At 34.7% G+C, this 57671-nt stretch carries 43 protein-coding genes, 4 tRNA genes and 1 other RNA gene (2 of these 48 cut by a window edge); 33 read left to right on the top strand and 15 right to left on the bottom strand.

The features are described 5' to 3' along the window. From A9G34_RS08175 to A9G34_RS11000, 7 genes are all read left to right on the top strand, one after another. Positions 1-557: the 3' portion of a TSUP family transporter gene (locus A9G34_RS08175; RefSeq protein WP_065569413.1), read on the top strand. Its footprint begins 196 nt before the window's first position; the window shows 557 of its 753 coding nt (coding positions 197-753); the start codon falls outside the window, past its left edge; its stop codon occupies positions 555-557. A gap of 267 nt (positions 558-824) precedes the next feature. After that, positions 825-1748 (top strand): LysR family transcriptional regulator, encoded by a 924-nt coding sequence (locus A9G34_RS08170; protein WP_034944753.1) that lies wholly within the window; start codon positions 825-827, stop codon positions 1746-1748. Positions 1749-1898: 150 nt separating this feature from the next. Beyond that, a complete protein-coding gene (gene rpsO / locus A9G34_RS08165) occupies positions 1899-2168 on the top strand; it encodes a 30S ribosomal protein S15 (RefSeq protein ID WP_034943850.1) in 270 nt (89 codons plus the stop codon). A gap of 304 nt (positions 2169-2472) precedes the next feature. After that, a complete protein-coding gene (gene pnp, locus A9G34_RS08160) occupies positions 2473-4587 on the top strand; it encodes a polyribonucleotide nucleotidyltransferase (RefSeq protein ID WP_034943847.1) in 2115 nt (704 codons plus the stop codon). A gap of 24 nt (positions 4588-4611) precedes the next feature. Then, positions 4612-5463, top strand: a complete 852-nt coding sequence (gene nlpI, locus A9G34_RS08155) for a lipoprotein NlpI (protein WP_034943844.1) — start codon at positions 4612-4614, stop codon at positions 5461-5463. 400 nt (positions 5464-5863) lie between these two features. Further along, positions 5864-7627, top strand: a complete 1764-nt coding sequence (locus tag A9G34_RS08150; protein ID WP_080715850.1) for a DEAD/DEAH family ATP-dependent RNA helicase — start codon at positions 5864-5866, stop codon at positions 7625-7627. Between the two features lie 56 nt (positions 7628-7683). Then, positions 7684-7818, top strand: a complete 135-nt coding sequence (locus A9G34_RS11000) for a hypothetical protein (protein ID WP_255305680.1) — start codon at positions 7684-7686, stop codon at positions 7816-7818. A 20-nt stretch (positions 7819-7838) separates the two neighbouring features. On the opposite strand, the gene A9G34_RS08145 is transcribed toward A9G34_RS11000, so the two are convergent. Further along, positions 7839-8027 (bottom strand): hypothetical protein, encoded by a 189-nt coding sequence (locus A9G34_RS08145; RefSeq protein ID WP_065569412.1) that lies wholly within the window; start codon positions 8025-8027, stop codon positions 7839-7841. A 716-nt stretch (positions 8028-8743) separates the two neighbouring features. On the opposite strand from A9G34_RS08145, the gene A9G34_RS08140 reads away from it, so the two are divergent. The 9 genes from A9G34_RS08140 (at position 8744) to A9G34_RS08100 (ending at position 15907) form a co-directional block, all read left to right on the top strand. Next, a complete protein-coding gene (locus tag A9G34_RS08140) occupies positions 8744-9040 on the top strand; it encodes a YfcZ/YiiS family protein (RefSeq protein WP_065569411.1) in 297 nt (98 codons plus the stop codon). A 25-nt stretch (positions 9041-9065) separates the two neighbouring features. After that, on the top strand, positions 9066-9509 hold the full coding sequence (gene sixA, locus A9G34_RS08135) for a phosphohistidine phosphatase SixA (protein WP_218055706.1): 444 nt from the start codon (positions 9066-9068) through the stop codon (positions 9507-9509). Further along, the gene (recB, locus tag A9G34_RS08130) at positions 9488-12964 is read left to right on the top strand and encodes an exodeoxyribonuclease V subunit beta (RefSeq protein WP_065569410.1); all 3477 of its coding nucleotides are present in this window, start codon (positions 9488-9490) and stop codon (positions 12962-12964) included. The genes sixA and recB overlap by 22 nt, the downstream gene beginning before the upstream one ends. A gap of 549 nt (positions 12965-13513) precedes the next feature. Then, positions 13514-14128, top strand: coding sequence for a TIGR04211 family SH3 domain-containing protein (locus A9G34_RS08125; protein WP_051825037.1), 615 nt, complete (start codon positions 13514-13516; stop codon positions 14126-14128). Then, a complete protein-coding gene (locus A9G34_RS08120) occupies positions 14129-15226 on the top strand; it encodes a CCA tRNA nucleotidyltransferase (RefSeq protein ID WP_034943828.1) in 1098 nt (365 codons plus the stop codon). Between the two features lie 116 nt (positions 15227-15342). Continuing rightward, a tRNA-Met gene (locus A9G34_RS08115) sits at positions 15343-15419 on the top strand. A 37-nt stretch (positions 15420-15456) separates the two neighbouring features. Then, positions 15457-15541, top strand: a tRNA-Leu gene (locus tag A9G34_RS08110). Between the two features lie 24 nt (positions 15542-15565). Beyond that, a tRNA-Gln gene (locus A9G34_RS08105) sits at positions 15566-15640 on the top strand. Positions 15641-15832: 192 nt separating this feature from the next. Further along, positions 15833-15907, top strand: a tRNA-Gln gene (locus tag A9G34_RS08100). Between the two features lie 425 nt (positions 15908-16332). Here the strand turns inward: A9G34_RS08100 and A9G34_RS08095 are convergent. Beyond that, complete coding sequence (locus tag A9G34_RS08095; protein WP_065569409.1) at positions 16333-17133, bottom strand: YdgH/BhsA/McbA-like domain containing protein; 801 nt, start codon at positions 17131-17133, stop codon at positions 16333-16335. 1025 nt (positions 17134-18158) lie between these two features. On the opposite strand from A9G34_RS08095, the gene A9G34_RS08090 reads away from it, so the two are divergent. The 17 genes from A9G34_RS08090 (at position 18159) to rlmB (ending at position 42332) form a co-directional block, all read left to right on the top strand. Then, the gene (locus A9G34_RS08090) at positions 18159-20630 is read left to right on the top strand and encodes a class I adenylate cyclase (protein ID WP_065569408.1); all 2472 of its coding nucleotides are present in this window, start codon (positions 18159-18161) and stop codon (positions 20628-20630) included. Between the two features lie 209 nt (positions 20631-20839). Next, positions 20840-21412, top strand: a complete 573-nt coding sequence (gene rpoE, locus A9G34_RS08085) for an RNA polymerase sigma factor RpoE (protein WP_065569407.1) — start codon at positions 20840-20842, stop codon at positions 21410-21412. A 49-nt stretch (positions 21413-21461) separates the two neighbouring features. Next, entirely contained in the window at positions 21462-22022 is a 561-nt protein-coding gene (locus tag A9G34_RS08080; protein ID WP_034943819.1) for an RseA family anti-sigma factor, read from the top strand. A gap of 6 nt (positions 22023-22028) precedes the next feature. Further along, on the top strand, positions 22029-23030 hold the full coding sequence (locus tag A9G34_RS08075) for a MucB/RseB C-terminal domain-containing protein (RefSeq protein WP_080715849.1): 1002 nt from the start codon (positions 22029-22031) through the stop codon (positions 23028-23030). A 136-nt stretch (positions 23031-23166) separates the two neighbouring features. Continuing rightward, on the top strand, positions 23167-24963 hold the full coding sequence (gene lepA / locus A9G34_RS08070) for a translation elongation factor 4 (protein ID WP_034943812.1): 1797 nt from the start codon (positions 23167-23169) through the stop codon (positions 24961-24963). A 24-nt stretch (positions 24964-24987) separates the two neighbouring features. Further along, entirely contained in the window at positions 24988-25989 is a 1002-nt protein-coding gene (gene lepB / locus A9G34_RS08065; RefSeq protein WP_034943810.1) for a signal peptidase I, read from the top strand. Positions 25990-26001: 12 nt separating this feature from the next. Continuing rightward, a complete protein-coding gene (gene rnc, locus A9G34_RS08060) occupies positions 26002-26676 on the top strand; it encodes a ribonuclease III (protein ID WP_034943808.1) in 675 nt (224 codons plus the stop codon). Beyond that, entirely contained in the window at positions 26673-27578 is a 906-nt protein-coding gene (gene era / locus A9G34_RS08055; RefSeq protein ID WP_034943806.1) for a GTPase Era, read from the top strand. The genes rnc and era overlap by 4 nt, the downstream gene beginning before the upstream one ends. Positions 27579-27972: 394 nt before the next feature. Further along, positions 27973-29565: a bifunctional phosphoribosylaminoimidazolecarboxamide formyltransferase/IMP cyclohydrolase gene (gene purH, locus A9G34_RS08050; protein ID WP_034943804.1), complete on the top strand. Its 1593-nt coding sequence runs from the start codon at positions 27973-27975 to the stop codon at positions 29563-29565. Between the two features lie 93 nt (positions 29566-29658). Continuing rightward, positions 29659-30951 (top strand): phosphoribosylamine--glycine ligase, encoded by a 1293-nt coding sequence (gene purD, locus A9G34_RS08045; RefSeq protein ID WP_034943802.1) that lies wholly within the window; start codon positions 29659-29661, stop codon positions 30949-30951. A 324-nt stretch (positions 30952-31275) separates the two neighbouring features. Then, on the top strand, positions 31276-32238 hold the full coding sequence (locus A9G34_RS08040; RefSeq protein ID WP_034943799.1) for a hypothetical protein: 963 nt from the start codon (positions 31276-31278) through the stop codon (positions 32236-32238). A 45-nt stretch (positions 32239-32283) separates the two neighbouring features. Further along, positions 32284-36732, top strand: a complete 4449-nt coding sequence (locus tag A9G34_RS08035) for a toxin VasX (protein ID WP_065569406.1) — start codon at positions 32284-32286, stop codon at positions 36730-36732. A gap of 14 nt (positions 36733-36746) precedes the next feature. Next, positions 36747-37427, top strand: a complete 681-nt coding sequence (locus tag A9G34_RS08030) for a hypothetical protein (RefSeq protein ID WP_065569405.1) — start codon at positions 36747-36749, stop codon at positions 37425-37427. A gap of 102 nt (positions 37428-37529) precedes the next feature. Beyond that, positions 37530-38207, top strand: a complete 678-nt coding sequence (locus A9G34_RS08025; RefSeq protein WP_065569404.1) for a hypothetical protein — start codon at positions 37530-37532, stop codon at positions 38205-38207. A 45-nt stretch (positions 38208-38252) separates the two neighbouring features. Further along, positions 38253-38933, top strand: a complete 681-nt coding sequence (locus A9G34_RS08020; protein WP_065569403.1) for a hypothetical protein — start codon at positions 38253-38255, stop codon at positions 38931-38933. Positions 38934-39120: 187 nt separating this feature from the next. Next, complete coding sequence (gene rnr, locus A9G34_RS08015; protein WP_065569402.1) at positions 39121-41544, top strand: ribonuclease R; 2424 nt, start codon at positions 39121-39123, stop codon at positions 41542-41544. Between the two features lie 26 nt (positions 41545-41570). Further along, positions 41571-42332 (top strand): 23S rRNA (guanosine(2251)-2'-O)-methyltransferase RlmB, encoded by a 762-nt coding sequence (rlmB, locus tag A9G34_RS08010; RefSeq protein ID WP_065569401.1) that lies wholly within the window; start codon positions 41571-41573, stop codon positions 42330-42332. A gap of 764 nt (positions 42333-43096) precedes the next feature. Here rlmB and A9G34_RS08005 read toward each other — a convergent pair. The 13 genes from A9G34_RS08005 to A9G34_RS07945 form a co-directional block, all read right to left on the bottom strand. Continuing rightward, positions 43097-43912, bottom strand: a complete 816-nt coding sequence (locus A9G34_RS08005; RefSeq protein WP_065569400.1) for a PAAR domain-containing protein — start codon at positions 43910-43912, stop codon at positions 43097-43099. A 1029-nt stretch (positions 43913-44941) separates the two neighbouring features. Next, positions 44942-46402 (bottom strand): catalase, encoded by a 1461-nt coding sequence (locus tag A9G34_RS08000; protein ID WP_065569399.1) that lies wholly within the window; start codon positions 46400-46402, stop codon positions 44942-44944. Between the two features lie 300 nt (positions 46403-46702). Continuing rightward, positions 46703-47248 (bottom strand): 5-formyltetrahydrofolate cyclo-ligase, encoded by a 546-nt coding sequence (locus A9G34_RS07995; RefSeq protein ID WP_065569398.1) that lies wholly within the window; start codon positions 47246-47248, stop codon positions 46703-46705. Positions 47249-47266: 18 nt separating this feature from the next. Beyond that, positions 47267-47448: non-coding RNA, 6S RNA (gene ssrS, locus A9G34_RS07990), on the bottom strand. A gap of 65 nt (positions 47449-47513) precedes the next feature. Beyond that, positions 47514-47798, bottom strand: a complete 285-nt coding sequence (gene zapA, locus A9G34_RS07985) for a cell division protein ZapA (protein ID WP_034943774.1) — start codon at positions 47796-47798, stop codon at positions 47514-47516. Positions 47799-47801: 3 nt separating this feature from the next. Continuing rightward, positions 47802-49661: a 1-deoxy-D-xylulose-5-phosphate synthase gene (gene dxs, locus A9G34_RS07980; RefSeq protein ID WP_065569397.1), complete on the bottom strand. Its 1860-nt coding sequence runs from the start codon at positions 49659-49661 to the stop codon at positions 47802-47804. A 25-nt stretch (positions 49662-49686) separates the two neighbouring features. Then, positions 49687-50556, bottom strand: coding sequence for a (2E,6E)-farnesyl diphosphate synthase (ispA, locus tag A9G34_RS07975; protein WP_034943767.1), 870 nt, complete (start codon positions 50554-50556; stop codon positions 49687-49689). After that, the gene (gene xseB, locus A9G34_RS07970; RefSeq protein ID WP_034943764.1) at positions 50549-50794 is read right to left on the bottom strand and encodes an exodeoxyribonuclease VII small subunit; all 246 of its coding nucleotides are present in this window, start codon (positions 50792-50794) and stop codon (positions 50549-50551) included. The genes ispA and xseB overlap by 8 nt, the downstream gene beginning before the upstream one ends. A 149-nt stretch (positions 50795-50943) precedes the next feature. After that, a complete protein-coding gene (rmuC, locus tag A9G34_RS07965; protein ID WP_065569396.1) occupies positions 50944-52302 on the bottom strand; it encodes a DNA recombination protein RmuC in 1359 nt (452 codons plus the stop codon). A 2-nt stretch (positions 52303-52304) separates the two neighbouring features. Next, positions 52305-53279, bottom strand: a complete 975-nt coding sequence (epmA, locus tag A9G34_RS07960) for an elongation factor P--(R)-beta-lysine ligase (protein WP_034943762.1) — start codon at positions 53277-53279, stop codon at positions 52305-52307. 63 nt (positions 53280-53342) lie between these two features. Beyond that, positions 53343-55697, bottom strand: coding sequence for a glucans biosynthesis glucosyltransferase MdoH (gene mdoH / locus A9G34_RS07955; protein WP_065569395.1), 2355 nt, complete (start codon positions 55695-55697; stop codon positions 53343-53345). A 14-nt stretch (positions 55698-55711) separates the two neighbouring features. Continuing rightward, the gene (locus A9G34_RS07950; RefSeq protein WP_051825033.1) at positions 55712-57274 is read right to left on the bottom strand and encodes a glucan biosynthesis protein G; all 1563 of its coding nucleotides are present in this window, start codon (positions 57272-57274) and stop codon (positions 55712-55714) included. A gap of 18 nt (positions 57275-57292) precedes the next feature. Next, positions 57293-57671 carry the 3' portion of a hypothetical protein gene (locus A9G34_RS07945; protein ID WP_034943760.1) on the bottom strand. It continues 287 nt past the right edge of the window, so 379 of the gene's 666 nt are visible here — the last part of the coding sequence; its start codon lies beyond the right edge, outside the window; the stop codon is at positions 57293-57295.

Below are 57671 nucleotides of genomic sequence, written 5' to 3'. Positions count from 1 at the left end.
AGCGTATGGTGGATATAATACAGCAAAAATGGGCAATTACTTTTGCTTTTATTGGCTCAGCAGTTGGTTCATTATTAGTGATGCATATCAAAGCTGACTTTTTAAAACTATTATTACCTATCTTAACCATTGGTGTCGGGATGTATTTTTTACTTTCCCAAAACATAGGGGAAAACGACTGTAAAAACCGGCTTTCACTCATCCAATTTGCTTTAATTCCCGCTTTTAGCATTGGATTTTATGATGGTTTTTTTGGTCCTGGTGCGGGTTCATTTTATGCTTTAGCCTATATTACATTGTTAGGATTTAATTTAACCAAAGCAACGGCTCATACCAAAGTATTAAACTTCACCTCAAATTTAGCTGGTTTGCTGTTTTTTATTGTTGGGGGCGAAGTGATATGGTCAATTGGTCTTGTGATGCTAGTTGGTCAATTTATAGGCGCAAGGATTGGCGCTAAGATGGTCATTACTAAAGGTCGTAAACTAATCAGACCAATGCTAATTACTGTTTCAACGCTTATGAGTATCAAATTGATTTATGAAAACTTCTTTTAGTGTATTACCAGTTAAATAATGAGTATTTTGCTATATTTCAATATTAATTGTGTTTTGACCAATATAGCTAAAATAATTTTATAATTAAGTCCGTAGCTTCTTCAGCCATTTTTCTGGGCTTAATAGCAAGTAAATTATTGTTAAAAACTTTCAGGAAAAGATTCGATTGAGTATAAAAATGACAACAATTATTTACTTCAATTAAATACTATTTAGTATATATTTGTGTTAACTAAAATAGTTTATGTTACACAATTAACTGACATTATGAAACTTCAACAATTACGTTATATTTTGGAAATCGCCCGTTCAGGCTCGATTAATGAAGCAGCCAAAAATTTATACATTACGCAACCGAGTTTATCAACAGCAGTGAAAGAGCTAGAGAATGAATTTGGTATTGAAATATTTGTGCGCACATCTAAAGGTGTTTCTCTTTCCACTGATGGTGTTGAGTTTTTAGGTTATGCTAAGCAAGTTTTAGATCAAGCCGAACTATTAGAACAACACTATTCTAAAAAAGAGCCTTCTAAACAATTATGCAGCATATCAACACAGCATTATGCCTTTGCCGTTAATGCATTTGTTAACCTTATTAAAAAAAATCATACTGATGAATATGAATTCACGCTGAGAGAAACAAGGACTTATGATATTATTACTGATGTAGCAAATTTGCGCAGTGAGGTTGGAATTTTATATCTGACTGATTTTAATCAAAAAGTAATCTCACGTTTACTTAAAGAGCATCGACTAACATTCAACCCTCTTTTTGAGGTTGCTCCCCATGTATTTATTAGTACTAATCACCCTTTAGTAGCAATGAAGTCATTAACCTTAAATGATCTTGAAGATTATCCTTATCTATCTTTTGAACAAGGAGAGTATAATTCTTTTTATTTTTCAGAAGAGATTTTAAGTACGGTTTATCATAAAAAAAGTATACATGTTAGCGATAGAGCAACATTATTTAACTTATTGCATGGACTCAATGGTTATACAATTAGTACTGGTGTGCTAAGTACCGATTTGAATGGCTCAGACATTTTATCGATTCCTCTTGATGTAGAAGAAAAAATATTAATTGGTTGGATTACTTCACAAAAAGCACAATTGAGTATTTCAGCACAAAATTATATAGAAGCACTTAAAAAACTTATTCAAGAAGAATATGGTTTTGAACTTAAGTAAATCCTCGGTGCTTAGCGGAATCACATTGCTATTTTATTAAATTTGAGTATAATTGCGGACGGTTTATATATTTATTATATGAATACCGAGGTATGTCTGAATTAGAGATTGGACATCCCATATTTTATATTAATTTTTAAGAGGTTTATTATGTCTCTAACTGTAGAAACTAAAGCGAAAATCGTGGCTGAATTTGGTCGTGGTACTAATGACACTGGTTCAACTGAAGTTCAAGTTGCTCTTTTGACTGCACGTATTAATGACTTGCAAGGTCATTTTTCTGAACATAAGAAAGATCACCACAGCCGTCGTGGTTTATTACGCATGGTATCTAGTCGCCGTAAATTATTAGATTACTTACGTCGTAAAGATATTGATCGTTATAATCAATTAATTCAAAAATTAGGATTACGTCGCTAATTATAATCTACTTGAAAAGAGGCTTAGGCCTCTTTTTCTTGAAAAATATTGAGGCTTTGATCTAGCAATAAGCCTCAAAAAATTAATACTTTTATGTAACACAACAAATAAAAGATTATATCTCATGTTTCGCGCGACTAATGAGAACTCTATAATTTATAGATTTGTCATTAGTCGTGACAGTGAAATAGTCTTTTTGTTGGTTATTCCCCACACTGTTGAAGTGAGTATCAATAAATTGAATTATTGTTACTTCCTTTCGAATTAAAAACTTCAACATATTAAATTACAAGAGGGCATTATTTTGTTTAATCCAACATATCAAAAATTTCAATATGGGCGTCATACAGTTACTTTAGAAACAGGGATTTTAGCTCGTCAAGCATCGGCGGCAGTCATGGTAAATATGGATGATACCGCAGTATTTGTAACTGTTGTTGCTCAAAAAAAGGTGAAGGAAGGCCAAGACTTTTTCCCTTTAACAGTTAATTATCAAGAACGTACTTATGCAGCTGGGCGAATTCCTGGTGGTTTTTTTAAACGCGAAGGTCGCCCGAGTGAAGGTGAAACGCTAATTGCACGTTTAATTGACCGTCCCCTTCGCCCATTATTCCCTGAAGGATTTGTTAATGAAATCCAAATTATTGCAACAGTTGTTTCGGTAAATCCAGATGTTAGTCCTGATTTAGTTGCAATGATTGGTGCTTCTGCTGCGCTTTGTTTGTCTGGAGTCCCATTCCATGGCCCTATTGGGGCAGCAAGAGTTGGATTGATTAATAATGAGTTTGTGCTAAATCCATCAGTGAAGGAGCTTGAAAATAGCCGTTTAGATTTGGTTGTTGCTGGTACTAAAAGTGCTGTATTAATGGTGGAATCAGAAGCTGATTTATTGTCAGAAGAGCAAATGTTAGCTGCAGTAGTTTTAGGGCATGAACAACAACAAGTTGTTATAGACAATATTAATGAATTTGTAGCTAAAGCAAATCGTGAAAAGTGGGATTGGGTGCCACCAGCTAAGAATGAAGCGCTATATAATGCTATTTCAGAACTAGCTAAAGATCGCCTTGGTGAAGCTTATCGTATTACTGAAAAACAAGCACGTTATGCAAAAATTGATTTAATTAAAGAAGAAGTTTTAGCTACACTAAAAGAACAAAATGACGAACTCGATGAAAACGAAGTGATTAATATTATTGTTGAGTTGGAAAGTCAAATTGTTCGTAAGCGTGTTATTGCTGGGGAACCACGTATCGATGGGCGAGAAAAAGATATGATTCGTGCGTTAGATATACGTACAAATTTATTACCAAGAGCACATGGTAGCGCATTATTTACTCGTGGTGAAACCCAAGCATTAGTTTCTGCCACATTAGGTACAGAGCGTGATGCACAAATTATTGATGAACTAACCGGCGAATATACAGAACGTTTCTTACTGCATTATAACTTTCCTCCATATTCTGTAGGTGAAACAGGTATGGTTGGGTCACCAAAACGTCGAGAAATTGGTCATGGACGCTTGGCTAAACGAGGTGTTGCAGCTGTAATGCCAAGCAAAGAAGATTTTCCATATACTGTGCGTGTTGTTTCTGAAATTACGGAATCAAATGGTTCATCTTCAATGGCTTCTGTTTGTGGTGCTTCACTTGCACTTATGGTTGCCGGTGTGCCAATTAAATCATCAGTTGCAGGAATTGCAATGGGTTTAGTGAAGGAAGGCGATAAGTTTGTCGTATTGTCTGATATTTTAGGTGATGAAGATCATCTTGGAGATATGGATTTTAAAGTAGCAGGTACACGTGAAGGTGTAAGCGCATTGCAAATGGATATAAAAATTGAAGGTATCACTAAAGAAATTATGCAAGTAGCACTTAATCAAGCGAAAGGTGCTCGTTTACATATTTTAGATGTAATGGATCAGGCGATTAATAAACCTCGCCAAGAGATTTCAGAATTTGCTCCACGCATTTACACAATGAATATTAATCCAGAAAAAATTCGTGATATTATTGGTAAAGGTGGTGCAACAATCCGAGCATTAACCGAAGAAACAGGTACCACAATTGAAATCACTGATGATGGTACTGTTAAAATTGCAGCATCAGATGGCAATAAAGCTAAAGATGCAATGGATCGTATCACTAATTTAGTCGCAGATGTTGAAATTGGAAAAATTTATACCGGAAAAGTAACCAGAATCGTTGATTTTGGGGCATTTGTATCAGTTATTGGTGGTAAAGAAGGTCTTGTTCATGTTTCTCAGATTGCAGATCACCGAGTTGAGAAAGTCGGTGATTATTTAAAGGTAGGACAAGAAGTGAATGTCAAAGTATTGGAAATTGATAGACAAGGACGAATCCGATTAAGTATGAAGGATGCAATAGAAACACTACCGGAAGCTGTGCACTCTGTAGAATAAAATATTACTCACTAGGAGTTAAATATGAGATTGTTTAACCTGAGGATTGTATGCTGTCTACTTGCTGTTATACTTTTGTCAGGTTGCACTAATTCTCTACCTATACTAGCTATTCCTGAGCAAGTTTCTTATGATAATGAATTAAGAGTTGCTCAGATAAGCCAGCAGTTATCTCGAAGAAATATTAATACAACCACAAGGATGCAACTTATTTTTGAGAGAGGAATTATTTATGACTCCTTAGGTTTTAAAGCGTTTGCACAAAGTGATTTTTCTCATCTACTTAGTTTTAACCCAGAAATTCCAGATGTATATAATTTTCTAGGAACTTACGCATTAAGAGAAGGGGATTTTGAAGTTGCTTTAATATCATTTAATACAACGTTAGAATTAGACCCTACTTATGCTTATGCTTATTTGAATCGAGCAATTACATTGTATCGTACAGGACATTATCAAGCAGCAGATTATGATGCAATTAAATTTTATCAATATGATATAAATGAGCCGATCAGAATTTTATGGCTTTATCTAATTGAAAAAGAGATTGATGATAAAAAAGCCTTAAATATGCTACAAAACCGTTATAATCTGATAAATGACAAAACGATTTATAGTAGTAACATTATTGCATTTTATTTAGGCAAAATTTCCGAATCTAAATTAATGCAAAATATTCAACGGGGCGTTGAAAATAATCGGCAATTAGCCGAGCGTCTTTGTGAAGTATACTTTTACTTAGGTAAGTATTACCAGAGTAAAGGTGATAAAGAGCGTGCCAAAATGTTATTTAAATATGCTTTAACGAATAATATTTATAACTTTGTTGAACATCAACAGGCACTCTATGAAGTAAAGTTACTTGAAGAAAAGTAACAAGGGTCATGCCAGTTTTAAAAGTGAAAATATTGTTATAAATTAGTTCTGATTTGCCATTAATAGTATCTTAATAAGATTTGTTGATATTATTAGTCGGCTTTATCCAAATTTAGATCAGAGTATGGAACAGGTTTTATATTTGTCCATGTAACATTCACAACTTTTACTAATTTAATCAATATTCGTAGTTAGTTATAGTAGTGAGTTGTAAATTTTCAATTTAGTGAGCTGGCATTATATTCATGTATACTTTCTTTCGTTAGAAAATTACGAAATAATATTTGTTATTAGATTGGTTAAAGCTAATCACAATTATTCGAGCTATTGATAAATAGTAGTAAGGCAGTACTTTAAGAAAGCAAGTATATATATATCTAGTTTTTATAAGCGAGTTTACATGACAAAAGAAGTTTCTTTTATTGACCTTGGATTATCCAAGGATATCCTTAATGCATTAAATGATCTTGGTTTTACCAAACCATCACCAATCCAATCTGAGTGTATTCCTTTATTATTAGAGGGTCACGATGTATTGGGAATGGCTCAAACAGGAAGTGGTAAAACAGCTGCTTTTTCGATTCCTTTCTTAATGAATATAGATCCAAATCTAAAAGTACCACAGCTTTTAGTGTTAGCACCAACACGTGAACTAGCTATTCAAGTAGCAGATGCCTGTTCGGAATATTCAAAATACATGAAAGGTGTAAAAGTGCTTGCTCTGTATGGTGGGCAGCGCTACGACGTACAATTACGAGCTTTGAAACAAGGTCCACAAATTGTGGTGGGGACACCAGGCCGTTTACTTGATCATTTAAATCGTAAAACTTTGGATCTTACTAGTCTTAAAGGATTAGTACTCGATGAAGCTGATGAAATGTTAAGAATGGGCTTTATTGATGATGTTGAAAGTATTATGGCTACGATTCCCGAAGATCATCAAACTGCGCTATTTTCTGCGACTATGCCAGCTCCAATTCGTCGTATTACTAAACGATTTATGCATAACCCTAAAGAAGTACAAATCAAGGGAACGAATCAAACAGCACCTGATATCGAACAAAGCTACTGGTTAGTTCGAGGAGTGCGTAAAAATGAAGCTATTATTCGTTTCTTAGAAGCGGAAGATTTTGATGCAGCGATTATTTTTGTTCGTACAAAATCAGCAACGTTAGAAGTGGCTGAAGTTCTTGAGAAACATGGTTACAGTTGTGCAGCATTAAATGGTGATATGACACAACAATTACGTGAACAAACACTAGATCGTCTTCGTAGTGGTCGTTTAGATATTTTAATTGCGACTGATGTTGCAGCTCGAGGCTTAGATGTTGAACGTATTAGTTTGGTTATCAATTACGATATTACTTTAGATTCTGAATCTTATGTACACCGTATCGGACGAACAGGACGAGCTGGTCGTGCAGGACGAGCTATTTTATTTGTTGATAGCCGTGAGCGCCGTTTACTTAAAAATATTGAACGAACAATTAAAAAAACAATTCCAGAAGTGGGATTACCTTCTAAAGAGTTGCTAGAAAAACGCCGTTTAACCAAATTTGTTGAGCAAGTGCAAAAGCAACTTCAAAGTAATGATTTAAATCAATACCAGAAATTGTTAGCGCAAATACAAGCTGATAGCTGTGCAGATTTGGAAACAATTGCAACTGCTTTATTAAAATTAGCACAAAGCGAACGACCATTAATTCTTCCTCCTGACCCAGTGTTTAAATCTTCTCATGAAATACGTGATCGAGATAGCCGCAGTGGTGAGCATCGTTTACGTGGTGATAATCGAGAATTACCAAAACGTCGCGAACGCCGCGATGTAGGAGATATGGATATGTATCGTATCGAAATTGGTAAAGAAAATGGAGTCGAAGTCCGTCATATTGTTGGTGCAATTGCTAACGAAGCAGATATTAGCAGCCGTTATATTGGTAATATTAAACTATATGACACTTATTCAACGGTTGAGTTACCAAAAGGAATGCCAAAAGACATCTTAAAGCACTTTGAAAAAGTACGTATACTTAATAAGCCAATGAAGATGAGTTTAGTTGGTGGCACTTCCAGTGGAAAACGAAATCGTAGAGCCAATAAATCAGAAATATCTGATAATGGTTTTACCAAAAAGCGTATTCGCCCACCAGCACCTAAATTTTAATTTTATTAACTACTATCTAGAGTTTATATGGGGTTGCGGTAATTTTGGGGCATGTGATGCATGTTTTAACTCATCAAGTGGTAATTCAATACCCTGTAAGTTATCTGCCCTATCAAAATAAAAGTGTTCATGCTAGCCTTTATAGCTCAGCTCAACCGGTAATTGTCCATGGTTATACGGTTGGTGGCTGATGCTACTTAGTCGGGCTTTTTTAATCGTGGGTTAAAATTTTCAGCCCTCTGTAGTTGTCGCTCATTTTGCCAAGCTTATCGGCAACATTATATTGATCATGACATTCAAACGGTTTGTTTTGGTCGCCTTTGATCTTGACTTTTTGATTAAGCAATCGAACACGGCTATAAAATTGTTGATGACAATTGAGTTCACCAAATCGCCCCATGTTACGGGTGATTTCATTCCTTTCATGCCAAAACTGTGAGTCGACAGTGCTTGACTGTTTAGGTCGATTTGGTTTGCTTCATTACCACGGCAACTTGATACAGTTAGGGGGGAATTGCACTGAGTGATCATAATGTAAATTTTATCCATTAATTTTCAAATTAATTTTAATTTTGTCGATTGTTGAAAACTCTACAGTATTTAATCTAGCAAATTGGATAGATATAACATCAGCCGAATAAAAAGATTCATATAAATGATATGTGTTTGTTTATATCTTAAACAATAAAAATATATAGTATGTATTGTACTAATTGATTGTTGGCAACCGAACCTATTATAGTTAATTGAAAAGTTTTGTATATTGATAAAAAAGATTTTGTCATACTAAGTACGGCTGTGGTGATCATAGTCGCATCTAAGTTTTTCATAAAAACGTCGTTGAGACTAAAATTGCCATTTTATGAATATGGCTATTTTATTATTATAGAAGAAATATTAATAAAAATATAATTTTTACGTCTTATATGATATGCCACAAAGATCTAATTTTAAAAAGTAATTAATCATTACGTTAATTGTAAAAAAGAATATTCAACTACCTGTATAGTAGAAAATTAATATGTGATTAATCGAAAGTAATTATTATCAGAATTTTGCCCTTATTTATGATTGAGAGTATACTACTAACAATAAAAACGTAAATAGAGGTGTAACATGTCAGATTCTCAAAGCAAATGTAAAGCAAATGAAACTCCTGCTTGTTGTTGTGTGGATGTAGGTACTATTATTGATAATGAAAATTGTAGTGCTGAATATGAGCACGTTTTTGCAACAGAGTCAGAAGCTAAAAATAAATTAATATTATTAACACAATCTGCAAAAGATGTAGAAACCGAACCGTGTGAAATCACCAGTAGCATCGAAAAAATAGAAAGTGGTTTTAAATTAGCTGCTAAATTTACATTTTGTTGTGGTGCTGAATGTATGATTTTTCAATTAAAATTACGTTAATTGAAAATTAATGAAAGTTTGCATTATGAGGCATGGCGAAGCAGGGTTTTCTGCTTCCACTGATTCCGAGCGAGCGCTGACTACTTATGGCATTAAACAGTCAAATCAAGTTGGACTATGGCTTAAGCAGCAAAATTTTCAATTTGATTTAGGCTTAGTAAGTCCCTATTTACGTGCACAACAAACACTATCGGTGTTATCATCAAAGGTGAGTGTTTCAAAAATTGAAACGAATAAATTGTTAGTTCCAGGTGGTAGCCCATCACATATTGTTGATTTATTAATTATGTTATTGTCACAAAGTTTTGAAAATATAATAGTAGTATCTCACTTGCCGTTAGTAGGATATTTAATTGGCGAGCTATGCCCGCAAGCTCTGCCATCTATGTTTTCAACTGCGGCTATTGCCTGTGTGGATTTGTCTTCAAATGCAGCTGGGAAGCTTGAATGGTTTCATCAAGTAGGATAAAAAAACTCAACCTTTTTGATTTACCTTTAACAGGTCGAACCTTAATTGAAGCATCGGCAGGCACTGGTAAAACTTATTCTCTCGCTTTTATTTATTTAAGGCTATTGCTTGGTATTGGTCAAAATAGTTATCCAAAACCTTTAAATGTTAGCCAAATTCTTGTTGTAACTTTTACAAAAGCAGCAACTCAAGAACTTCGTTCTCGCATTAGGCTAAATATTCAAGAATTAAAAATAGGGTTACAGCAAGGGCATCATAAAGATCCTATTTTTCAACAATTAATTGAGTTAATTGTTGATCGTCAATCAGCTTTGCAGAAACTAAATGACGCTCATCAATCAATGGACGATGCAGCAATTTATACTATACATAGTTTTTGTCAGCGCATTTTAACCAGTCATGCTTTTGAATCTGGTGTTCTATTTGAACAAAATTTTGTTGCAGATGAATATCAACTACAATTGCGTGTAGTGCAGGAATTTTGGCGTCGCTATTTTTCGCCACTTGATAAATCACTGGCATATTTAATATTTGCTACGTGGCAAGACCCAAAAAGCTTATTGAAAGATATCACACCATATTTAAATTTAGAACAACATGACAGTGATGAAATTAATTTTGATATTGTTTCAAAAATACACACCTTTTATCAAAAAAAATTGACAAAGATTAACGAGATAAAACATGAATGGTTAACATCAATCGAAGAAATTACTAGTATAATTACACAGTCAGGGATAAATAAACAATCATATAGTATCCGAAATTTACCTAATTGGTTGGCTAAAGTATCTCAATGGGCAAATAAAGATACCTACACATTTGAATTGCCCAATGAACTGGAAAGGTTTAGTCAGTCTGTCTTAACCGAAAAAACAAAAAAAGGAAAAATCGTCCCTTGTCATACTATTTTTGAAAAAATTGAGACATTATGTAAACACCCGATAGATTTGCGTAGCCAAATATTAATGGATATTGTGAAGGTTATACAAAAGGGAATTTATGACGAAAAACTCAAATACGGAGAGATAAGTTTTGATGATCTTATTTGGCAACTTAATCGTGCTTTATGCAAAAAAACAGGAAAACGGTTAGCTCAAAGTATTGCAAAAAAATATTGTGTAGCCTTAATTGATGAATTCCAAGATACTGATCCTCTTCAATACCAAATTTTCAATCGTATTTATGATAGTCAACAATCTGATTGCGGCTTGCTATTTATTGGTGATCCGAAACAAGCTATTTATAGTTTTCGCGGCGCTGATATTTTTACTTATTTAAAAGCCAAGCAGTCAACTGGTGAAAATTATTTTACAATGGATGTTAACTATCGTTCATCCGCACCGATGATAAGTGCTGTTAACCAGTTATTTGCTAATCATGATAATCCGTTTATCTTTAAAGACATTCCTTTTTTACCAATGAACGTAGCAAAGCAGAATGAACGAAAAGCCTTATTAATTAATAATCAAGAGGCTAGTGCATTCACTGCTTATTTATTGCCTGATGATATTTCTACCAATGACGAATATCAAGAGTATATGGCAGGTTGTTGTGCTAAACAAATTGTGAAATGGTTATCTGATCCTTCGATATTAATCAATAATCAACATGAATTACGTCCTGTTACTACTTCTGATATTGCTATTTTGGTTCGTACTGGACGTGAGGCTGAGATTATACGCCAAAAATTGTCGGATTCTGGTATCAAAAGTGTTTACTTATCAAATCATCGTAGCGTTTTTTCTTCAGATGAAGCAAAAGATGTTCTTTGCTTGTTACATGCAGTATTAATGCCTGAAAACGAATCAATGTTAAGATTGGCATTAATGACCTCTCTATTTGGGCAAACGATGTCTGAGCTTGAACAAATCACTGATGACCAAGATAAATGGGAAAGTTTAGTAGAAGAGTTTAAACAGTATCAAGTTGTTTGGCAACACTATGGTGTATTTGTTATGCTGCGCCGAATGATGAAAAAACGTCATTTAGCTGAAGATATTTTAGTTCGCCAAAATGGTGAACGTATATTAACTAATTTAATGCATTTGGGTGAATTATTGCAAGAAGCAGAAAATGAATTAGATAACCCTCATTCGTTAATAAGTTGGTTAAAAAAACAAATTGTAAATCCTGATTTGAATTTAGAAAATCATGAGCAGCGTCTTGAAAGTGATGAAAACTTATTAAAAATCATAACCATTCATAAATCAAAAGGTTTGGAGTTTCCGATTGTATGGTTACCATTTATTTCTATGTATCGTTCATCAGAAAGTCAATTTTATCATGATAAAAAAAATGACTATCAGTTAACATATGCTTGGTTATTAACAGATGAAATTAAAAAACAAATAGAAGAAGAACGCCTTGCCGAAGATTTACGGTTATTATATGTTGCTATGACTAGATCTATATATCATTGCAGTATTGGAATTGCTTTTTTAAATAAAAAACAATCAGCTATAAATCACCTATTAAAATATGATTTACGTTCGATTGCAAATATTGCTGATTTAGTAGATGTTCAATTGCCAATAGTAACTGAAAAATATGTTTCCCCTGTTTTAAAAAAAACATCATTATCTGCTAATGTTTTTTCACGACAGCTTTCAACTTGTTGGAGAGTAACTAGTTATACGGAATTACAAAAGCGTAATAATACCGCATTGGCTTATAATCCAGAACTCAATAATGACTGGGACGAATATCAACCACAATCAGAAATTACAAATTCAACTAATTTGCAATATGATATTCATCATTTTCCAAAAGGAGCCTATGTTGGTACATTAATGCATAGCGTTATGGAAAATCTTGCATCAGAAAATGTTGATGAATTATGTATTCAAATGTTGAAAAAACTTAATTTGGATACAGTGTGGAATGAACCTATCAAAGTATGGATACAAAAGGTACTAACCACGAAACTTCATCAACCAAACTTAATATTATCAAATGTATTAATAGGAAAATGCATTAATGAATTACAATTTCATTTTCCAATTCGTGAAAAAATATCTAGTCAGCAATTAGATAGTTTATGTAAAGAATATGATGAACTATCAAAATTATGCCCTGAATTAGATTTTGGCACAGTACAGGGTATGTTAAAGGGATTTATTGATTTGGTTTTTGAATTTGAAGGTAAATATTATATAGTAGATTATAAATCAAATTGGTTAGGTAATAATGTATCATATTATGAGAAAAACGAGTTAGAAAAAGTAATGTGCGAGCATCGCTATGATTTACAATATCAATTTTACAGTTTAGCTTTACACCGCTTTTTAAGAAGCCGAATTACAAATTATCAATATCAAACTCATTTCGGTGGTGTTTATTATCTATTTCTGCGAGGAATGCCTGAACAAGGTATCTTTTTTCATCGCCCTAAACAAGCATTTATAGAAAAACTTGATAAGTTATTTGATGGCAATGCCATAAAAATAGTGTAATAGGCAAAAAATAAGATACTAATTGAGATTCTTGTTTTTTATAGATTATAAATTTTCTTTATCAACATTTTAAGCTCACCTATAGTTATAACGCTTATTGGTCAATAATAATTTGGGTATATTTTGGTGTCCAAAAATTATTATTAACAATCGTATTAATTTATTGATAACTATTTGATTTTATTTTTAAAAATAGTTAATTGCATATTCCTCCACATCTATGTATTAAATCATAAGAACCAAAAGCTTTTCACAGTTCAACTCACGAAAATAGGTTGTTTTTTTAATTTGGATATAAAGTTAATGATAATTTAAACTATAACCTGATTTATTACTTAATGAGCAAATAATGTATGGTAACGATCACAATAATTTACTTGTTAATAACTATAATATTTTTTGATTGATATCTCATAAAAATGTAATCGATTTCATTTAAGTATATTTCATAACTCAGGTTCTACCTACATCAATTGTAAAATGATTGTGCGAAAAGATATTTTTTTATGTTATCATGTAAATTATTTACGGATGATTGTTTGAAATATAATGAAAAAACAGAATATTATTACTTTATTTTCTTTTATTATGTTGGCTTCAAATGCTAATGCAGTAGATAAATATGTGGCAGATGAGGTTGATGTTTATTTACGCCGTGGTCCGAGCCAACAGCATGCAATTTTATATACGGTCAAAAGTGGAGCTAAAGTTACTGAGCTCGAAAAAAGTCCTGATGGAAAATATACACGTATCAAACTTAACAGTGGTAAAGTCGCATGGATTGAAACGAACAAATTAAATGACTATCCAAGTTATAAAGAACGAATCCCTGTTTTAGAAGCAAAAATCGCAGAATATAAAGACAAAGTAGATAATGCAGAAGATTATCATCAAAAAATGATTAGTGATTATGTTGAAAAGTTACAAACATCGGAAAAATTAATTGAAAACCTACAAAATAAAAATAATGAATTAGAAAGAAAGTTCAAAGAACAAGAAGTACAACTGGATTCAGCATTAAATCAAGTTGACGATAAACGGCGTGATTTAATTATTACTTGGTTTACTTATGGTGGTCTTGTTGCAGGAGGTGGTTTTCTCTTAGGGCTAATTCTACCTAATATTATGCCTCGTCGACGCAAAAAAGATCGTTGGATGCATTAAATGAGTAAAACCTATCTAGTTGGTGGTTCTGTACGTGATAATTTACTAGGATTACCAATTGCTGATCGTGATTGGGTTGTAGTCGGAGCAACACCCGATGAACTTGTATCACAAGGTTTTCATCAAGTGGGAAAGGACTTTCCTATTTTTTTACACCCGACTTCAAAAGAAGAATATGCATTAGCTCGTACTGAACGTAAATCAGGAAAGGGTTATACAGGGTTTACCTGTGACTTCGGTAAACATATTACCTTAGAGCAAGATCTCATCCGTCGTGATCTCACTATTAATGCTATAGCGATGGATGAAAATGGCAACATTATTGATCCTTATCATGGTGTTGATGATCTTCATCACAAATTATTACGTCATGTTTCTCCTGCTTTTCGTGAAGATCCATTACGTGTTTTACGTGTTGCACGCTTTGCTGCTCGTTATCATCAATTAGGATTTGTAATAGCCCAAGAAACAATGGATCTAATGAAAGAAATGGTATCAGAAGGGGAGGTTATATACCTTACAGCTGAACGAGTCTGGAAAGAAACTGAGAAAGCATTATCAACAGCAAACCCTCAGGTTTATTTTCAAGTGCTCGAACAATGCGGCGCACTTTCACTATTATTTCCATCTGTAATGCTAACAAATGATCTTCTTAATGCACTAAAAAAATCAGTATTATTGACTGATAATCTAATCATTCGTTTTGCTGTTTTATGTGGAAATATGGTGAATAGCACATTGGTTAAAACGCTATGTAATAAAATTAAAACACCAAGCCAATATACTAAAATTGCTATTATGGTACAACAATATCGAAAAAACGTGGAGCAAATACAACGACTAGAAGCTAGTCAAATTCTTAACTTACTAAATAATATTGATGTATGGCGTAATTCACAACACCTTAATCAATTGATTATTGCAAGCCAGGCTTTTTCTGAAACCGATTCATATCCCCAAGCTCAATATCTTGAAAATGCCTATAAAATAGCTAGAAGCGTGGATGTCCAAAATATTATTGCTGAAGGGTTCACTGGTAAAAATATTCAGCTCGAATTGCAAAAAAAACGAATTGAATTGTTATTAAACTGTATTTGATTGTAACTTAATCAGTCGCCACTTTTTTTCAAAATATCTTAAAAAAAGAGTTGACGATTTGCCGTAACACAAGCATAATGCGCCTCGCAGTGTTGGTTATGACGTTGCGAATAAATGGCTACGTAGCTCAGCTGGTTAGAGCACATCACTCATAATGATGGGGTCACAGGTTCGAATCCCGTCGTAGCCACCATGAAGATTAAGTAGTACTTTTATCGAAAGTGTTCAGTGCGGGTGTGGCGAAATTGGTAGACGCACCAGATTTAGGTTCTGGCGCCGCAAGGTGTGTGAGTTCAAGTCTCTCCACCCGCACCATTTAATCTTAGTATTTATCCTTTTTGGGGTATAGCCAAGCGGTAAGGCAGCGGGTTTTGATCCCGCCACGCCCAGGTTCGAATCCTGGTACCCCAGCCATTACAATGTTAGTATATTCAACATTACTCGATTCGGCATGATTTAAATTTTGGCATATTGCCCTAAACGCTGCTTAGCTGCTATTGTTGTGGTAGCGCCTAGTAGATAGATATGCTAATTCATAATTTAGTTTCGAAAGTTGTATGAGTTCAAATCTTACATTGTCCATACCAAGTGCCTTATTTTTTATATTGGGGTATAGCCAAGCGGTAAGGCAGCGGGTTTTGATCCCGCCATGCCCAGGTTCGAATCCTGGTACCCCAGCCATCATTATTTTTTGAATTATTCCTCTTGTGCTCATGCTAGCAAAAAATAGAACGCCTTGTTATATAGTTCAATATTTGTTTTAATTTTGAACTTTCATCATTATTAACATTATAGCTATTAATAGTAACATTTTCGAAATGAAAGGGCGTAATAGTACCTCCCAAACCATAATTAGGTTTTAACATTATAATTAATTGATTCAGTTTAGTGGTATATAGTAAGCTCTTGTCATAATCACGATTGCACTCAGCTAGCTGAAAAAATATCCGGTTTTATAAAATAAGAAGCGATACTATAAATAATTTTCAGTATAGAGCACCAAGTGCGTAAACAGGATTACTAATCAATAGAAGATATAGTATGGTTATTTATTTCCACGTGATCATAAATGATTTCACACGTGGAAAATTACTATTGCAATAACATTATTTATATAAATTCACAAATACAGTTTGAGCAGTGCCTGCAGCATTTGATGTAACTTCTTTAACATAATAAAAATGAGCCCCATTAGCAATGGCATGCTTTTGTGAAGCAGAGCTTATTTCAGAAGTATTATTAAATACCCCATGGAAACTAATTGTGTTATAAGGTTTCATAATTTTGAATGCATCACTACTTAACTCATATGCATCTTCGCCTTCAATCGCCTTAGTAACAATATAATCTCTTATAGGGGCATCTTTTTTATATAAAGCTACCTCCACATCTTGCGCCAGATTTTGTAAATTAGCTGAAGTAATGGATGTAATGTAAAATGCATAAGCATTTTTCTCGGCAGCTATTTTACTTGCTTCGTTAGTAATTTCAGAAGTATTATTGAAATTGCCTTTAAATTTAACAATTTCAAATGGTAAATAATAAAGTGCTTTATTGCGTTCATATGCCACAATTCCGTTATAAGTTGTTTCATCTTTTTTTAATGTGATTGGCGCATTTGATTGATAAATATCAGCGTAAACAACAGCTAAATCAGCGGAATCTGTAGTAGTAGCATTTTCAATAGCTGTTATATGATAATATTTAGCGCCAGCTTCATCTGCTATTCTTGAAATATCATCAGCTGCGTTTTCTGCTTGTAAATAATTGCCTGTTACTGAGATTTCTTTCATTGGTACCAAATTACTACTTTCTTTTGCTGTTAATGGTTCTGCAGCATAAAGATTTACTACGGGAAAAGATAATAATGCAACTAATGTAAAAGATAATTTCTTGGAATGTTTCATTTTAGTACCCTTTGTTTTTAAGTGATTTAAATCAATATGTAACGCTTACTTAACGGGCAGATGAAGTGTCAATTTCTAGATACTATAGCAATCTGAAAGAATGCTCAGATGTTTGTCTATTTTCTGCTTATTAAAAGCGTTCGAACATAAAGTTGTTAATGAAAGATAATTAAACAACTTGTTATACATAAAAGAATTGTTGCGTGATACTCAAAGAATTTCGAAATGCAGCATCATTCTACAGTATTAGTAGTTAAATACGCAACAGGTTGTTAAAAAACTCTGTTTTATTTTGCGTACCTATAAAATTTATTATTAAAGTCAAATGAATCAAAAAAGCTAAGTTAGCAGTAGCTGTGATAAAAACATTTAATGTTTAGGCTGTTATATCCTAAATAATATAATCATTCATAATGATAAAAATAAAATGAATAATCAGATCTTTTTCTTCATTCAACTTTTCGGTTAAGCAATCAATTAAATTAATAGAGTATTTGTAAAACAAGCTAATCCATATAGTAAATCAGTTTTCAAATTCACATAGATTTAGTTATATAGTATTCAAAATTGAAAGAATTAGAGCCCCCCATAAAAAGATAGGTGATCTTTGCTCATGATGTGATACATTAATTTCATTGATCTAATATTATGATTTGCTTTATTGGTAGAGCCAACGACTTAATTATTTCTCCTTTAATCATATATCAAATGTAATATTGATTGATTCTAGATATCTACTTAGTAAACAGATACCACTGAGTTACCTTTGTAGTATCTTTTGTCTTAATTAAAATAATAATTGCAATTGTTCATCGAAACTTACTATTGATAATAAAACAGATGCTTTATTATCAACATATTTAACAAAATTAATGTTATTAAACTGTTTAATAATTTTACAATTATTGTGAATAATAACTTAATTTATAGATATTAAAAATTTTTAGTCTATTTACCTTCTAGTTATAAAGTGTTAGATTGATTGCCGTCCGTTGGTGGTACACCTGTTTTATCTAAATAATGCTATGCTATATAATATTAGTAACATAAAAAAAGAACTTAAAGATCTAGCCAATCTAAAGTATGAACGAGCTTTGATTGGAATGTCAGCTGAATTTCAATACGTTTTTTCGTTGTTACCAGCTATTTTTCATTTTCATGATCCCAAAATACCTGGGTACATTAATGAAGATACACCCCATGGTATAGCTTATTATCATCTACCTCATGAAATTGAAAAACAACTTAAAAATGATTTTGGTTTTATTCCTACAGCAAATGCAGCCAAATCAGAAATATCAGCATTATATTCAATGGGTAGTACTTGTTCCATTGGTCAATCTGTTCAGTCTGATCTAGACATTTGGATATGTATTGAAAATAATTTATCAGAAAGTCGAAAACAAACGTTACTACAGAAATGTCGTTTAGTAGAACAATGGGCGGAAAAACAACAAGTAAAACTAACACTCTTTGTTGTAAATGCTGATCGGTTCGTTAATAAACATCATGAATGTTTAATGGGAGAAAACTGTGGATCAGCACAACATATTTTGTTACTTGAAGAATTTTATCGTACCGCAAACCTTTTAGCCGGTAAATACCTATTATGGTTTGCGGTGCCTTATAATTTAACAATAAATAACGTAAGTCACCCAACGTATGAGCAATGCGTTAACGCCTTAGTTGAACTAAAATTAGTAAATCGTGAAGAATGGATTGATTTTGGACCATTAACCGGATTATCAGCAGAAGAGTATTTCGGAGCATGCTTGTGGCAGCTTTATAAAAGTATTGATTCTCCTTTTAAAGCGGTGCTTAAAACATTATTGCTCGAAGCCTATTCATGGAGCTATCCAGAAAATAGGCCGATCGCTTATGAAATGAGAGAATGTATACAAAAATCTGAAACTAAGAAAAATATTTATTTAGATTCTTATTATATGCTTTTAGACAGGATCACAAAATATTTAATCGAAATTAAAGATCTTGAGAGATTGGAATTAATACGAAACTGTTTTTACTTAAAAGTCAATGAAAAATTATCTCAACCTAATAAAGCTGCTTCATGGCGTCGAGATGTATTAAATAATCTAGTTAAAAAATGGAATTGGAGTGAACAGCGAATTACAAAGTTAGATGCAAGTAATACATGGAAAATTCAATCTGTCCGCGAAATGCATGAAATACTTTTGCACACAATGATGACAGGTTATCGTAATTTACTAAATTTTGGTCGCCGAAATAATTTAGATTCATTAATTAGCCCACAAGACTTAGCTATTTTAACGCGTAAATTGTATGCTTCTTTTGAAGTTTTGCCAGGTAAAATAACAACATTAAAACTTAATATTTCCAATGACTTACAAGAAGAAGTGTTAACATTTATCCATGTAAAAGAAGACCGAATAAATCGAGCTGGCTGGTATGTTTATAATCAAAAACCAGTATTGGAATCAATATTAGGGCATCAATATCTAGAATACAGTAAATATCTTGTTAAACTAATAAGTTGGTGTTATTTTAATGGTTTAATTTCTGATACAACCGAATTTTATTATCATGATGCAGATGATAGAGATAATTCAAAAATCAACCGGTTCATTAGCGATCTAAAAGAATATTTCCCAATTATAGTGCCCGCAGCTACAGAAGAACAGTTATATGGTCCTTGCGAAATTCGCCATTTAGCTATTATTTTAAATTTAGAAAATGATCCAAGTTCCAATTTAGAATTAGAATATGAAATTAGTAAAAATGTTTTAAATTATGGTAAAAAAGAGCTTAGCTTAGTAGGATCAATTGATCTACTTTATAGAAATTCATGGAATGAAATACGTGTATTGCATTTTAGTGGATCGTTATGTGTACTAGAAGCCATTAAAACATTACTAAATCGAATGCATAAAGATGCTGATTTACCTAATCCTATTGAAATTTTTTGCTACAGTAAATATCTAAGTATAGAAATTAAACAGCAAATAAAAAAATTAATGGATGAATGTATTGAACTTCGTTTAACTACAACACAAAATAATTTCACACAAGTAAAACCGTTAAGAATTGATGGATCTTCGTGGTATCTTTTTTTTGAACGCTTAGGTGTTTCGTTTCATCAGTTCGAAAATGCGGTTGATTTTTATGGTGCGGTATCAAATAATAAAGTTCAAGGTCGTCCATTGAATATACTAGATGAAACTGATGAATTACCCAAAGAAATTGACAGTGTTGCTTATGAAGGTATTATCCAATTCTTTTTTGAAGATACCAATTCAGGTTTTGATCTTTATATATTAAATGAACACAACCAAGTAGAAATTTATCGCAATTGCAATGGCACAAAAGAAAATATGGTCAAAGATATCAATGATTTTTATGTTTTATCTGATGATCGTTTTACGTTTACTACAAGCAGCTCTGTTAATTTTAATCTACCTCAATTTTACCAAATCACCTATAATGATGTTGGTAAACGTGAGATCTTTTTATTGAATTAGATGATCACTAAAAGTGATATAAATATGAAAAATATCATAAAATCAATTATTAATTCAAATAAAAATAGGGCAGTTCTATTTTAAACAGAAAAAAAAATTAATTTTCTATTAAAATATTGGAACTTTTTTAAATTTTAAGAATCTAACTGTATGTGTGCACATATTTTGGGTCAGCTAGCAGTTATTAACATAATGAGGAATGGCCTTTAATGGGGGAGCAAGTAACAGATCAAGTATTGGTTGCTCGTGTATTAAGTGGAGATAAAAATGCGTTCAATTTACTTGTAATACGTTATCAAAGTAAATTGGCTCATTTGGTTTCTCGTTATGTACTTGCTTCTGAAGTCCCTGATGTTGTGCAAGAAACCTTTATTAAGGCTTATCGCTCTTTAAGTCTATTTAAGGGAGAAAGTGTTTTTTACACTTGGTTATACCGAATTGCAGTAAATACAGCAAAGAATTACTTAACTTCTCAAGGTCGCAGGCCGCCGTTATCTGACATCGATGCTAATGAGGCCGAAAGTTATGAAGGTGCAGATTCTCTTAGGGATCCTGATGATCCCGAAAATTTAGCGCTTTCAGAAGAAATCAAAAAGACGGTATTTGCAGCAATTGAATCATTGCCTGATGATTTAAGGATTGCAATTACACTGCGTGAAATTGAAGGATTAAGTTATGAGGAGATTGCCGAAATTATGGATACACCGATTGGAACAGTGAGATCACGCATTTTTAGAGCAAGAGATGCGATTGATGAAAAAATTAAACCATTAATTAGTTAATGGAAATAAAAATTGATTGAGAGTAGTCATAAATTTTAAGGTATCTACTATGCGAACAGAACAGAAAGAACAACTTTCACTACTTATGGATGACCAACTTACAGACCAACAGATTATGGATGAAATATCAAAAGATGTAAGTTTACAATCATGCTGGCACCGTTACCATATTGTACGAGATGTCATGCGAGGTGCACTGCATAGTAGCTCATTAACTCTAGACATTTCTAATCAAGTTGCACAAGCAGTTGCTAATGAAAATTTATATGATCAGTTAGATAACCAACCTAATCCGAATCAAGTTTCTATTCCAAAAACTGAAAGCTTACTTTGGATACGTATTAAAGATGTCATATCAAAAGTAGGTCAAGTAGGACTTGCTGCTTGTGTTACCTTAGCCATTATTGCAGGAGTACAGTATCAACAAGGCAAATCTGAAAGTAATCATGGCGTACCGACATTAAACACAGTTCCTTTTGGTGTTAATGTTGCTCCAGTTGGTGGTATACAACAATCAAACGAACAGTTATTACTTGAAAAAAGACAATATGATAAAATCCGATTACTTGTACAAGATTATGAACTACAAAAAAGACTGAACGCACGTTAACCCGAAATGAGATTAATATTTAATTCAGGTTTACTAATGATTAAAAAGAGTCGATATTATATTGTCACTTTGTTTCTGATATTATTCTCCCTAGTTGCTAATGCAATGGATTATGATGAGGCCCTCAGCCTACTAAACAAAATGAATAAGGCTGTGCAAACTCAAAATTATCAAATTCATTTTCTATCGCAAGAGAAAAATCAGTATGTTACCACCTATGAATATACACATTTAGGTGCAACGAAAAAAAACGACATTAAAGCGATGTTACTTTATCTTGAAGGTTCAGCGAAAGAAATTATTTTGCATGATAATATTACTAGTTATTTCCAACCAGACAGCGCTTCTTTTTCTATAACCAGTCCTCGAATTCTTGAAGCATTTCCGGATGTAATTTATAACAATTTCAGTAAACTGATTGATGTTTATGATTTTACATTATTGGGAAAAACCAGAACAGCGAATCGAAGTGTTCAACTAGTTAAAATGATAGCCAAAGACAAAGATCGTTATAGCTATGTTTTTTGGATTGACGATGAAATTTATTTACCGCTTCGAATAGACTTATTAGACCAGCATAGTGAAATTATTAGCCAATTAAAAGTTGTGGATCTTGATTTAAATTTTGATAAAAACAAAATTAATGATTATATCGATACACGAACATATCCCATATTATTATCAATACAAAAAGAGGGCGACGTACTAGAAGCATGGCAACTAGCTTGGTTACCAAAAGGTTTCAAAGAAATTGCAGCCTACAATGTTAATTTTTACAATTCTGATATAGAAACTAAATTATTTTCTGATGGTGTTTTCTCATTTACAGTTAATGTATCGCCTGAAAAAACAAGCCAATCAAATCAATTTATACAGCAAGGTGGTCGAACTGTTTTTTCAACAAATATTGGGCAAAAAAATATTATTATTATTGGTAATTTGCCACGCACAACCATTGAGCGTATTGCGCAAAATATTGTCGAGAAATCAGCGCAAAATTCTCGATAACGCTATGCTTAGTAGTGATAAATGTGTAAAATGCTACTTTTTCTGACTTCGTTATCATTATAAATACTATTTATAATCAAATGGCATTTAAATCGTTAACTTTTTATAACAAAAATACAGATTATAATTTATTGATATGAATAAAAATATCCGCAATTTTTCAATTATTGCCCATATTGACCATGGGAAATCAACACTTTCAGACCGCATAATACAGATTTGTGGTGGGCTTTCTGATCGTGAAATGGAAGCACAAGTGCTAGACTCCATGGATTTAGAACGTGAGCGTGGAATTACAATTAAAGCGCAAAGCGTAACATTAGATTATCAGGCTAAAAATGGTGAAACATATCAGCTGAATTTCATTGATACACCTGGTCATGTTGACTTCTCATATGAAGTTTCACGATCGCTAGCAGCTTGTGAAGGTGCATTATTAGTGGTTGATGCAGGTCAAGGGGTTGAGGCGCAAACATTAGCAAACTGTTATACAGCCTTAGACATGAATCTTGAAGTGGTGCCTGTTCTTAATAAAATTGATTTACCTGCTGCTGAACCTGATCGTGTGGCTGCTGAAATTGAAGATATTGTTGGTATTGATGCCTCTAATGCGGTGCGATGTTCTGCTAAAACAGGCATAGGTGTAATTGAAGTACTTGAACAATTGGTGAGTGACATTCCAGCGCCAAAAGGGGATTCAAACGCTCCACTACAAGCGCTGATCATTGACTCATGGTTTGACAACTATTTGGGTGTTGTTTCATTAATTCGTATTAAAAATGGCGAATTACATAAAGGTGACAAAATCAAAGTTATGAGCACAGGCATGACTTATAACGTTGATAGAATTGGTATTTTCACACCTAAACAAGTTGATAAAAACTGCTTACGATGTGGTGAAGTTGGCTGGGTTGTTTGTGCAATCAAAGATATTTTGGGTGCACCTGTGGGCGATACTTTAACCTCTGCAAAAACACCTGCTGAAAAACCATTACCAGGGTTCAAAAAAGTAAAACCGCAGGTTTACGCAGGTTTATTCCCAACGAGCTCGGATGATTATGAAGCATTTCGAGATGCACTTGGAAAATTAAGTTTAAACGATGCTTCACTCTTTTATGAGCCAGAGAATTCAGGCGCATTAGGTTTTGGCTTTAGATGTGGCTTCCTTGGCTTACTGCATATGGAAATTATTCAAGAGCGTCTAGAACGTGAGTATAATCTCGACCTAATCACTACAGCACCAACGGTTGTTTATGAAGTACTAACGACATCAAATGACATTATTTATGTGGATAGCCCGGCTAAACTACCTGCGGTCAACAATATTCAAGAATTACGAGAACCGATTGCTGAATGTAACATTTTAGTCCCACAAACTTACTTAGGAAATGTGATAACATTATGTGTAGAAAAACGTGGTGTACAAACTCACATGGTTTATCATGGTAATCAAGTTGCTTTAACGTATGAAATTCCAATGACAGAAGTTGTTTTAGATTTCTTTGACAAACTCAAATCAACCTCTCGTGGGTATGCTTCGTTAGACTATGGTTTCAAACGTTTCCAAGCGTCTGACATGGTAAGATTAGATGTATTGATTAACGGCGAGCGTGTAGATGCGTTGGCATTAATTACGCACAAAGACAATGCGCCTTATCGTGGACGAGAATTAGTTGAAAAAATGAAAGATCTTATTCCACGCCAACAGTTTGATATAGCTATTCAGGCAGCTATCGGAAATCATATTATTGCCCGTTCAACGGTTAAACAGTTGCGTAAAAACGTATTAGCCAAATGTTATGGCGGTGATGTAAGTCGTAAGAAAAAGCTTTTACAGAAGCAAAAAGAAGGTAAAAAACGCATGAAACAAATTGGTAATGTTGAATTACCACAAGAAGCGTTTTTAGCTATTTTGCATGTCGGTAAAGATTAATAAATCAGTTAAAGAGGAATAAAAATGGCTGGAACATTTGCCATCATATTAACATTAGCAACATTCATTACAGGAATATTTTGGGTTCTAGAAAAATATAAATGGAAACCTGCTCGCCAACGAAAAGTTGAAGAAGTTCGTAAACAATGTAATGGAGACATTGATGGAAAAATACTTGCTGAAGTTGGCAAGCCTAAAGGTTGGATTGAAAACTTAGCTTCATTTTTCCCTGTACTTTTTGTGGTATTTATCATACGCTCATTTTTAATTGAACCTTTCCAAATTCCGTCTGGTTCAATGATGCAAACGTTATTAATTGGGGATTTTATTGCAGTTCAAAAATATTCCTATGGATTACGCGATCCTATAACTAATACAGTATTAATTTCAACTGGTCATCCAAAACGTGGGGATGTTGCTGTGTTCAAACACCCTGATGGATCCCAATTAGATTTAATTAAGCGTGTTGTTGGATTACCTGGTGACAAAATTGTCTATCTTGTAAAAGAGAAAAAAGTTATTGTTTATCCGGCTTGCCAAATAAACGATACCAATTGCACAGCCCAAAAGGAAGAACCTCTTGATTTACACTATAGTGAATTACGACAAAGCAATTGGAAAGAAGTACATCAACGATCTAAATCCAACCCTAATTTTTATACCTTACAACAGTATAAAGATAGAGGGATCACCGATTCTGATTCATTAATCACTTTTAACATGAAAATACGGCAAGAAACATTAGGTAACAAGGTGCATGATATCTTAATTACACAAGGAACTTATGAAGATCCTAATTATTTCTATCACCAAAAAGGACAGCCGATAGCTACATGGGTAGTACCTCAAGGGCATTACTTTATGATGGGTGATAATCGTGACAATAGTGGCGACAGTCGCTATTTTGGCTTTGTTCCTGAATCAAACTTTGTTGGTAAAGCGGTAGCAATATGGATGAGCTTTGAAAAACAACCTAATGAATGGCCGACAGGCATCCGCTTTAGCCAGATTGGTGGTATACACTAAGCTATCACAATTATGAAAAAATTTATTCAAATTCAACAATCAATAGGTTATCAGTTCCAAAACATTTCATTATTAGAACTAGCACTGACTCATCGCAGTGCTAATAAATCACATAATGAACGATTGGAATTTTTAGGGGATTCAATATTAAGCTTTGTTATTGCAGATGAGCTTTTCCACCGTTTCACCCAGCAAGATGAAGGTGATTTAAGCCAAATGCGAGCAAGTTTAGTTTGTGGTCAAACGCTAGCGGAAATTGGCATTAACTTCAAATTGGGTGATCACCTAATTCTTGGTCAAGGTGAATTAAAAAGCGGCGGATATCGTCGAGAATCAATAATATCGGATGCTGTCGAAGCCATTATTGGTGCTATTTATTTAGATAGTAATATTGAAAATGTACGTCGATTAATTTTATCTTGGTACCAAACTCGATTAAAAGAGATAAAACCAGGCATCAAACAAAAAGATGCTAAAACACGTTTACAGGAATATTTACAAGGTATACATCATGAAAGACCATGTTATCTAATTCTTGAAGTGACAGGCGATAACCACGAACAAGAATTCTTAATCCAATGTAAAATCGAAAATGACAAACATGAATATTTAGGTCGTGGTTTGAGCCGCCGTAAAGCAGAACAAGCCGCAGCTCAAGAAGCGCTTAATCAACTAGGTATAAAATGACAGAAAAAACAAAACATTGTGGATTTGTTGCTATAGTAGGACGCCCAAATGTTGGCAAATCGACTTTACTAAACCAATTACTTGGACAAAAAGTTTCAATTACATCACGTAAAGCGCAAACGACACGCCATCGTATTGTTGGAATTGATACCCAAGATAACGACCAAATTATCTATATTGACACCCCAGGATTACATATAGAAGAAAAAAGAGCCATAAACCGCCTAATGAACCGAGCAGCAAGCAGTTCAATTGGTGATGTTGAGTTGGTTATTTTTGTTGTCGAAGGTACACATTGGACTGATGACGACGAAATGGTTGTCAATAAACTGAAAGACTGCAAAAGCCCTGTATTATTAGTGATTAATAAAATTGACAATGTCACTGACAAAACACAGCTATTGCCACATATTCAAACGATCAGCCAAAAAGTGAATTTTCTTGATGTCATACCGATTAGTGCTGAAACAGGCGAAGGTATTGATATCATCAAAAATATTGTTAAAAAACACTTGCCTGTAGGTGAGCATCATTTCCCTGAAGATTATATTACTGATCGCTCCCAACGTTTTATGGCATCTGAAATTATTCGCGAAAAGCTAATGCGATTTTTAGGCGATGAATTACCCTATTCGGTGACTGTTGAAATTGAACAATTCAAAGTGGACGAACGTAACGGCATGTACCGTATTAATGGATTAATCTTGGTTGAACGCGACGGACAAAAGAAAATGGTTATAGGTAATAAAGGCGAAAAAATCAAAAAAATTGGTATAGAAGCTCGCAAAGATATGCAGTTATTCTTTGATAATAAAGTTCATTTAGAGCTTTGGGTAAAAGTCAAAGCGGGTTGGGCTGATGACGAGCGTGCCTTACGCAGTCTTGGTTATAGTGACGACTAACATATCATAACCAACTAGCTATCGGTATAGTGGCATAAATTAAACATAATATTGATAGCTAGTATTGATATCACAACTTATTGATACAAAATACTAACAAAACTACACAAAATCGCCCTATATAAATGAAAGCAGTTCTAAAATATAAACGCCCCACCTAACGCGCTTTATAGTCCAAATTTAATTAAAAATAAAACATATAATTAGACCTAATTAGCTCAGTGATATCAAAATTTTTAAATTTTAAAGCTACTAGCAAAACTATCTAATAAAACACCCGAATTATCATAAATCTATCAGAATATAAACTAATTACTAAACAACAACAACGCTTTTATATATAATACCGATTTAACTGATTTGGATTTAAAGTATCAACATCGGGAGTCCCATCATGCAGCAGTTACGTCCCATCCATCGAGCCTTACTTAGTGTTTCTGACAAAACTGGAATTGTAGAATTTGCCCAAGCTCTACATCAACGAAACGTACAACTTCTATCAACGGGGGGGACCGCTAAATTACTTATGGAACACCAAATACCGGTCATAGAAGTATCTGATTACACTGGTTTTCCTGAAATGATGAATGGAAGAGTCAAAACGCTACACCCCAAAATTCATGGCGCTATTTTAGCGCGACGAGGAATTGATGATAATATTATGCACCAATATCAAATTGAGCCTATTGATATGGTCGTTGTAAACCTATACCCTTTTGCACAAACCGTGGCTAAACCAAATTGTACTTTAGATGATGCTGTTGAAAATATCGATATTGGCGGTCCAACCATGGTGCGCTCTGCTGCTAAAAATCATAAAGATGTTGCCATTGTGGTTGATTGTAGTGATTATCAACATATCATTGATATGATGGATAATAACCAAAACGCTCTTTCTTTTGAATATCGTTTCAATCTTGCCATTAAAGCCTTTGAACACACCGCCAAATATGATGGAATGATCGCCAACTATTTTGGGCAACAAGTACCACCGTATATGGGCGAAACCGACAAACCAGCAGGACAATTTCCACGCACATTAAATCTTCAATTTATAAAAAAACAGAACATGCGCTATGGTGAAAACAGTCATCAACAAGCCGCTTTTTATATTGAAGAAGGCGTTAACGAAGCATCAATAGCAACGGCAAGACAACTACAAGGTAAAGCACTATCTTATAACAACATAGCCGACACTGACGCAGCGCTTGAATGCGTAAAATCCTTTGAACAGCCTGCTTGTGTAATTGTCAAACACGCCAACCCTTGTGGTGTTGCGGTTAGCGACAATACTTTAAATGCCTATTTAAATGCCTACAAAACCGACCCCACATCAGCTTTTGGAGGCATTATTGCCTTTAACCGCCCATTAGATGCGGCAACGGCTCAGGCTATTGTTCAACAACAATTTGTTGAAGTTATCATTGCCCCAATTATCAATCAAGATGCGTTAGCCATTATTCAAGCGAAAAAAAATGTACGCGTGCTGGAATGCGGCGAATGGTCAACACCTACGGTGGTCAGTTTAGACTTTAAGCGTGTTAATGGCGGATTATTAGTACAAGATCGTGATTTAGGCATGGTATCGCCAAACGAACTTACTTTTGTCACCAAACGCAAACCAACAGAACAAGAACTGTCTGATGCTTTATTTTGTTGGAAAGTAGCCAAATTTGTTAAATCCAATGCCATTGTTTATGCCAAAAACAACATGACAATTGGCATTGGCGCAGGACAAATGAGCCGAGTTTATTCCGCCAAAATTGCAGGAATCAAAGCACAAGATGAAAACCTAAAAGTTTCAGGTTCTGTCGTTGCTTCCGATGCCTTTTTCCCATTTCGGGACGGGATTGATGCAGCAGCGGCAGCGGGAGTAACGTGTATAATTCAACCTGGCGGATCGATTCGTGATGACGAAGTGATCCAAGCTGCAAATGAACACAATATTGCAATGATATTTACGAATATGCGCCATTTTAGACATTAATTTTGAAATGAATAATATGGCAACTTTGCTTATTATTACAAATAATTACTTATAGTTATCTTTTTATTAAAAAGGCATTATTAAGGATTTTTTATGAAAGTTTTAGTCATTGGTAATGGCGGGCGTGAGCATGCCATAGCATGGAAAGCAGCACAATCACCGCTCGTTTCAAAAGTATTTATTGCACCAGGAAATGCAGGCAGTTCGCTTGAGCCAAATTTAGAAAATATAAACATCAAAGCAACCGACATTAGTGGATTACTCAACTTTGCAGAGCAACAGCAAATAGATTTAACCATAGTAGGACCAGAAACACCGTTAGTTTTGGGTATAGTTGATAGTTTTCAAAAAGCGGGATTAAAAATCTTCGGTCCAACAAAAGCCGCTGCACAATTAGAAGGTTCAAAAGCCTTTACCAAAGACTTTCTTGCACGGCATAACATCCCTACCGCTGAATATCAAAATTTTACAGACGTTAAGCTCGCACTTACTTATTTACGGCAAAAAGGCGCCCCGATTGTTATCAAAGCCGACGGATTGGCAGCAGGAAAAGGTGTAATTGTCGCCATGACGCTAAAAGAAGCCGAAAACGCCGTACGTGACATGTTAGCAGGCAATGCCTTTGGCGATGCAGGTCACCGAGTGGTTATAGAAGAGTTTTTAGAAGGTGAAGAGGCGAGTTTTATTGTCATGGTTGACGGCAAACATATAGAACCGATGGCAACAAGCCAAGATCATAAACGAGTTGGTGATGGTGATACTGGATTAAATACAGGTGGAATGGGGGCTTACTCACCTGCTCCTGTAGTAACAGATGCCGTTTTTGCAAAGGTAATCGATGAGATCATCTACCCAACTGTTAACGGCATGGCGCAAGAGGGTAATACTTATGTTGGCTTCTTATATGCGGGGTTAATGATTGACAAAAACGGCAACCCAAAAGTTATTGAATTCAACTGCCGACTTGGCGATCCAGAAACACAACCGATAATGATGCGAATGCAATCTGATCTCATCGAACTTTGCCTTGCAGCAGTGGATGGCAAATTAAATACCATCAACTCAAAATGGGATCCAAGACCATCGCTAGGCATAGTTATGGCAGCAGAAGGGTATCCTGGTCACTACGACACCCAAGATATAATAACGGGCTTACCGACAAAGCCAACGCAAGATTGTAAAGTATTTCATGCCGGCACTCGTTTTGAAAAAGGTCATATATTTACAAATGGTGGGCGTGTACTTTGCGTAACTGCACTTGGCAACACAGTGCAAGATGCTCAACAGCGAGCTTATCAACAAGTGAAAAAAATTCATTGGCATGGTTGTTTTTACCGTCATGATATTGGCTATCGAGCAATTGAGCGCGAAAAAAATCAAACATAAGGATAATATCCGAACCATTAAGAATAAAGAAAAATCAATAATCGGCTACATAACAAGCCAAAAAAGATCATAAAAAAACTTTTTTTGATTTTTGGTTGAACAGCATATATATTAGTTAATGATTTTTTATTTAAAAGAATTAATTGAATAAAATAAAAAATACCACCCAAAAGGTGTTCAAACTATTAGTATTTTAGGAATAGAGATGAATAAAAAAAAGTGTTGTGCCAATAAAGTGTTCTTGGATGAAGAAATCTTATTGGAAAGTGGTGATGAGTCACGCGGTAAGCTTATAGTAATAAATCTTAGAATAAGGGGGCAATAATGAAGGATTCTTCCCTTATACCATTATCCGTTGCTTTTGATAAATTAAAAAAAGAACTAAGCAATGACACAAATCAACAAAAATATCGCTATATATTGTTAGATAGATTAGGTGTTGTCAGTGAATTATCACTTATCTATAGTGAAGAGTTAGAAGAAAATTTCCCTTCTGATCGTTTAGCGGTGCTCAAACGTCCGACTCTTTTGCATGAATTACACTCTTGCCCACTACTTGTATGTATAGCCGCACCCAACGAGCCGTTAAATAGAGAGCTATTAGCCGCGGCCATTGTACAAATAGACGATGAATTTTTAAACAAAAAACAGTATGTATCTGGATTTATTGCCAGCCCCTTACCGCCCAAAGAGCTTGCCGAAGCATTGGTCGAATCTTGTTTGCGAGCAGGTAAAGCTTTAAATACCAATTATTTACCGTTTTATGAACCTTTTATATTAGATCTCATTCGTCACAGTTATATTGAACCAAATTCACACCTTGGATTATTATTACCGACCGATAGCAATTATTACTTTGTTGATATGGACTATCAGCTGTATGCTTTCCATTCAATTAGCTATCAAGATGAATGGGAGTTTGTATTAAATTTTACTAATGAATCATTGCGTTATAATCATCTTAACAAACCTCAGCTTTATCAAATAGCGGTAACATTATCAGACCTGTATGAAGAAAAAGAAAAACCGTTACCGCCGAAAATCTTATCAAAAATAATTCATTATTTTTATGATCCTCAAGGCAAACAGCTAAAAAATGCTAATGACCGGCGGGCATATGTATTATTTTCGATAATATATGGACAATTAACTGAAAACGAACAATTGGCTGAAATAATTAACCAAGTGATAAATAACGAAGAAAAGCAAGGTCAACTAGGCAAATTATTAAGCCAAGAAGAGCACGCTTTAACTTCAATAAAAAGCAAAGCGTTAAATAACAATTAAATAATATATTAGTATCGTATTAGTTTTATCTGGATGAAGAGAACAATGAACCAAGAAAACATATTAGAAACAAAAAAAACACAAAATATAGACGATTTACAAGATCCACAAGAAAGTTATTTTGAACCAGAATTGGTTTATGAATCGGATAAAAAAGCCTTATTATTAGAAAATGGACAATGTGGAGTATGTCAGCGCAAAGGTTTTCCCTTATTTTTAGTTCGTAAGTCAATTGTACCGATTAGATTTTATCATAATATTGACTGGTCTAAAGGTATGGTAGAGTTAGGGGACAGAGAACCGAAAGAGAGTTGGAAAGAATATAAATACGTATATCGAATGCTACGTGAAGGTTATGTATATATACTTTGCAACCCGATAGGCAATACAGATGATAGTAAACTAGAGGTAATGGTTTATGAAGTGACTTATTCAGGGGCGATGCGCCTACGAAAGTTCCGTGATGTCAAAGGTTCAAGACCTAAAGAAATCCCCGAAAGTTGCCTTAAAGACAATCACAACATAAAAGGGTTATTTATCACCATTGACAATCGAGTTTATGATAAAGCTTGGATTGCTTATTCCCCGATACGTTGGAAAGTCAAAACGATTAACCATTACCGAAAAAATAAAATCGAACGCTTACAGCGATTTAGTGAAGTAGATCTGACACAAACCAAAGCCCCAGACATTTCGCCGCAAAATCGCAGTTTTTTGTTTAACGACTTTATGGATAAAAAACGTCACTTACTAGAGCTTGAGTGTGACGATAGAATGGTCCATGATTATTTTGATGAAACCGGGCGAAAAAAGGAAAAATCGCGTCAACCTAAAAAAGCAAAGGAAAAGCTAGATGAAATCATTTCTCTTATCGGCTCAATGAGTAAAGGCATTTTTAAAAAACTGGACGTTTCATTGGATGGACTTTTTCGTTACACCCTAGAGCTGTTACAAGAAGTGAATGTTCAACAGTTTTTTACGGCAAGCCATTTCAATTCATTAATATTAGAAAAATCCTTTGAGGCATTAAATAATACGCTACAAAGCTACCAATCAAATAGCCATTACCTTACAGAAATTGCGGCATTAGTAGTAGAAGATAGCCTAGGTATTGCAGAAGAGCTATCTATACAAAGGCGCCAAAAATTAGCGCCGGTGGCGGAAGGGCTAGCCAGTCAAAATATAAAAGATAATAGTGATGTAGTTGAATTAAAAAAGTATCATCAACTAGTTCGCAGTAGTAGTCATGATTTAATTTATGAAAAAGAGAAGCATTTAACCGCTCACCCATTGGCAAGGGCAATGCAAAAGGCTAGAGGTCGAAATGAGCTTGCAAATTATTACAGTGAGCAAACACAATTAGTAAAAGAATACCCTTTTGTTTACTTTAAGCCAGAGCTGAACTATACCCGCCGACAATATCAGTTAATAGAACAATACAAAGACTCAATACGTTCTTCCATTTCCCAAGAATGTGAAAACGAAGCTTATTTATTTTTATTCTATAATTCCAAAGAGAACTATAATGCTCCTTCTCAATATCCACGTTATCAAGTCAGTGCAGACGAAAATATTACGCATTACATCAAGAAAAACGATGAAATCAATACATATGATAAAGAACAAAAGACCATAGATGAGCTTAGTGATATAGATAAAATTAGCGTACGAGGTGTTATTGGTGATATACCTTTAGCGAAGAAATTGGGTATAGCAGAAGATGATGTCTATAACCTATGGCAATTTAATAGGCGTGTTTATTGCCGTCGTATCAGCGTATTGGGTCTTGAAAACCGAATATCAAAAAAAAGGGGTTTAGGTAATTATAAAGAAATTCCCTTAACCCCGGTTCAACAAGCTGAGTTACTTGAAAAATATAAAGCTAATATAGGTAAAAAAGCGAATAGATATAAAAATATCGATAGTGTAAAAGTTGTACATTTTTATGATTTACAACAAGTAAAACAATATTATGCTGATGAACGGCTTGAAGATGACTGGTCTAAACGGGCTAAACGACTTAATCAACCGTCGTTAGACAACTATGAAACATTTGAAAAAACGGGGTATCAATCTTTATATCATTATATTGAAACTTGCTCGCAAGATTATTATAACTATTTGATTTGGTTATTTGGTGAGGACCACAAATATTATCAGGTTGAATCTTCGCCGGCATCGAAGGGTAGTGCTCAAAACGGCGAGCCGAAAGCTGCGTTACCAAGCACGGTAAATAAGCTGCTTTTTTGGCAAGCAGAAATAGAGCCAGATATTTCAGATATGCACTTAAGCTTTTTAAATTCATTTTTAATGATATTTGACAGTGCCTGTTTAGGCACCATCACCTTACCGCAACATTCGGCGTTATGGGGAATGTTACTGAATAATGACCAATCGATATATTTTTATCTGCTTGGGGATAAAACGAAAATAAACGAGAAGGAAGGAACAACACAATCAACGACCCCGTTGGTATTTAAATATGTGGCAGAATTAGAGGACAACGACCAATCAGCCTTGAAACAAGTGGGCTTATCGGGCAGGGACGTTATTGCTATCACCAATGAGCTCCTTAGTGTTGAGTTAAAAAATAACAAAAATTTAATGACCCGGTTCATTGAAAAAATTGTGAATTTTAGTATTGAAGGCGCCAATCGTTCAATGGAAAATAATGTAAAAATCCATAATCTAAAATTGCAAGACCACTATCTAGAAGCTATAAAACTGTTTAAAGTACAAGGGCAAGAACGGGTATGTCAATATAAAGTAAAAATGTCAATCAAAGGCTTAAATGAATATATAAAACACAATGAAAAGCTGATGCCCTTTTTTGTGCATAAAGAGCTGAAAACCAATAAAGGGACAACTGTCAATTTAGCCCAGTCAGAAAAGTCTCGTTGGTATATAAAACATACAAATAATAAACAGATAGCAAAAGAAACAGTTGAAATCAATATATTAATGGCATTTGAAAGCGAAGAGCAGCAACGCCTTTTTGAAAAAGGGTTTAGCTCAAAGGGTGGTTTGGGGCAAAAATCGTTAAAACGGATAACCTCTAACATTATTGAAGCTAACAATGCCACACTTGATGAAAATGACATTAAGCATTTATCAAAAACCTTAAAAAGGAAAAAACAACTTATTGAAATATTTGATAAATCCTCCAGTTGTGTGTTAGGTAGCATAGGTTTATATTTTCAGGTGACCGCCTTAAAAGAGGCGCAAAAAGAAATCGATAATATCAAAGATCCGATTGCCAAAATTTTAATGAAGTATCGCCTATTGATAAGTTATGCCTCAACAATGTCGGCAACAACGCAGTTAATCATAGACGGCACCCAATTATTAGGGGTAATACGTGCGCAAAACGCGTCACTATTTATCGAGCGAGGCGGTCGACTCAGTGCGTTACTAGAAGGGTTAAAACCGGTAGCCAATGTAGCTAATGTGCTAGGTGTGATAGACAGTGCAATGTCGCTGACTCAAGCAATAACAAGCTGTATTGAAGGGAACACGGGTTCTGGTGTTGTTTGTGCCACAAGTGCTTTAAGTCTTATCATGGGTCTTGCCGTATGCGCAAATATTGTGCCTTTTTGGGGGCAAATTATATTTATTGTTATTTCTATTGGTATTTTGATTGTCAATAATATATTTTACAGTGATGGAAGCGATTGGGATGAAATCAACAAATGGTTAAACCGTTGTATGCTAGGTAATTTTGATTTTCATCAATCAAAATACCCACCTTATTACTTACCGACGCCGAAATGTATGTTACTTTCCGAGCAGGATTACTATTTAGCGGTAAATGGGGGTCGTTGTTTGCTCGAAGCTGAAAGGAGTACCTTATTAGAAGCAGCGGATACCATATTAACAAATACACCACCAATGTATCCTATAGGGGTGGCGTATAAACTTATTGAAATCGATTACGATTTAATGCTAACGCTAAACTTGCCGGATTTTGATGAAACTAAATCCGTATTTGAAGGAAAAGTAACCATTAAATCCTTATCGAAGAGTAATCAAACACCTGTTGAATTGACGATATCTCATGGCGGTAAGTTATTAGCTATCAAGCCATTATCCTCCGCAGATTTTTTTACTCCGAGAGCCAAAAAACAAGCAGAGAGTGAAGAACTTTACCAAATGGATGAGAAAAAGGGCGATGAAAATGATGATGAAAAACTGTTAATAGAAATGATGGATATCGCCTTTGACAGCAAGTCAGACGACAATAAAAGCTCGGACGCATCGACGACGGATACCCCATCAGATAATAAACCGATTGAAACCCCATCAGATAGTAAACCGATTGAAAACCGGATAGGGCTATTTTTAATAAAATGGAAGTTGGGGAAAATAAAAGGCAAGCACGAGGTTTCAATTCGGGTTAACTACTGGCCAACAGGCATGTTTGAAGAATCAGATAACAATAAAGAGAAACAAGAAAAAACGCCATTCTTGCTTTCATACAACTATATAAAAGACTAAGCGAAGTATAAAAAATGAAAAAAATTCTAACACTCTCAATATGCGGTATCTTGTTGACCGCTTGCGATAACTACCCGTATAAACAAAAAATCCAAGGCACTTATGACTGGAACAATAAAACTGGCGATAAAGCGATTTGTATGATGGCAGGCAGAGTAACTAAGTCCATGTACCCGTATACCACTATACATCTAAAAGGGGAAGAATTACCTTTCTCAACTCAAACTATGAAAGAATTTCATAACCGCTTAAAAAATGAGAATTTACATTTATTTAGCAAGCGAGGCTTTTTTACCGAGGAATACCTAGGCGAAGTCGACGGTAAACCGATATACCGTTATAACCTGACCGATTTAGGGCGCAAATATGTAAAATGGACATTTGGTAATACTAATTTTTGTTTTGGTCGAGTGGTTGTCGATAAAATTAAACGCACTAAAGACACCATTAATGGCGTGGGGGGCGGCACCGTGCGCGATGTGTACATTACCTATCATGTTGAAAATATTCCTGATTGGGTGAAAGACCCTGAAATCTATAAACGTTTTGGTTATTTTAAAGAGCTGGTTAATGGTGAGCCAGTACAAGGAATGCATAGCTATAAAGTATTTGGAAAGAATAAATTAGAAACATTAAATGGGGTAAGTGGCGTTTATAAATGGGCATCGGATGTTGATGAAGAGTTAGAAGAGTGATATTGGGTAGTTAGTTTGATAGCAAAATAATAATTAGAAACAAGAAAAAACGCCATTCTTGCTTTCATACAACTATATAAAAGATTAAGCGAAGTATAAAAAATGAAAAAAATTCTAACACTCTCAATATGCGGTATCTTGTTGACCGCTTGCGACAACTACCCGTATAAACAAAAAATCCAAGGCACTTATGACTGGAACAATAAAACTGGCGATAAAGCGATTTGTATGATGGTGGGCGATGTAACTGAGTCCATGTACCCGTATACCACTATACATATTGAAGGCGAGGAGTTACCTTTTTCCCCTGATAGAAAGCCTAAATATTATAACCGCTTAAAAAATGACAGTTTGCATTTATTTAGCAAGCGAGGCTTTTTTACCGAGGAATACCTAGGCGAAGTCGATGGTAAACCGATATACCGTTATAACCTCACCGATTTAGGGCGCAAATATGTAAAATGGGCATTTGCTGAAACTAATTTTTGTTTTGGTCGAGTGGTTGTCGATAAAATTAAACGCACTAAAGACACCATTAATGGCGTGGGGGGCGGCACCGTGCGCGATGTGTACATTACCTATCATGTTGAAAATATTCCTGATTGGGTGAAAGACCCTGAAATCTATAAACGTTTTCGTTATTCTGAAAAACTGGTTAATGGTGAGCCAGTACAAGGAATGCATAGCTATAAAGTATTTGGAAAGAATAAATTAGAAACATTAACTGGGGTAAGTGGCGTTTATAAATGGGCATCAGATTTTAATAAAGAGTTAAAATAGTGTGTTGGGTAACAGCTATATAAAAGACTAAGCGAAGTATAAAAAATGAAAAAAATCTTAACACTCTCAATATGCGGTATCTTGTTGACCGCTTGCGACAACTACCCATATAAAAAGGATATTCAAGAAATTTATGACTGGAACAATGAAACTGGCGATAAAGCGATTTGTATGATGGTGGGCAGAGTAACTGAGTCCATGTACCCGTATACCACTATACATCTAAAAGGGGAAGAATTACCTTTCTCAACTCAAACTATGAAAGAATTTCATAACCGCTTAAAAAATGAGAATTTACATTTATTTAGCAAGCGAGGCTTTTTTACCGAGGAATACCTAGGCGAAGTCGACGGTAAACCGATATACCGTTATAACCTCACCGATTTAGGGCGCAAATATGTAAAATGGGCATTTGCTGAAACTAATTTTTGTTTTGGTCGAGTGGTTGTCGATAAAATTAAACGCACTAAAGACACCATTAATGGCGTGGGGGGCGGCACCGTGCGCGATGTGTACATTACCTATCATGTTGAAAATATTCCTGATTGGGTGAAAGACCCTGAAATCTATAAACGTTTTGGTTATTCTGAAAAACTGGTTAATGGTGAGCCAGTACAAGGAATGCATAGCTATAAAGTATTTGGAAAGAATAAATTAGAAACATTAAATGGGGTAAGCGGTCGATATAAATGGGCATCGGATGTTGATGAAGAGTTAGAAGAGTGATATTTATAGATAAAATGGTTGTGCTATTAATACCTTATTGATATTTAGTAAATTATTGGTAACAGTATTTTTCCTTTGAGCGCATTTAACCACATAGAGAAATAGCATGGGTAAAAATGAATGTTCATTTTAAGTTATATAACTCTATGTTATGCTAGCGTTAATATTAGTCACAGGATATCCCTTTATGATAGAAGATCCCTTTTTTGACCGCGAAGCCGAGAAGTATGATTCCCCAATAGCTAGCCGTGAACTTATTTTAGATTACCTTAAACAAGAAGCCAAACCAGCAAGTTTAGAAACCATTGCTCAAGCAATGGCGATAAAAAATGATGAACAAAAAGTAGCGTTACATCGTCGTTTACGTGCAATGGAGCGTGATGGTCAAGTGGTGTTTACTCGCCGGAAATGTTATGCCCTGCCTGAAAAATTTGATATGGTAAAAGGCAGTGTGATTGCACACCGTGACGGCTTTGGTTTTTTACGGGTAGAAGGCACTCCTGAAGACTACTTTTTATCGCCAGAGCAAATGAAAAAGGTGTTACAAGGTGATGTGATTTTAGCGCAGCCAATGGGGACTAAATATCGTGGTAAAACTGAAGCTCGAGTGGTTCGAATTTTAGAGCCTCGTAGTAATTTTATTGTCGGGCGATATTTTATTGAGCAAGGGGTTGGTTTTGTTGTCCCTGATGATAGTCGTTTAAACTTTGATATTTTAATTGCAGGCAAACCTAGCCGCACAGTTCGTATGGGAACAGTGGTGGTAGTTGAGTTACAACAACGTCCTGAACGCCGTCAAAAAGCGGTAGGTGTAATAAAAGAAGTGCTTGGCGAAATAATGGGAACTAATTTGGCAATTGATATTGCCCTGCGGAATCATGAAATCCCTTATGAATTGCCAAAGGCTGTTGAAAAAGAAGTTAGCAAGTTTACCGAACAAGTGCCAGAAAGCGCCAAAAAAGGGCGAAGAGATTTGCGTCAATTGCCTTTGGTAACAATTGATGGTGAAGATGCGCGTGATTTTGATGATGCGGTTTATTGTCAAAAAAACCGCGGAGGCGGCTATCGTTTATGGGTGGCTATTGCAGATGTAAGTTACTATGTTAGACCAGGTAAGGCGTTAGATAAAGAAGCTTGTTTACGGGGGACATCGGTTTACTTTCCTTCACGAGTTGTACCAATGCTTCCAGAAGTGTTATCCAATGGGCTTTGTTCGTTAAATCCGCAAGTTGATCGTTTATGCTTAGTGTGCGAAATGACCGTATCGAACAAAGGACGATTAACAGGGTATGAGTTTTACGAAGCCGTGATGAATTCGCATGCTCGGTTAACGTATACCAAAGTGGCGAAGATTTTAGAGGGAGATGAAGAACTTCGTGAGCATTATCATGATTTAGTCCCTCATCTTGAAAATCTTTATGGACTTTATAATGTGCTTGATAAAGCCCGTGTGGTCCGTGGTGCGATAGGCTTTGAGTCCGAAGAGCCAAAATTTATTTTTAATGCCGATAAACGTATTGAAAGTATTGAGCTGGCACAGCGTAATGTGGCACATAAAATCATTGAAGAATGCATGATTTTAGCTAATGTAGCAGCAGCGAAATTAGTGATTAAAGCTGATGTGCCTTCATTATTCCGAGTGCATGATAGACCTGATGAAGATCGCATGAATAATCTGCGTAGTATTTTAAGTGAGCTAGGCGTATCACTAGCAGGAGGAAACAACCCAAAACCGAAAGATATCGCCGAATTAATGGTTGCTATTGAAGCTCGCCCCGATCATGATATGTTGCAAACCGTGATTTTACGTTCAATGAAGCAAGCCATTTATGATCCCGAAAATCGAGGGCACTTTGGTTTAGCGCTTGACGAATATGCGCACTTTACCTCACCAATTCGTCGTTATCCTGATTTGCTTTTGCATCGCGCTATTAAATGGATTTTGGCTAATGAAAAACATAAAACCAGTAAAACGGGAGGGTATCGTTATGATACAAATGAAATGCTTTACTTTGGTGAACACTGCTCAATGACTGAGCGTCGTGCTGACGAAGCCGTGCGTGATGTAGTTGATTGGCTTAAGTGTGATTACATGCAAGATCATGTGGGTGAAGTTTTTAACGGTACGATTTCAAGCGTGGTTAATTTTGGGTTCTTTGTTCGGTTGGACGATCTATTTATCGATGGTTTAGTGCATGTGTCGTCGCTAGAAAATGATTATTATATTTTTGATGGTTCGCGTAATCGTTTGATTGGTGAAAACAGCCGTTTCGTTTATCGTTTGGGCGATAAAGTGCAAGTAAAAGTCGATAATGTGAATCCTGAAGAACGTAAAATTGATTTTTCATTAGTGGGCAGTAATAATAAGCCAAAACGTCAGGGGAAAACGGCAAAAGAGAAGTCCAAACAAGCCCCAAAAGATCAACAAGCTGATTTATCCGTTAAGCGAAAAGGCAAAAAATCAACCAGTAAAAAAAGTAGTGCTAAGCCAAGTAACCCAAAAAAAGCAAAATCACGCACTAAATCAAGCATGAAATCAAGTGCTAAAGTTGAACTGAAAGCCAAAAGTAAAAAACGGAGTAAATCAAAATCAACGAATAAAACTAAATAGTTAATAAGATAAAGAGTAATAAATAAATGAGTGAAACAGTTTATGGCTTGCACGCAATAGAAGCATTATTAGCACGTTCGCCAGAAAGAATTATTGAAGTGTTTATTATTAAAGGGCGTGAAGATAAACGTCTAAATGCCTTGGTTCTTGAATTAGAACAGCTAGGCTTGCCTGTTAAAGTCGCCAATCGCCAATGGTTAGATGAAAAATCTAAAAATGGGGTACATCAGGGTATTTTAGCCATGGTTAAACCAAGCCGAGGTTATCAAGAAAACGATATTCCTGTACTTATGGAAGGGCAGCCAAACCCAGTTATCTTAATTTTAGATGGAGTGACCGATCCGCATAATTTAGGTGCCTGTATAAGAACTGCTGATGCTGCTGGGGTTAGTTTTATTATTGTACCAAAAGATCGTTCAGCGCCACTTAATTCAACCGCTCAAAAAGTTGCGTGTGGTGCAGCTGAAAGCGTTCCTGTGGTTAGAGTGACTAATTTGGCTCGCACTATGCGAATGCTACAAGATGAGTATCAAGTTTGGATTGTCGGTACCGCTGGTGAAGCAGATAGAACGCTTTATCAAACTGACTTTTATAAAACATCCACCCCAACTTCACTTGCTTTAGTAATGGGCGCTGAAGGCGAGGGGATGCGCCGTTTAACCAAAGAACACTGTGATGAATTGGTGAGCATTCCTATGGCGGGTATTGTGTCATCACTAAATGTATCGGTTGCAACTGGTGTTTGTTTATTTGAGATTGTTCGGCAAAAATCAGCTATCAGAACCTAATTTAGATGGTTATAACCGTATTGGCTACCTAACTATTTAAGTTTCATACGAAATCAATAGATTAGTTGAACTTCAATACGGTTAATTAAAACAATCGTAAAAATATATTAGCAAGCATCTTTTTTATTAGCATGAATTTTTCATTTGTCTTTAAAAAATTAAGTAAACAAGTGAGTATAATTTTGTCAAAAAGTTTCAGGTAACCCTACGTTTCAGTAAAAAATATTGTTTTTTAGATCGTTAAATGCTTTTTAACAAGTTGCGATCTTATTTTTATTTATACTCGTGCGTACTGCCTAATATTTTATCTATGGGGAAACATCTATTATTGCTTGAAAATGAATTTCTTATATATTTTTTCAATCCAAAAAATTGAGTAGTGACAGCACAATAAAATGGCTGGGTATATTATAAAATTAAGGGTAACGGCTGATGATATACACAGATATGCAATAATTGCGTCAATATCTAGAACTAATGTATTGTGATCTCCCATAATGAATGGGCGGACAAGCCATGAGATAAAGTTTATTAAAATACCAATAACTATCCCACAAAAGACTAAACCTGACGGTCGTTTTATTTTATCTAGCATAAAGACTGAAATAAGAATAAAACAGAAATAACACAAGCAATACAATATTAAAAAATGGGATTCTGGTGTACTATGTTTTCGGATAAACTGATAACACCATTGGTAGCTCAAATAGGCTCCTATAAGATTAAAGATCAATATGACAAATAAATTAATAATTTTCATATTTTTATTGTTTCCCATCTTCGATTTCTTTGACTGCTTTTTCCAAATTTCCAGGAAAAATATAAAGATCTTGTAGTCCATATTCATCTAAAACTGATGAAACTGCATATGCACAATAAAAACCATCAAGAGTTGCATAGTTTCCATTAAGCACTCTTTCTTCAATATTAATAGCTTGATCACGTGTTAAAGAAATTTTACGTTGAGAAACATAATCACCGGATTGTGCATGATATTTTACAAATTCTTCTATTGAAAAAGGAATGCTCCCATCATCATAAAAAGCCTCTGCTTGCCCTCGATATCGTCGCATATAATCTCCATTGGGGTCGAAAATTAATGGGTATTTATCTTTTTCTTTAAAATTAATATATAATGCAGAATGAGTGCCATATCCAAATGTAATATTTCTTACAGTAAACAAATATGCTTCTACCTCTTGCTGGGAGTCGTTTTTAGCTTGATTGGTTAAATTATTGTATATTTTATTTTCTCTAACCAAAGTATTGGTTAGATTGTTATCGTTATTCTTTTTCTCTACATCAACAAAAATTGTACTTTTAGTTGCTATAATTTTGTTACAACCTATAGGTGTACATTGGCATGCAATAACGCAACCATTATAAGCAGCTGGTTTACCTGTAATGATAAAATTATAAGCGCCTTCAATAATTTTTCCTGTACTTTTACATTTAGGGCATGATGCATAATCGCCTATACAAGCTATACCTTGATTTGCGTAAAAACCTTGTCCCGATGCTGAAATTACTTTGCCACCAGTCGTGGTATCATCGCCAAGAATAGCTACCCGCTGACTCATAACAGTACCTACGTTTAATATTTATACATAATTTTTAAAATTATATGAAATTGATATAAAAAAACAATCTTAAATTATGGAGATTTATGAATAAAATAAGTGATTTTGCTTAGCGCATGTAGTTATATTGCTCAATATAACCATTTTGATAAAGGTAGGCTAATTTAACTATAATCTATAGAAATAATACCGTGTAGCCCAGTGGATGAAAGCTTTCCGTAAATTTTTTGCCGTTATCGATGTGTATTTTTTGTCGGTAGTTGTAGCCAACATTCTAAAATGCCGACGAAGTTAGTCGGCATTATGTAGAGGGTTAATAGCTGGATTGTGCCACAATGTATTACTCTAAATGAGTAATTTATACTCGTAAGTACTGCCTAATATTTTATCTATGGGAAAACATTTATCATTGCTTGAAAATACATTTCTTATATATTTTTTCAATCCAAAAAATTGAGTAGTGACAGCATAATAAAATAGCTAGGTATATTATAAAATTAAGGGTAACGGCTGATGATATACACAGATATGCAATAATTGCGTCAATATCTAGAACTAATGTATTGTGATCTCCCATAATGAATGGGCGGACAATCCATGAGATAAAGTTTATTAAAACACCAATAACTATCCCACAAAAGATTAAACCTGACGGTCGTTTTATTTTATCTAGCATAAAGACTGAAATAAGAATAAAACAGAAATAACACAAGCAATACAATATTAAAAAATGAGATTCTGGTGTACTGTGTTTTCTTATAAACTGATAACACCATTGATAAATTAACAATCCTCCGGCACAATTAAACAATAATATAACAATTAGATTAATTATTTTCATCGAACAATGCCTTTAATTTCAATTAGTTATATAATTTCACTGCAATTTATGCTAATAATATGTGACTTTGCTAAATTAATGAAGTGTTTTTATAAATTTTATACTGTGATCAATTTATATTTGTGTATTTAGTTACAGTCAATAATTAAAAACGCCGACTAGGTTAGCCGGCATTACTATTTTAAGTACTAATTTTTTATTAGGTTTATATCAATGCCTAATCCTTTTGCAATTCCAGTTCCATAGTCAGGATGCACTTTATAGAAGTGCTTTAGCTGCCTGATTTGAATGTCTCGATTTACGTTTTTCATTGATCCTGCGATATTATCAATAAGCAGCTGTTTTTGATCTGGTTGCATTAAATTAAATAGTGCACGTGGTTGCGAGTAATAATCGCCATCCACACGATGATCATGCCTATCCATTGTGCCAGCTGGTACATGCATTGGTGGCTCGGCATATTGTGGTTGCTGTTTTGGTGCGCTATCAATGCTATTTGGTTCATAGTTAGGCGCATTATCAGGAGTATAAAAACGCATTGCGCCATCACGTTGATAATTATGTACAGGACATTTTGGCGCATTGATTGGTAGTTGTTGATAATTAGTACCAATACGATAGCGGTGCGCATCGGCATAAGCAAAAATTCGTCCTTGAAGCATTTTATCTGGTGATAAGCCAATACCCGGAACCACATTACTTGGTTCAAAGGCAGATTGTTCAACTTCTGCAAAATAGTTTTCTGGATTACGGTTCAGTTCCATAACGCCGACTTCAATTAATGGGTACTGTTTTTGTGACCATACTTTAGTGACATCAAACGGGTTTTCTCGATGGTTATTGGCTTGCTCTTCAGTCATAACTTGTATGTAAACTCGCCATTTTGGATAGTCGCCACGTTCAATGGCTTTGAATAGATCTTCTTGCGCCGAATCTGGATTAGTTCCATCTATTTCTGTTGCTTTTTTAGGATGAATATTTTTAATTCCTTGCTCTGTTCTAAAATGCCATTTTACCCAAGTGCGAATGCCATCTTTATTGATTAAGCTATAAGTATGGCTACCATAGCCGTGCATATGACGATAACCATCAGGAATACCACGATCAGAAAATAAAATAGTGACTTGGTGAAGTGATTCTGGCGATAAAGACCAAAAATCCCACATCATTTGTGGATCTTTTAAATTAGTTTTAGGGTCACGTTTTTGGGTATGAATAAAGTCAGGAAATTTGAGTGGATCACGAATAAAAAATACGGGAGTATTATTGCCGACGATATCCCAATTTCCTTGATCTGTATAAAACTTGACTGAAAATCCACGGGGATCTCGCGCGGTATCAGATGAGCCTCGTTCACCACCTACCAACGAAAATCGAGCAAAAATTGGCGTCTGTTTGCCTACATTGGCAAATAAACTAGCGTAAGAATATTTTGTAATATCATTAGTGACAGTAAAGGTACCATGTGCACCAGAACCTTTAGCATGAACACGACGTTCTGGAATATTTTCACGATTGAATTGGGCAAGTTTTTCGATAAGTTGATAATCATCAATTAAAACCGGACCACGAGGTCCTGCTGTGCGTGAGTTTTGATTATCGGCAATTGGTGCCCCATTGTTAGTGGTTAAGACTTTTTTTTCTGACATTACAACACTCCTTTTTATAATATAAAACCGCTTTGGTTAAATTAAAAATCTTGTGAGTGACGGTATATAACGTGATTAAAATAAAAAATAGAATGGTAAAGCATATAGTAAAAATTTTATGTTAGAAAAATCACACGGTAAAAATAATTTTTAAGCTACAGCCATTAAATTAGTAAAGAATGATCGTTTATTTTTATTGGAAGAACATTCGAGATGAATTGTGATAATTATACTGCAAATCAACGTATAATAATACGAATTTTATTCCGATTATCTTTATTAATTTGTTGAATTATCAAATTATGCATAAATAATTTCAGGTAATTGAATATCCCATGGCTGATTGTCTATATATGGTACTTTTTGACATGCAAACGCCAGTCCTATAGGGTAAATTTGTTGGCTTTGGTAATTGGCTAACATGCGATCATAATAACCACCTCCCATGCCTATACGATAACCTCTGTCATCAAATGCAACTAGCGGCGTAAATACGACGTCTAATTTATGAGAGGGGATTATGGTTGATGCATTCAAGGTTGGTTCTAATATACCAAATTTATTTTTAATTAAAGGCGTTTGGTGAGTGTATTTTAAAAAGAGTAAGTGAGTTGAAAAAAAAGGATGAATAATGGGTAAATAAACAGATTTATGCTGTTGCCATAAATATTCAATAATTGGTTTGGTTTCGACTTCACCATCAAAGGATAAAAAAATAGCTATATTTTGGGAAGATTGAATAACTTGATGATCCGCAATTTTACGATAAATCGCTAGCTGTGCGGTTTGCCGTTCTGTTTGAGACAATTGTCGTCTTTTTTGACGAATAACCTGTCGAATATTCATCTGTTATCTCTGTAAAGAAAAAACTCCAAGATGCCGTTAGGGTTGTAACCCTTGAACCCAAGGTTCAAGGTGAACATTGCGTTTTAATTTTTAGGTTTCCTTACAAGTAAGGCATACACACCAATTAAAAATCACATCGTTCTAAAGTTTAGAATATCGGCTCAGGGGACTAACCCTTATCGCGAACATCCCAGAGGTGAGCATAATAATACAAAATTTAGAGGGCGATACAATATCATTTGTACTAAATTTACAATTATGTGAATTAATTATCAGTATTTAGGGCTGAATCAAGCAATTGCTGCAACATCTTTAATCGGTTACTAAATTCACCGCTTTTTTCTTTTTCTTTTGTTAGTTCATAAGAAATATTTAATGCAGCGGTCATGATGAGTTGATCACTACCAACTTGAGGCGATTTTTCTCGTAAATTGGATAAGCGTGTATCTAAATCTTTTGCTGCATTCTTAAGTGCATCAACTTCATCAACAGGGCAGTTAAATCTTAAAGTTCGCCCGAAAATTTGAATAGTGATAGCTTCAGTTTCCATATTTTACCTATTAATTTTAAAATTATTGATTTTCTCTATTATGTGCTTACAGGTCAATCCAAACTCTTCTCTCATCTCATTTTGAGAACCTTGAGGAATAAATTTGTCAGGTAATCCAATATTTAAAATATCACATTTTGTTTTTTTCGATAATAAAAATTCATTGACACCGCTACCGGCGCCACCATTGATGCAATTTTCTTCAATAGTTACCAGTATATTATGTGTTTGGCTAATCTGCAAAAGGACTTTTTCATCTAGTGGTTTTACAAAACGCATGTCTATGACTGTAGCATTAATTTTATTTGCCGCTTGTAAAACTTCAGGAAGCAATGTGCCAAAATTGAGTAAAGCTATATTTTCCCCTTGTCGGCATAGCTTAGATTGCCCTATTGGTATAGGAGATAATGGTGTTAGTGCTACTCCAATTCCTTCTCCTCTTGGGTAACGCACTGCAGAAGGTCCATGATGTAAATAGCCTGTATAAAGCATTTGTCTGCATTCATTTTCATCGCTTGGTGTCATAATGACAAAATTTGGCACGCAGCGTAAATAACTTAAATCGAAGGTACCTTGGTGCGTTTCGCCATCGGCACCTACAATACCGGCACGATCAATAGCAAATAAAACAGGTAAGTTTTGAATGGCTATATCATGGATAACCTGATCATAAGCACGTTGCAAAAATGTTGAATAAATGGCAACAACTGGTTTTAAATCGCTAATTGCAAACCCTGCTGCAAGGGTAACTGCATGCTGTTCGGCAATTGCAACATCGAAAAATTGGTCAGGATAGCTATTTGCAAATTTTGTCATGCCCGATCCTTCGCTCATGGCTGGAGTTATTGCCATTAATCGTTTATCGTTTTGCGCTATTTCGCATAGCCAATCTCCAAAAATTTGTGAATAAGTTGGCGTTGCTTTTGGGGGGGCAGGTAATATTCCATCATTGGGATTAAATTTTGGTACGCCATGCCATAAAGTTGGGTCTTTTTCAGCAGGTGCATAGCCTTTGCCTTTTTGAGTAATAACATGAAGCAGCTGTGGACCTTTTAATTGTCGGACTTTTTGTAGTGTTGCAACTAATGCATTAATATCGTGCCCATCAATAGGACCAATATAATTAAATCCAAGCTCTTCAAATAAGATAGCGGGGGTAACCAAACCTTTTAAATGTTCTTCTGTCTTTTTAAATAATTCTTTTAATGGTGGAATATTAGCAAGTACACGTTTACCATTTTCACGAAAAGATGCATAAGCTTTACTTGATAAAATTTGGGTTAGATGCTGATTAAGTGCGCCTGTGTTTTCTGAAATCGACATATCATTATCATTTACAATCACTAGCATGTCTGGTTTGATATGCCCTGCATGGTTCATAGCTTCAAATGCTATACCAGCAGTTAAGGCTCCATCGCCAATTACTGCGGCTACTTTTTTACCCGATTGTTTCTTTTGTTCGCTAATTGCTATTCCAAGTGCTGCACTAATCGAAGTTGAAGAATGTCCAGTGGTCAGTACATCATATTCGCTCTCATTACGATGAGGAAATGGATGAAGCCCTCCTTTTTGGCGAATAGTGAGCATTTGGTCTCGGCGACCAGTTAAAATTTTATGCGGATAGGCTTGATGACCGACATCCCAAATAATTTTATCAAAAGGCGTGTGAAAGACATAATGTAGTGCTGTGGTTAATTCAACCACTCCAAGCCCTGAAGCCAAATGACCACTTGATTGACTAACACAGGTCAATAAATATTGCCTAAGTTCACCACAAATAGCTTGTAACTGAGATTGTGGGAAGAGTCTTAAATCTTCTGGTGAATTAATTCGCTTTAATAAAGGGTAATTGTCTAAATTCATTATTTAAATTTATTTTCGCTATTTGTTAGTTAGTTCTATGAATAATAAAATTAGCAAGGTCGTGTAATGTTTGGCTATTATATGGTATCTGATTTAGGCTATCGATAGCTTGATAATAAAGTTGTTGCATTAATTTTTTTGCGTTTTCAAGCCCAATTAGTGCTGGATAAGTACTCTTTTCATGAGTTATATCCGAACCTTGAGATTTGCCCATGATAGTCGGTTCTCCAACGATATCTAAAATATCATCTTGAATTTGAAATGCTAATCCAATCGATTCTGCGTAATTATCGAGCAATTTATAATAGGGTTTTGCAATATCACCACTGGCAAAAGCACCCAATCTAATTGCAGATTTGATTAAGGTACCTGTTTTATAACAATGGATTTTTTGTAAATGTTCAATGCTAATTAATTGGCGTTCTGCCGCTAAATCTAGTGATTGACCAAGGCACATGCCATTAACCCCACTAGCATGGGCAAGTTCGGCTATCATGTTAATTTTAGTTTCAGTATCAATTAGCTCACTTTTTGCTAATAATGAAAAGGCTAAACTTTGCAAGGCATCACCTGCTAAAATGGCTTGCGCTTCACCAAATTGAATGTGGCAAGTTGGTTTTCCTCTTCTTAAGTTGTCATTGTCCATTGCAGGTAGGTCATCATGAATTAGTGAATAGGTATGAATCGCTTCAATGGCTGCTGAAGGCTCATCTAACTTAGCAAGTGGGCAGTTGAACATTTGCCCAGTTAAATAGACCAAAATAGGACGAATTCGTTTGCCACCGGCAAGTAAGCTGTAACTCATCGCTTCTTGTAATTTAGAAGAAGGAAGTTTGGCAATATAGGCAGTTAAAAACGAATCAATTCGTTGTTGTAATGGTTGTAAGCTATTCATTATTTTTCAATGAGAATTCTGATAATTGTGCATCACTATTTTCAGATAATAAAATTTGAATACGTTGTTCTGCTTGCTGTAATTGTTTTTGCCCTGCCTTAGCTAATTTAATCCCTTTTTCGAATTCATTTAAAGCTTCATCTAAAGGGAAATCACCATTTTCAAGTTGGGACACAATCGTTTCAAGTTGTTTAAGTATCTCTTCAAAACTGGGTTCTTTATTTTGGTTTTTTGCCATTTTTTACTCCTCTTCATGCTAAGTGAGTATACACGTATTTTGGATAATGGTGAATCATGCTTTTATACTGTTTTTTATACTAATGTTAGCTTGTTTATTAAGGCGTTTGTATTTTAACTGGTGACAATAATCAGCCGTGTGTAATTTAGCTAATGCAAATCGTTTTCACTATCGCCATTTAGTTCATCTTTAGATGATATAGCTATATTGGGGTTGATTGTTTTTTTTACTTCAACGCCAAGTTCACGGAATCGTTCAATTTGTCCAATTACATTACCACGACCTTTAGATAATTTATTCATTGAATTTTGATAAGTTTGTTGTGCTTTGTCTAAGCAGTTTCCTAGGTTTTCCATGTCTTCAACAAATCCACGCACTTTATCGTATAATTTGCTTGCTTTATCGGCAATAAGTTCGGCATTTCGATTTTGGTATTCAAATCGCCATAAATTATGAATAGTACGCAATGCGACTAAAAGAGTAGTTGGGCTTACAATCATAATGTTATTTTTTAATGCCTCATTGATGAGTGTTGGGTCATGATCTATCGCACTTAAAAATGCAGGTTCGACAGGAATAAACATTAGTATGTAATCTAAAGAATTAACCCCTATAAGTTTATGATAATCTTTTTGGCTAAGCTGTTTTAAGTGATTACGTACTGCAGCTAAATGTTCCGTCATGGCTTTAGCCTTAATGGTTTCATCATTACTATTAAAATGGCGTTCATAAGCAATTAATGTGACTTTTGAGTCAATTATAACATCGCCACCTTGTGGTAAGTGTACAATAACATCGGGCTGTAATCGTTGATTATTTTCGTTAGTTAAGTTTACTTGTGTGTCGTATTCATAGCCTAAACGTAATCCTGAATTATCCAATATTTGGCTAAGAACGAATTCTCCCCAATTGCCTTGAGTTTTATTATTGCCTTTTAACGCATTGGTTAGGTTTATCGCTTCTTTGCTCATCTGTTCGTTAAGCAGTTGCAAATTACGTATTTCATGAGTAAGGGTGTGGCGTTCTTTTGCTTCTTGCCCAAAACTATCTTGTACTTGTTTTTTAAACCCTTCTAACTGCTCTTTTAGTGGCGAAAGTAAAAAGTTGAGGCTCTGTCTATTTTGTTGCTCTATTTTTTTTCCGCTATGTTCAAAAATGCGATTAGCCAGGTTTTCAAATTGTGTGGTTAATCGTTGTTCGCTCTGTTCAAGAATAGTTTGGCGTTCGTGGGTTGCATTTAATGTTTCTTCTAAACGTGTTTTAAGTTCACTGATTTTGACATTTTGTGCAAGATTTTGTTGTCGATGTTGAGCTAACTCATGCTCCAACTGTTTTACCTGAAAAACTAACGATTGATTTTCTTCTTTTTTTTGTGCTAACTGTAGATCAAATAATTGATTTTGGCTATTAATGGTCAGTTGAGACTTTAAAACCAATACTAATAAGATGAATGAAACAATGCCGATAATTATGGCAATCCATTCGCTTAAACCTAAAACTCCGAACATAATTAAGCCCTTTTAAAGGTAAATGAAATCACATCATCTAAAGTATTAGCACCAAGGGCGAGCATTATTAAACGGTCTAAACCAATAGCTACACCAGCACAATCAGGTAATCCAGCTTCCATAGCAGCTAATAATTCAATATCAATATTTTGTTGTGGTAAGTTTTGATTAGCACGATCAATGTTGTTTTGTTCAAAACGCATTTTTTGCTCTTGAGGATTAGTTAGCTCTTTAAAACCATTGGCCAATTCAACACCCTTATAATAAAATTCAAAACGACTAGCAACTCGATGATCTTCTGAGCTGATTGCAGCTAGTGCCGCTTGCGATGCAGGGAAGTGGTATACTGCGATAGGCTTGTCCTGACCAATATGAGGTTCAATGCCAAAGGAAAATAGGCACTGTAATAGTGTATCTTTATCATAATGTTCGGCATCAAGTTCAATATTAAGCTGTTTGATTGCATTAACTAAACTTGCATGATCTGCTTCTAATGGATCTAAATTAAGATGACGCTGAAACACTTTTTGATAAGAGATTCGTTCAGCAGGTTCACAGTCTAAAATTGTTTGTAGAAAATCATCAACTTCATTGATCATCTGCATCATGTCAAATTGGATACGATACCATTCAAGCATGGTAAATTCAGGGTTATGATAGCGGCTTATTTCCTCATGATTACGAAAGCATTTACAAATTTGATAAATAGGTCCACTACCAGCAGCTAATAAACGTTTCATATGGTATTCAGGACTAGTTATTAATGACATTTTTTGTCCTTTGTGCTCGTCTATTTCACCTGGTTTTAAAAATGATGTATGAAAAGAGCTTAAATGTACATCTGTTACAGCATATTGGCTTAAGGTAGGTGTTTCGACCTCTAAAATACAGCGATCAGAAAAAAATTGTCTTACTTGAGATACAATTTTTGCGCGCTTAAGTAAATTATTAATAGGTGCAGAAGGTTGCCAAGTCATAAAAATATCCAATGGGTTTTGATTATTTACTAAAAGGTGAGAGATAGGGTAAAACCCTATCTCTTATTGCTGGTCTTTATTTTGCCATAATGCAAATAGATTGTCGTATTTTTCTTGTTGTTGCCAAATGTGGCTATGTAATGCTGAAAGAATAATAGGATCTTCTAAAATGGCTAATTGCTTTTCTTTACTCATTTTTTCTAAATCTATGTGTTGATATTGTTTAATAAGTTCATTGCGTTTTTGTTGGTTTTTATTATTAACGCTATGTCTTGAAGTCGACAAAGCGCAAGCTAGTGCGTTATATATAGGATCGACCAACGCCATAACAAAGCCATGTTCAACAAATGCAGTTTCAGTTTTAATTAAATATTCGCCTGTAAGAGTAACAGCTTTTGTAGGATGCGTTTCTTCAGGAGTTAAAAATAGTCCTGCTTTTTGGGCTTTCATGCCGATACTTGAAAGTCCCGATACTCTAATTACTAAAGGAGAAATGGTTAAAGGTATTAATATGGCTATGTACCAATAAGTAAATTGTGGATTTAACCAGATAATTACTCCTAACCAGACAATACCTAATAATGAAAGTGGCCAACAAAAATAAAATGATTCCCCCCATGTTAAAGAATCGTCACTTCGGGATGGTGATTTCCATTGTATTTTACTACCCATCCATGCTTTTAGTACAAATTTACTATGAAAGATCATGCGAATTGGAGCCAGAACCATTGACCAAACCATTTCAATAAGTATGGATAAGGTTAATTTAAATATACCGCCAACATCCTTTGCTCTTGTTCTAGCAATAATAATGCCATAGCTAAAAAATTTAGGAGCAAATAACAATACCAGTGTTGTTGATAATAACTGCATAGCCAATTGTTCATCCCATTTCGGCCATGTCGGGTAAAATTGGTTTGATTGATAAAAATATTGCGGTTCGGATATATTAAATACTAATAAAAGTAATGTTGAAAATATTAGAAAAATTAACCAAAGTAATGAAGATATATAAGCCATACCACTGGTTGCAAACATAACTCGGTGGGTTAAAGTGATTCCGCTTTCGAAAATTAATTTAAGATTAATCAGATTTCCCATACACCAGCGGTTATCTCGTTTTAGATCTTCAATCATATTGCCTGGTAATTCTTCATAACTACCATTTATATTGTAGGCAATCCAAACGCCATAGCCTGCTCGACGCATTAAAGAAGCTTCTACTAAATCATGTGACAAAATGTGCAAAGGACCTTTACGTTTTTGCAGTGGGGATAAAATACAGTGTTTAATAAACGGTTTTAAGCGAATTATCGCATTATGTCCCCAATATTGTGCTTCACTTAACTGCCAAAAGTGGGTGCCAGCACAAAATATATCGCTGTAAATTTGATTAGCAAACTGTTGAATACGACCATAAAGGGTTTTCATTCTTACTGATTTAGGTGGAGATTGCAGTATTCCTGCTTTAGGTGTCATTTCCATCATGGCAATCATATTTAATATACAATCACCTGTCATGATGCTGTCAGCATCAAGAATCATCATGTATTCGTATTGATGTCCCCAACGGCGACAAAAGTCGTCGATATTACCACTTTTACGTTTGATCCGGCGCTTACGGTGACGATAAAAAATATTGCAGCCATTATTTTGTTTTTTTGTATTAAACTCAGCCCAAGCCTTGAGTTCATTGACATAAAGGTCGGGATCATTGGTATCACTTAAAATGAAAAAATCACAATAGGCTGCATGATCTGTTTCAACCAAAGATTGGTAAGTTGCTTGTAATCCAGCAAAAACTCGTGCCACATTTTCGTTACAAATTGGCATTACTAATGCAGTTCGATGTCGAGCATCAATATGTTCAGTTGGATTTTTGGGGATTTGAACAGTATAACGATCTTTCCCCATGATAGCTAAAATTAGCCCCATAATGCTGGTCCAAAATCCTATGGAAATCCAACAAAATAAAATAGCAAATAAAGCAATAATAAAACCTTGTATGATATAAGGTATAACGCTATAAACTGCAAGTTCGGGGTTTATTTCCCAATTTGCCATAAAATTGATTTTGTCCCAACTTTGATAAGGCAATAGTGAAGAAAGGTAACCCGTTCCTAAATAAGTTTGCACAATAATAAGTAATAACATGATAAAGCGTCGAATCGTGACAATGAAGCTTTTCTCCGATTTTGCTTTATAAAATTGCTTCCAAATTTGTGGTTGGATGGCAACGCGTTCTATTTTCGGATAACTAGGCTGTTGCTGTCTTTCGTCAATAAATGTTGAGGTATCGCTGATTTGGTTTAAGCGATACTTCAAAAACTCGACATCACTAGATAGTGGTGCTTTATTTTGATTTTTCTGACGCCAATAATCAGCGTCAGAAAGTGTTGAAAAGTAATCTTTTTTCATATTTTCGATTAAAGTTATTGTGCAGGATATTGCCCACTCCAAGTTTCAGATAAAACTTCATTGGTTTTTTCTGAGGCTAATTGTATACGAATATCGGTTGCTTTTTTGCTATCTTCAACATTGAATCGTACTATGACACGCCAACCTTTTATAATCGGATTGTATTGTGATTGGCTGCTAACAATAGTTCCGTTGTTAATGCTTGAAATGATTTTTACAGGTTTGTCTTCTGATAATTGAGGACCAGCAAAGTCAATAACATAAGCATTAGAACCGTCAAGTTTACGAATTAAATTAGCTTGTTTTATATCACCTAATGATAAACGTGTACTTACTGCTCTGGCTACGTTATCGGGGTAACGCTGTTGTTCATTTAATGTATAATGCAATCGGTATTTAATATTGAGCATATTTCCAGCATTATATTGTTTTTCAGGTACCCAAAAGGCTACAATATTATCATTGGTTTCGTCGGGAGTGGGAATCTCTACAAGTTCGACCCGTCCTTTTTGCCAATCACCAAGAATTTCTGTCCAGACACTTGGGCGTTTTTCATAATGATCGTCAAGATCTTGATAATCACTAAAACCATTATCGCGTTGAATCAAACCAAATGCTTTAGGGTTTTCTAAACTATACGAAGAAAATGATAATCGTTTTGGATTGTTTAAAGGCCGCCAGATCCATTCTTTATTACTTGCTAAAATTGATAACCCGTTAGAATCATGCATAGCAGGACGATAATTAAGTAAAGGTGATGGCTGATTTGGTCCATACAAAAACATACTTGTTAATGGTGCAATACCCAATTTTTTAACCGCATTACGGAAAAAGACTTTAGCTTCAACGGTAACAGTTGTGTCGACACTTGGTACTAATGTAATTTTATAAGCCCCTGTTACACTATGTGAATCTAGTAATGCATAAATAATGAGGTGTTTTTGATTCGGTTCTGGTTTTTCTATCCAAAATTCTTTAAATCGAGGAAATTCCTCTCCTGACATTTCGCCTGTATCAAGCGCCAGTCCTCTCGCTGATAGACCATAAATTTGATTCTTGCCTACGGCACGAAAATAACTGCCACCAAGTGCTGTAAAAATTTCATCATCAGTTTTGTTTGATGAATTAATCGGATAATGTACTTTAAATCCTGCAAAGCCAAGATTTTTGGTATCTAAATTACCTAAGTTAATTTGGCTGAGATCAAAATAACTTGGATCATATTTGATTTCATTAACTTGGTTATTAACAACTTCATTGATTTTTATGGGAGTATCAAAATACATTCCTTCATGATAAAACTCAAGTTTAAAACGTGTATTTTGATCCTTCCAGTAGGCTTTTTGATGATTGAATAAAATTTTCTGATAATCAGCAAATTGTAAGGAAGCTAATTGACTTGGAATATTCTTAGATGGCTGTTCATAAGCCTGTTTTGATAATTTTTCTGCTTTTTTAACCACATCATCGTATGAAAAAGCCCAAGTGGAAAAACTTATAAGCAAAGCGGAGAATATGCAAATTATTTTGCAAGCGATGTTTTTGCTAAATTGATTCGTTATTAAAAATTTGTACATAAAATGCTCACGTTAGTATTATCTAAAGATATGGAAATAATTGATAACATTATGTTTTGGATCATTTAAGCATTTTTCAACATAATCGGTTTTCATCTCTTGTAATATGCTTGGGTTTTCGTTGATCAAAAATTGAGAATAACCATCCTTATTGACCTTAGTACGTAATGTTGCTATATCTTGTTCAGACATTTTGAATAAAGGTTGAAAATAGGAGGATATTTTTACAGTATCGTTTAAGTAAATTGCATTAATAAAATCAGCAGAAAGCTGACAATAATTTTGAATATTAATTTTACTTGCATTTATTTTACTTAATTCAATATGTCTTTTTATTTGATTTTCCTTAACAATTTTCTTAATTTGCCCATCATATTTAAGCCTATAATATTCTTGT

It is taken from the genome of Gilliamella sp. Choc4-2 (assembly GCF_001690355.1).
Classification (GTDB): Bacteria; Pseudomonadota; Gammaproteobacteria; order Enterobacterales; family Orbaceae; genus Gilliamella; species Gilliamella apicola_A.
Note: the sequence above shows the minus strand (reverse complement) of the source record. Positions and strands in the feature narration are given on the sequence as shown.

Excerpts from the sequence above, each read along its gene's own strand:
- purD (WP_034943802.1), top strand. The coding sequence starts at position 29,659 with ATGAAAGTTTTAGTCATTGGTAATGGCGGGCGTGAGCATGCCATAGCA.
- A9G34_RS08170 (WP_034944753.1), top strand. The coding sequence starts at position 825 with ATGAAACTTCAACAATTACGTTATATTTTGGAAATCGCCCGTTCAGGC.
- A9G34_RS08005 (WP_065569400.1), bottom strand. The coding sequence starts at position 43,912 with ATGAGTCAGCGGGTAGCTATTCTTGGCGATGATACCACGACTGGTGGC.
- sixA (WP_218055706.1), top strand. The coding sequence starts at position 9,066 with ATGAGGCATGGCGAAGCAGGGTTTTCTGCTTCCACTGATTCCGAGCGA.
- purH (WP_034943804.1), top strand. The coding sequence starts at position 27,973 with ATGCAGCAGTTACGTCCCATCCATCGAGCCTTACTTAGTGTTTCTGAC.
- A9G34_RS08090 (WP_065569408.1), top strand. The coding sequence starts at position 18,159 with ATGCTATATAATATTAGTAACATAAAAAAAGAACTTAAAGATCTAGCC.
- A9G34_RS08140 (WP_065569411.1), top strand. The coding sequence starts at position 8,744 with ATGTCAGATTCTCAAAGCAAATGTAAAGCAAATGAAACTCCTGCTTGT.
- A9G34_RS08145 (WP_065569412.1), bottom strand. The coding sequence starts at position 8,027 with ATGGGGCGATTTGGTGAACTCAATTGTCATCAACAATTTTATAGCCGT.
- dxs (WP_065569397.1), bottom strand. The coding sequence starts at position 49,661 with ATGAATTTAGACAATTACCCTTTATTAAAGCGAATTAATTCACCAGAA.
- A9G34_RS08000 (WP_065569399.1), bottom strand. The coding sequence starts at position 46,402 with ATGTCAGAAAAAAAAGTCTTAACCACTAACAATGGGGCACCAATTGCC.
- nlpI (WP_034943844.1), top strand. The coding sequence starts at position 4,612 with ATGAGATTGTTTAACCTGAGGATTGTATGCTGTCTACTTGCTGTTATA.
- A9G34_RS08025 (WP_065569404.1), top strand. The coding sequence starts at position 37,530 with ATGAAAAAAATTCTAACACTCTCAATATGCGGTATCTTGTTGACCGCT.
- rmuC (WP_065569396.1), bottom strand. The coding sequence starts at position 52,302 with ATGTTCGGAGTTTTAGGTTTAAGCGAATGGATTGCCATAATTATCGGC.
- rnr (WP_065569402.1), top strand. The coding sequence starts at position 39,121 with ATGATAGAAGATCCCTTTTTTGACCGCGAAGCCGAGAAGTATGATTCC.
- A9G34_RS08020 (WP_065569403.1), top strand. The coding sequence starts at position 38,253 with ATGAAAAAAATCTTAACACTCTCAATATGCGGTATCTTGTTGACCGCT.
- recB (WP_065569410.1), top strand. The coding sequence starts at position 9,488 with ATGGTTTCATCAAGTAGGATAAAAAAACTCAACCTTTTTGATTTACCT.
- rlmB (WP_065569401.1), top strand. The coding sequence starts at position 41,571 with ATGAGTGAAACAGTTTATGGCTTGCACGCAATAGAAGCATTATTAGCA.
- A9G34_RS08080 (WP_034943819.1), top strand. The coding sequence starts at position 21,462 with ATGCGAACAGAACAGAAAGAACAACTTTCACTACTTATGGATGACCAA.
- A9G34_RS07995 (WP_065569398.1), bottom strand. The coding sequence starts at position 47,248 with ATGAATATTCGACAGGTTATTCGTCAAAAAAGACGACAATTGTCTCAA.
- A9G34_RS11000 (WP_255305680.1), top strand. The coding sequence starts at position 7,684 with ATGCATGTTTTAACTCATCAAGTGGTAATTCAATACCCTGTAAGTTAT.
- mdoH (WP_065569395.1), bottom strand. The coding sequence starts at position 55,697 with ATGAAAAAAGATTACTTTTCAACACTTTCTGACGCTGATTATTGGCGT.
- lepA (WP_034943812.1), top strand. The coding sequence starts at position 23,167 with ATGAATAAAAATATCCGCAATTTTTCAATTATTGCCCATATTGACCAT.
- ispA (WP_034943767.1), bottom strand. The coding sequence starts at position 50,556 with ATGAATAGCTTACAACCATTACAACAACGAATTGATTCGTTTTTAACT.
- A9G34_RS08035 (WP_065569406.1), top strand. The coding sequence starts at position 32,284 with ATGAACCAAGAAAACATATTAGAAACAAAAAAAACACAAAATATAGAC.
- A9G34_RS08095 (WP_065569409.1), bottom strand. The coding sequence starts at position 17,133 with ATGAAACATTCCAAGAAATTATCTTTTACATTAGTTGCATTATTATCT.
- A9G34_RS08125 (WP_051825037.1), top strand. The coding sequence starts at position 13,514 with ATGAAAAAACAGAATATTATTACTTTATTTTCTTTTATTATGTTGGCT.
- A9G34_RS08075 (WP_080715849.1), top strand. The coding sequence starts at position 22,029 with ATGAGATTAATATTTAATTCAGGTTTACTAATGATTAAAAAGAGTCGA.
- lepB (WP_034943810.1), top strand. The coding sequence starts at position 24,988 with ATGGCTGGAACATTTGCCATCATATTAACATTAGCAACATTCATTACA.
- xseB (WP_034943764.1), bottom strand. The coding sequence starts at position 50,794 with ATGGCAAAAAACCAAAATAAAGAACCCAGTTTTGAAGAGATACTTAAA.
- epmA (WP_034943762.1), bottom strand. The coding sequence starts at position 53,279 with ATGACTTGGCAACCTTCTGCACCTATTAATAATTTACTTAAGCGCGCA.
- rpsO (WP_034943850.1), top strand. The coding sequence starts at position 1,899 with ATGTCTCTAACTGTAGAAACTAAAGCGAAAATCGTGGCTGAATTTGGT.
- A9G34_RS08150 (WP_080715850.1), top strand. The coding sequence starts at position 5,864 with ATGACAAAAGAAGTTTCTTTTATTGACCTTGGATTATCCAAGGATATC.
- A9G34_RS08040 (WP_034943799.1), top strand. The coding sequence starts at position 31,276 with ATGAAGGATTCTTCCCTTATACCATTATCCGTTGCTTTTGATAAATTA.
- A9G34_RS07950 (WP_051825033.1), bottom strand. The coding sequence starts at position 57,274 with ATGTACAAATTTTTAATAACGAATCAATTTAGCAAAAACATCGCTTGC.
- A9G34_RS08030 (WP_065569405.1), top strand. The coding sequence starts at position 36,747 with ATGAAAAAAATTCTAACACTCTCAATATGCGGTATCTTGTTGACCGCT.
- rpoE (WP_065569407.1), top strand. The coding sequence starts at position 20,840 with ATGGGGGAGCAAGTAACAGATCAAGTATTGGTTGCTCGTGTATTAAGT.
- zapA (WP_034943774.1), bottom strand. The coding sequence starts at position 47,798 with ATGGAAACTGAAGCTATCACTATTCAAATTTTCGGGCGAACTTTAAGA.
- A9G34_RS08120 (WP_034943828.1), top strand. The coding sequence starts at position 14,129 with ATGAGTAAAACCTATCTAGTTGGTGGTTCTGTACGTGATAATTTACTA.
- rnc (WP_034943808.1), top strand. The coding sequence starts at position 26,002 with ATGAAAAAATTTATTCAAATTCAACAATCAATAGGTTATCAGTTCCAA.
- era (WP_034943806.1), top strand. The coding sequence starts at position 26,673 with ATGACAGAAAAAACAAAACATTGTGGATTTGTTGCTATAGTAGGACGC.